The 57,671-nt window shown below is 73.0% G+C and carries 40 protein-coding genes (2 of these 40 cut by a window edge); 28 read left to right on the top strand and 12 right to left on the bottom strand.

Annotation, left to right across the window (positions count from 1 at the left end; genetic code table 11):
• A protein-coding gene (locus ACFWRO_RS18660; protein ID WP_384511476.1) for a right-handed parallel beta-helix repeat-containing protein crosses the window boundary here: on the top strand, positions 1 to 1,288 show its final stretch. The gene continues 2,006 nt to the left of window position 1, outside the view; only the last 1,288 of its 3,294 coding nucleotides appear in the window; its start codon lies beyond the left edge, outside the window; the stop codon is at positions 1,286 to 1,288.
• Positions 1,285 to 2,568, top strand: coding sequence for a S8 family serine peptidase (locus tag ACFWRO_RS18655; protein WP_384511473.1), 1,284 nt, complete (start codon positions 1,285 to 1,287; stop codon positions 2,566 to 2,568). Before ACFWRO_RS18660 ends, ACFWRO_RS18655 begins: the two co-directional genes overlap by 4 nt.
• 29 nt (positions 2,569 to 2,597) lie before the next feature.
• On the opposite strand, the gene eccCa is transcribed toward ACFWRO_RS18655, so the two are convergent.
• A complete protein-coding gene (eccCa, locus tag ACFWRO_RS18650; protein ID WP_384511551.1) occupies positions 2,598 to 6,512 on the bottom strand; it encodes a type VII secretion protein EccCa in 3,915 nt (1,304 codons plus the stop codon).
• A gap of 248 nt (positions 6,513 to 6,760) precedes the next feature.
• Between eccCa and eccD the strand changes: the two genes are divergently transcribed.
• From eccD to ACFWRO_RS18595, 11 genes are all read left to right on the top strand, one after another.
• Positions 6,761 to 8,170, top strand: coding sequence for a type VII secretion integral membrane protein EccD (gene eccD / locus ACFWRO_RS18645; RefSeq protein ID WP_384511471.1), 1,410 nt, complete (start codon positions 6,761 to 6,763; stop codon positions 8,168 to 8,170).
• Between the two features lie 110 nt (positions 8,171 to 8,280).
• Positions 8,281 to 9,744 (top strand): type VII secretion protein EccB, encoded by a 1,464-nt coding sequence (eccB, locus tag ACFWRO_RS18640; RefSeq protein ID WP_384511469.1) that lies wholly within the window; start codon positions 8,281 to 8,283, stop codon positions 9,742 to 9,744.
• Positions 9,745 to 9,938: 194 nt separating this feature from the next.
• Positions 9,939 to 10,289 (top strand): hypothetical protein, encoded by a 351-nt coding sequence (locus ACFWRO_RS18635; RefSeq protein ID WP_384511467.1) that lies wholly within the window; start codon positions 9,939 to 9,941, stop codon positions 10,287 to 10,289.
• Between the two features lie 120 nt (positions 10,290 to 10,409).
• Positions 10,410 to 10,733 (top strand): WXG100 family type VII secretion target, encoded by a 324-nt coding sequence (locus tag ACFWRO_RS18630; protein ID WP_384511464.1) that lies wholly within the window; start codon positions 10,410 to 10,412, stop codon positions 10,731 to 10,733.
• A 68-nt stretch (positions 10,734 to 10,801) separates the two neighbouring features.
• Entirely contained in the window at positions 10,802 to 11,263 is a 462-nt protein-coding gene (locus ACFWRO_RS18625) for a type VII secretion system-associated protein (protein ID WP_384511461.1), read from the top strand.
• A 3-nt stretch (positions 11,264 to 11,266) separates the two neighbouring features.
• Positions 11,267 to 13,945: an AAWKG family protein gene (locus ACFWRO_RS18620; protein ID WP_384511459.1), complete on the top strand. Its 2,679-nt coding sequence runs from the start codon at positions 11,267 to 11,269 to the stop codon at positions 13,943 to 13,945.
• Positions 13,946 to 14,030: 85 nt separating this feature from the next.
• Positions 14,031 to 14,516 (top strand): YbaB/EbfC family nucleoid-associated protein, encoded by a 486-nt coding sequence (locus ACFWRO_RS18615; RefSeq protein ID WP_384511456.1) that lies wholly within the window; start codon positions 14,031 to 14,033, stop codon positions 14,514 to 14,516.
• On the top strand, positions 14,509 to 14,853 hold the full coding sequence (locus ACFWRO_RS18610) for a hypothetical protein (protein ID WP_384511454.1): 345 nt from the start codon (positions 14,509 to 14,511) through the stop codon (positions 14,851 to 14,853). The genes ACFWRO_RS18615 and ACFWRO_RS18610 overlap by 8 nt, the downstream gene beginning before the upstream one ends.
• A 5-nt stretch (positions 14,854 to 14,858) precedes the next feature.
• Positions 14,859 to 28,709 (top strand): hypothetical protein, encoded by a 13,851-nt coding sequence (locus tag ACFWRO_RS18605; RefSeq protein ID WP_384511451.1) that lies wholly within the window; start codon positions 14,859 to 14,861, stop codon positions 28,707 to 28,709.
• Positions 28,706 to 29,293: a type VII secretion system-associated protein gene (locus tag ACFWRO_RS18600; RefSeq protein WP_384511448.1), complete on the top strand. Its 588-nt coding sequence runs from the start codon at positions 28,706 to 28,708 to the stop codon at positions 29,291 to 29,293. Before ACFWRO_RS18605 ends, ACFWRO_RS18600 begins: the two co-directional genes overlap by 4 nt.
• Complete coding sequence (locus ACFWRO_RS18595) at positions 29,290 to 30,375, top strand: ricin-type beta-trefoil lectin domain protein (protein ID WP_384511445.1); 1,086 nt, start codon at positions 29,290 to 29,292, stop codon at positions 30,373 to 30,375. Before ACFWRO_RS18600 ends, ACFWRO_RS18595 begins: the two co-directional genes overlap by 4 nt.
• Positions 30,376 to 30,612: 237 nt before the next feature.
• On the opposite strand, the gene ACFWRO_RS18590 is transcribed toward ACFWRO_RS18595, so the two are convergent.
• Together ACFWRO_RS18590 and ACFWRO_RS18585 are read right to left on the bottom strand one after the other, a co-directional pair.
• The gene (locus tag ACFWRO_RS18590) at positions 30,613 to 31,347 is read right to left on the bottom strand and encodes a dienelactone hydrolase family protein (protein ID WP_384511442.1); all 735 of its coding nucleotides are present in this window, start codon (positions 31,345 to 31,347) and stop codon (positions 30,613 to 30,615) included.
• A 553-nt stretch (positions 31,348 to 31,900) separates the two neighbouring features.
• Positions 31,901 to 32,467 (bottom strand): ATP-binding protein, encoded by a 567-nt coding sequence (locus ACFWRO_RS18585; RefSeq protein ID WP_384511439.1) that lies wholly within the window; start codon positions 32,465 to 32,467, stop codon positions 31,901 to 31,903.
• A 213-nt stretch (positions 32,468 to 32,680) separates the two neighbouring features.
• Between ACFWRO_RS18585 and ACFWRO_RS18580 the strand changes: the two genes are divergently transcribed.
• Positions 32,681 to 33,652 (top strand): alpha/beta hydrolase fold domain-containing protein, encoded by a 972-nt coding sequence (locus ACFWRO_RS18580; RefSeq protein ID WP_384511436.1) that lies wholly within the window; start codon positions 32,681 to 32,683, stop codon positions 33,650 to 33,652.
• A 78-nt stretch (positions 33,653 to 33,730) separates the two neighbouring features.
• Here the strand turns inward: ACFWRO_RS18580 and ACFWRO_RS18575 are convergent, their stop codons facing one another.
• From ACFWRO_RS18575 to ACFWRO_RS18565, 3 genes are all read right to left on the bottom strand, one after another.
• The gene (locus ACFWRO_RS18575; RefSeq protein ID WP_384511433.1) at positions 33,731 to 34,738 is read right to left on the bottom strand and encodes a LacI family DNA-binding transcriptional regulator; all 1,008 of its coding nucleotides are present in this window, start codon (positions 34,736 to 34,738) and stop codon (positions 33,731 to 33,733) included.
• 218 nt (positions 34,739 to 34,956) lie between these two features.
• Positions 34,957 to 36,528, bottom strand: coding sequence for a carboxylesterase/lipase family protein (locus ACFWRO_RS18570; protein WP_384511430.1), 1,572 nt, complete (start codon positions 36,526 to 36,528; stop codon positions 34,957 to 34,959).
• A 152-nt stretch (positions 36,529 to 36,680) separates the two neighbouring features.
• Positions 36,681 to 37,409 carry a phosphatase PAP2 family protein gene (locus ACFWRO_RS18565; RefSeq protein ID WP_384511427.1) on the bottom strand — a complete coding sequence of 243 codons (729 nt, stop codon included), beginning with the start codon at positions 37,407 to 37,409 and terminating at the stop codon, positions 36,681 to 36,683.
• 534 nt (positions 37,410 to 37,943) lie between these two features.
• Here ACFWRO_RS18565 and ACFWRO_RS18560 point away from each other — a divergent pair.
• The 3 genes from ACFWRO_RS18560 to ACFWRO_RS18550 all read left to right on the top strand — a co-directional run bounded on the left by ACFWRO_RS18560 (position 37,944) and on the right by ACFWRO_RS18550 (position 41,968).
• Positions 37,944 to 39,200 carry an MFS transporter gene (locus ACFWRO_RS18560; protein WP_384511424.1) on the top strand — a complete coding sequence of 419 codons (1,257 nt, stop codon included), beginning with the start codon at positions 37,944 to 37,946 and terminating at the stop codon, positions 39,198 to 39,200.
• 114 nt (positions 39,201 to 39,314) lie between these two features.
• Complete coding sequence (surE, locus tag ACFWRO_RS18555) at positions 39,315 to 40,220, top strand: 5'/3'-nucleotidase SurE (RefSeq protein WP_384511421.1); 906 nt, start codon at positions 39,315 to 39,317, stop codon at positions 40,218 to 40,220.
• A 143-nt stretch (positions 40,221 to 40,363) separates the two neighbouring features.
• The gene (locus ACFWRO_RS18550) at positions 40,364 to 41,968 is read left to right on the top strand and encodes a carboxylesterase/lipase family protein (protein WP_384511418.1); all 1,605 of its coding nucleotides are present in this window, start codon (positions 40,364 to 40,366) and stop codon (positions 41,966 to 41,968) included.
• 78 nt (positions 41,969 to 42,046) lie between these two features.
• Here the strand turns inward: ACFWRO_RS18550 and ACFWRO_RS18545 are convergent, their stop codons facing one another.
• On the bottom strand, positions 42,047 to 43,147 hold the full coding sequence (locus tag ACFWRO_RS18545; RefSeq protein WP_384511416.1) for an endonuclease/exonuclease/phosphatase family protein: 1,101 nt from the start codon (positions 43,145 to 43,147) through the stop codon (positions 42,047 to 42,049).
• A 229-nt stretch (positions 43,148 to 43,376) separates the two neighbouring features.
• Here ACFWRO_RS18545 and ACFWRO_RS18540 point away from each other — a divergent pair, with 229 nt between their 5' ends.
• The 4 genes from ACFWRO_RS18540 to ACFWRO_RS18525 all read left to right on the top strand — a co-directional run bounded on the left by ACFWRO_RS18540 (position 43,377) and on the right by ACFWRO_RS18525 (position 47,249).
• Positions 43,377 to 44,159: an aminotransferase class IV family protein gene (locus ACFWRO_RS18540; protein WP_384511413.1), complete on the top strand. Its 783-nt coding sequence runs from the start codon at positions 43,377 to 43,379 to the stop codon at positions 44,157 to 44,159.
• 85 nt (positions 44,160 to 44,244) lie between these two features.
• Positions 44,245 to 44,919: a 2-phosphosulfolactate phosphatase gene (locus tag ACFWRO_RS18535; RefSeq protein WP_384511410.1), complete on the top strand. Its 675-nt coding sequence runs from the start codon at positions 44,245 to 44,247 to the stop codon at positions 44,917 to 44,919.
• Between the two features lie 147 nt (positions 44,920 to 45,066).
• Complete coding sequence (locus ACFWRO_RS18530; RefSeq protein WP_384511407.1) at positions 45,067 to 46,146, top strand: hypothetical protein; 1,080 nt, start codon at positions 45,067 to 45,069, stop codon at positions 46,144 to 46,146.
• Positions 46,143 to 47,249 carry a hypothetical protein gene (locus ACFWRO_RS18525; protein WP_384511405.1) on the top strand — a complete coding sequence of 369 codons (1,107 nt, stop codon included), beginning with the start codon at positions 46,143 to 46,145 and terminating at the stop codon, positions 47,247 to 47,249. Before ACFWRO_RS18530 ends, ACFWRO_RS18525 begins: the two co-directional genes overlap by 4 nt.
• On the opposite strand, the gene sigJ is transcribed toward ACFWRO_RS18525, so the two are convergent.
• Entirely contained in the window at positions 47,246 to 48,181 is a 936-nt protein-coding gene (sigJ, locus tag ACFWRO_RS18520) for an RNA polymerase sigma factor SigJ (RefSeq protein WP_384511402.1), read from the bottom strand. The genes ACFWRO_RS18525 and sigJ overlap by 4 nt on opposite strands.
• 158 nt (positions 48,182 to 48,339) lie before the next feature.
• Here sigJ and ACFWRO_RS18515 point away from each other — a divergent pair, with 158 nt between their 5' ends.
• The 5 genes from ACFWRO_RS18515 (at position 48,340) to ACFWRO_RS18495 (ending at position 53,190) form a co-directional block, all read left to right on the top strand.
• Positions 48,340 to 48,753 carry a hypothetical protein gene (locus ACFWRO_RS18515; RefSeq protein ID WP_384511400.1) on the top strand — a complete coding sequence of 138 codons (414 nt, stop codon included), beginning with the start codon at positions 48,340 to 48,342 and terminating at the stop codon, positions 48,751 to 48,753.
• Between the two features lie 85 nt (positions 48,754 to 48,838).
• A complete protein-coding gene (locus ACFWRO_RS18510) occupies positions 48,839 to 49,324 on the top strand; it encodes a hypothetical protein (RefSeq protein ID WP_384511397.1) in 486 nt (161 codons plus the stop codon).
• A gap of 75 nt (positions 49,325 to 49,399) precedes the next feature.
• On the top strand, positions 49,400 to 50,086 hold the full coding sequence (locus ACFWRO_RS18505; protein ID WP_384511394.1) for a GntR family transcriptional regulator: 687 nt from the start codon (positions 49,400 to 49,402) through the stop codon (positions 50,084 to 50,086).
• A gap of 137 nt (positions 50,087 to 50,223) precedes the next feature.
• Entirely contained in the window at positions 50,224 to 51,513 is a 1,290-nt protein-coding gene (locus ACFWRO_RS18500) for an amidohydrolase family protein (protein ID WP_384511392.1), read from the top strand.
• Positions 51,514 to 51,852: 339 nt separating this feature from the next.
• The gene (locus tag ACFWRO_RS18495; protein WP_384511389.1) at positions 51,853 to 53,190 is read left to right on the top strand and encodes an amidohydrolase family protein; all 1,338 of its coding nucleotides are present in this window, start codon (positions 51,853 to 51,855) and stop codon (positions 53,188 to 53,190) included.
• On the opposite strand, the gene ACFWRO_RS18490 is transcribed toward ACFWRO_RS18495, so the two are convergent.
• A complete protein-coding gene (locus tag ACFWRO_RS18490; protein ID WP_384511387.1) occupies positions 53,187 to 53,738 on the bottom strand; it encodes a DoxX family membrane protein in 552 nt (183 codons plus the stop codon). The two genes, ACFWRO_RS18495 and ACFWRO_RS18490, sit on opposite strands and share 4 nt — an antisense overlap.
• A 270-nt stretch (positions 53,739 to 54,008) precedes the next feature.
• Between ACFWRO_RS18490 and ACFWRO_RS18485 the strand changes: the two genes are divergently transcribed.
• Positions 54,009 to 54,659: an HdeD family acid-resistance protein gene (locus ACFWRO_RS18485; RefSeq protein ID WP_384511384.1), complete on the top strand. Its 651-nt coding sequence runs from the start codon at positions 54,009 to 54,011 to the stop codon at positions 54,657 to 54,659.
• A gap of 153 nt (positions 54,660 to 54,812) precedes the next feature.
• Complete coding sequence (locus ACFWRO_RS18480; protein WP_384511382.1) at positions 54,813 to 55,235, top strand: DUF350 domain-containing protein; 423 nt, start codon at positions 54,813 to 54,815, stop codon at positions 55,233 to 55,235.
• Between the two features lie 30 nt (positions 55,236 to 55,265).
• Here the strand turns inward: ACFWRO_RS18480 and ACFWRO_RS18475 are convergent, their stop codons facing one another.
• The 3 genes from ACFWRO_RS18475 to ACFWRO_RS18465 all read right to left on the bottom strand — a co-directional run.
• Positions 55,266 to 55,715, bottom strand: a complete 450-nt coding sequence (locus tag ACFWRO_RS18475) for a hypothetical protein (RefSeq protein ID WP_384511380.1) — start codon at positions 55,713 to 55,715, stop codon at positions 55,266 to 55,268.
• 34 nt (positions 55,716 to 55,749) lie between these two features.
• The gene (locus ACFWRO_RS18470; protein WP_384511377.1) at positions 55,750 to 57,276 is read right to left on the bottom strand and encodes a glycoside hydrolase family 71 protein; all 1,527 of its coding nucleotides are present in this window, start codon (positions 57,274 to 57,276) and stop codon (positions 55,750 to 55,752) included.
• Positions 57,277 to 57,413: 137 nt separating this feature from the next.
• A protein-coding gene (locus tag ACFWRO_RS18465; protein ID WP_384511375.1) for an LCP family protein crosses the window boundary here: on the bottom strand, positions 57,414 to 57,671 show its 3' portion. 699 nt of this gene lie beyond the right edge of the window; only the last 258 of its 957 coding nucleotides appear in the window; the start codon falls outside the window, past its right edge; its stop codon occupies positions 57,414 to 57,416.

Here is a 57,671-nt window from a genome sequence, read left to right as displayed (position 1 = left end):
CCTCGTGTCGGACGGCCGGGGTTCGGGCGCGGACTTCGGCCGCGAGGCGGTGGACACCCTGCTCAAGCTGATGGAGGACCACCGTGAGGACGTGGTGGTCGTGGCCGCCGGGTACTCCGCCGAGATGCAGTCGTTCCTCGGCTCCAACCCCGGTCTGGCGTCCCGGTTCTCACGGACCGTCGAGTTCGAGAACTACACCGTCCCCGAACTCCTCGCCATCACCGAGACTATCTGCGCCCGGCACCGTTACGAACTGACCGACGCCACCCGCGAGGCCCTCACGGTCCACTACGAGCGGATGCCGCGCGACGCCACGTTCGGCAACGGCCGTGCGGCGCGCGGGGTGTTCGAGGAGATGGTGGACCGGCAGGCAGTGCGGCTCGCCGCGCTGCCCGCGGCTTCCGAGCAGGAACTCACTCTTCTGCTCCCCGAGGACGTCGGGGTCGAGGTCCCCGGCTCCACCGGCGACGGCGCGACGGGTGACCCGCTCGCCCAACTGCGGTCCATGGTGGGCCTGGAGGCCGTGAAGAGCGATGTGACGAGTCTGGTCAACCTGATCGAGGCGACCCGGCGTCGTGAGGCCGCCGGGCTGCCCGCGCCCCGGCTCAGCCACCATCTCGTCTTCACCGGTCCCCCGGGTACGGGCAAGACGACCGTCGCCCGGCTCTACGGCGAGCTCCTCGTCGGCCTGGGCATCCTGCCGCGCGGCCAGGTCGTGGAGGTCGCCCGCGCCGATCTGGTCGGCCGCTACGTCGGTCACACCGCGCAGCTCACCAAGGAGTGCTTCGAACGGGCCCTGGGCGGCGTGCTGTTCATCGACGAGGCCTACACGCTCACCCCGGGCGGCAGCGGGTCGGACTTCGGGCAGGAGGCCGTCGACACCCTCCTGAAGCTCATGGAGGACCACCGGGACGAGGTCGTCGTCATCGTCGCCGGGTACACCGAGGAGATGGACGGGTTCCTCGCCTCGAACCCCGGCCTGTCGTCCCGCTTCTCGCGCCGGGTACGGTTCGCCGACTACAGCTCCGAGGAGTTGGTGACCATCGTCGCCGAGCAGGCGACTGTCGGGGGCTACGTCTGCGCGCCCGGCACGGCCGAGGTGCTCCGGGTCCACTTCGACGCGCTGCCGCGCGGCCGGAGCTTCGGCAACGGGCGTCTGGCGCGGCGGATGCTGGAGGAGATGATGACCCGTCAGGCGGGCCGGATCAGCGTCTTGGACGCGCCGACCGTCGACGACCTGAGCCTGCTGCTGCCCGAGGACGTTCCGGCCGTCGCGGGGCACGCGTGAGCGCGGCGTGGCGGATCCCGGCGCGGCGGACGGCGGGGCGGCTTCCGGTCGTCGCCGTGCGGCTCGTCGCCGCGCTGGCCCTGACGGCGGCCGGCGCGGTGCCGGCCGCTTCCGCGAGAGCGGCGACGCCCGCCCTGGACGGCGGGGTGTCCACCGCGCTGCCCGGTCGGGACACCGTGCTGCTGCCGGTGCTGGCCTCCGCCCTTGCCGACAAGGCACCCTGCGCGGCCGCCTCCAAGCAGGTGGCCACGGCCGTGCCCTGGGAGCAGCGGACCCTCGCGCTGGCCAGGACCTGGCCCCTGACCGAGGGGGCCGGGGTGACCGTCGCCGTCGTCGACACCGGTGTCTCCACAGCGGCGCCGGCCCTCGCGGGCCGGGTCACCGCGCTCGGCACGGCGGGCGAGGACTGCGTCGGACACGGCACGTTCGTCGCGAGCCTGATCGCCGCCGGGCCCGTCAAGGGCGTCGGCTTCGCCGGGGTCGCCCCGCGGGCCCGGGTCCTCGCCGTGTCCGGCACCGGGCCGCGCGGCGGCGCCACGGCTCCCGCCGTGGCCGCCGGCATCAGGGCGGCCGTCGACGCGGGCGCCCGCGTCCTGACCGTGTCGGCCGCGTTCCCGGCCCGGGACAAGGCCGTCGGCGACGCCGTGGCGTACGCGCGCTCCCGTGACGTGGTGGTCGTCGCCCCGGCCGTGCCCGACGCCGCGCCCACGCCGCCGCCCGGCGCGGCCACCGCGGATCCGGTACCGCGCGCCTACTGGCCGGCCGCCGAGCCCGGGGTGCTGGCCGTGGTGGACGTCGACGTGAAGGGCGCCCGGCCGCGCGGCGCCCTGCTCCCGCTCGATGCCGACCTGGCCGCGCCCGGCCGCGGGGTGATCGGCTCCGGGCCCTCCGGCACCGGGCACTACATCGGCTCCGGCGCCTCGCTCGCCGCCGGGTACACCGCCGGGGCGGCCGCCCTGGTGCGCGCCGCGTATCCCGGGCTCGACGCGGCCGGGGTCGCCGCCCGCCTTACGGCCACCGCCTACCCGGCCGACGTGCCGCGCCTGGACCCGTACGCGGCCGTCAGCGCGGTCGGCACGACCGGCCCGGTGGCGGGCCCTGCGATCCCGGCGGCCGGTCCCGTCACCCTGCCCGACACGAGCGCGGCGGAACGGGCCGGTCTCCGCGGCCGCCTCCTGGCGGCCGGGGCGGCGGCGGTGCTCCTCGCGGTGGTCTGGGCCGCCGCGGTCGCCCGCGCCCGCCGGAGCCGAGGAGCCCCCGCCTCCGACCCCGTGCCGTAGCACCGGCACGCGGGCTAGCGTCTACGCGTCTACGCGACCAACCCCGTCTGGATGAGGCCCGACTTGCGGCGTACGAAGTGGAGTGCCCGGCCCGGGGGAAGGTTGCGGGGGCGGACCGTGCCGAACACGAAGCCCTCCGACGGGGGGCAGGACAGCAGCAGGGACGGGGTGTTGACCTCGCCGAGGCGGCGCAGCAGCGGGTCGTTCATGCCGCGGCCCGCCCCGGTCGCCGAGCGGGCGACGACGACGTGCAGGCCGACCTCGTGGCCGAGGGCCAGGTGGTCGAAGAGGGGGGCGAAGGGGTGGTCCAGTGTGCTGCCCGACGCGCCGACCATGTCGTAGTCGTCCACGAGCACGAAGAGCCGGGGTCCGCGCCACCAGTCCGCGAGCCGCATCCGGTCGGGTGAGATCTCCGGTCCGGGGCGGCGGGTGTCGAGCGCGCGGGTCACCCCGCCGACCAGTTCCTTGAGCACGTTCATGGAGACGGCGTGGCCGAGGCGGTACTCCGGCGGGACCGCGTCGAGCAGTTCGCGCCGGTAGTCGACGACGAGCACCCGCACCTCGTCGGGCCGGTAGCGGTCGGTGATGGCACGGGCGGCGAGTTTCAGCAGGTTGGTCTTGCCGCTCTCGGTGTCGCCGACCACCACCAGGTGCGGGGTGCGGGCGAAGTCGTGCCAGACCGCTCCGAGGTTCTCCTCGTCCAGGCCGAGCGCGAGCCGCAGGCCCTCCGTCCGCTCCGGGGCCGGGAGTTCACCGGCCGGGAGCCGGTGCGGAAGCATGCGTACGGGCGGGGCCGGCGGCCCCTGCCAGTCCGCGGCGACCCGCTGGACCAGGTCGGCGACCCCTTCGGTGAGGTCCTCGGTGGTCTCCAGGCCGTCCACCCGGGGCAGCGCGGCGAGGAAGTGCAGCTTCCCCTCGGTGGTCAGTCCCCGGCCGCCGGTGCGCGGCACCGACGCGGCCTTGCGGATGTCGACCACGGAGTCCATCGTGTCGCCGAGGCGCAGTTCGAGCCGGGTCGCGGACTGGTCGCGGATCTGCGCCGACAGCTCCACCCACCGCGTGGTGGTCACGATCAGGTGGACTCCGTAGTTGAGGCCGCGGGTGGCGAACTGGTTGAACGTGGCCACGAGGGTGTCGAAGTCCTGCCGGACCGAGGCCCAGCCGTCGACGATCAGGAAGACGTCGCCGTGCGGTTCGTCGGGGAACTCCCCGGCGGCCCGGCGCCGCCGGTAGGTGGCCATGGAGTCGATGTCGTGGTCGAGGAAGAACTGCTCGCGGTGGGCGAGGACCGCCGACACCTCCGCGACCGTCCGGTTGATGCGTTCCCCGTCGAGCCGCGAGGCCACCCCGCCGACGTGCGGCAGTCCGGCCAGGCGTGACAGCGTGCCACCGCCGAAGTCCAGGCAGTAGAACTGCACTTCGCGCGGGGTGTGGGTGAGGGCCAGGGCCGCGATCAGGGTACGGACGAGGGTCGACTTGCCGCTCTGCGAACCGCCGGCCACCGCCACGTGCCCGCCGGCCCCGGCCAGGTCGACGAGGAGCGGGTCCCGGCGCTGGTCGAAGGGCTTGTCCACGAGGCCCACCGGTACCCGCAGCCGGCCGACGCCCGGCCACCCCGCCGCGCACAGGCCCCGCTCGGGGTCGGCCGTCAGGGCGGGCAGCAGCCGGTTCAGGGCCGGCGGGAGGTCCAGCGGGGGCAACCACACCTGGTGGGCGGCGGGACCGGAGTCCCGCAGCCGGTCCAGGGCCGCCGACAGCAGGGTCTCGGCCTCCTCCTGGCCCTCGGCCGGTTCCGGTTCGGGCGCGGGGGCGGGGGCGCGGCTGATCACCCATCCCGCCGTCCACGGCACGACCTGGCTGGCGACCCGGGCCTGGACGGCCGCGCCGCCCCGCCTCCGGTAGGGCCCGGAGACGTACGCGGCGCGGAACCGGGTCAGTGCCTCCACCCCGCTCTTGAGGTATCCGGCGCCCGGCTGCGGGGGCAGTTGGTGGGCGTCGGGGACGCCGAGCACGCCCCGGCTCTCGATTGCGGAGAAGGTCCGCAGGCCGATCCGGTACGAGAGGTGGCTCTCCAGCTGGTGCATCCGGCCCTCGTCGAGGCGCTGCGAGGCCAGCAGCAGGTGTACGCCGAGGGAGCGGCCGAGCCGGCCGATCATCACGAAGAGGTCCATGAACTCGCGGTGCGCGGCGAGGAGTTCGCTGAACTCGTCCACCACGACGAAGAGGCTCGGCAGCGGGGCGAGGTCCGCGCCGGCCGCCCGCGCCTTCTCGTACTCGAGCGCCGAGGTGTAGTTGCCGGCGGAGCGCAGCAGCTCCTGACGGCGTATCAGCTCGCCGTGCAGGGCGTCCTGCATCCGTTCGACCAGGGCCACTTCGTCGGCGAGGTTGGTGATCACCGCGGAGGTGTGCGGCAGTCCGTCGAGTCCGAGGAAGGTCGCGCCGCCCTTGAAGTCGACGAGGACCAAGTTGAGGGTCTCGGAGGAGTTGGTGAGGGCCAGGCCGAGCACCAGGGTGCGCAGCAGCTCGCTCTTGCCGGAGCCGGTCGCTCCGATCAGCATGCCGTGCGGGCCCATGCCGCCCTGCGCTGACTCCTTGATGTCCAGCTCGACGGGGCGGCCGTCCGCGCCGACCGCGACCGGCACGCGGAGCCGGTCGCCGCCGGTGGCCCGCCGCCACAGCGTCGCCGGGTCGTGCCGGTGCAGGTCGGGGATGCCCAGGAGGGTCGTCAGCTGCACGTCCGAGGAGAGCGGCTCGGTGGCGTCCGTCGTCAGTCCCATCCGGTAGGGCGCCAGCATCCGGGCCAGCGACTCGGCGGCCATCGGTCCGACCGTGTCCGGGCGTCCGAGGAGCGTCGCCTGTTCCTTGCGGCTGCGGTCGGTCCGTACGAGCCGTACCGCGCCCGGCGCCATCTCCAGGCGCAGGGTGGTCCGTCCCGGCCGCCAGCTGAGCGCGCCCGACAGGTCGAGCACGACCGCGTTGCGGAAGCCGACGCCGTCGATCCGGTGGCCCGCCGGTACCGCCACCCCGTCGAGGACGATCACCGTGAACGGCTCGTCCCGCCCGGGCGGCGCCTCCGGGTCGAAGTGCTGCCGCTCGGTGAACTCGGCGCCGAGCCGGTCCTCCAGGTCCTCGAAGGCCGAGGTCACCATCCGGGCGGGGCCCGCGCCGTCCTGCTCCTGCGGATGGAGGTTGTGCGGCAGCCACTTCACCCACTCCCACTCGCCCCGCCGCTCGTCCGAGGCGCACACCGCGATCCACAGCTCCTCCGGCGCGTGGAACAGCGCCAGTTGGCTGAGCATGGCCCGTACCGCCGACCGCGTCACGGCCGCGTCGCCGCGCAGCAGCACCCGGGACCAGGACCGCAGGTAGACGCCGATGGGCTGGTCGGGGACGGTGCCGTAGGCCCGCATGAAGCGCCTCAGGGCGTGCGCCGAGAGCGGCTCAAGGTCCTCCACCGGCCGCGTCGACAGGGGGATCAGCCGCATCGCGAGCTGCTGGTCGCCGACGGCGATCCGCACCTCTCCGAAGTCCTCGTCCTTGGGCCGCCGCTCCCACAGCCGGGTGGTGCGCACCATGGACCGCAGCGCGCGCGGGTCGGGGTGGCGCCAGGCGAGCGCGAGCTGCTGTTCCACGACGGTGCGCTGCACCTTGCGCCGGGTCTGGGCCAGATAGCGCAGATAGTCCCGGCGTTCGCCGCTGAGCCGCTGCTTGCGCTCCCCGTTGCGGCGCATGACCTGGCCGACCATCATCGCGCCCGTCGCGAGCACCATCATGCCGATCGCGAGGTACGTGAAGACGCTGTTGGAGCCGCCGGGCCGGACGAAGACCAGCATCATCGACACCGACATCATGGCCATCGGCAGGTACGTCCACACCGCCGAGGTGTCGGGCACCGTCTCCGGCAGGGTCGGCGGCTCCTGGAGGTGCAGCTCGCCCTCGGGCATGTCCGGGCCACGGCGACGGGCGGGACGGCGGAACAGGACCACGCTCAACGCACAGGCTCCTCGGTCACGTTGGGGAGTGTTCCAGGGACATCACCCAAGGTCAGTGCCGGGGGCAGAGTACCGAGTACTCTGCATCCGCCCCACGCGGGGCGGCTCAGGCGCACCTCTCCGACGCGGTCGGCGCTCCACACTCTCGGACAGACCACCACCGAACACCACCCATCGCACACACCTTGGGAGTTGACCCGATGACGGACACCTCGGTCGCGGGCCTGTGCCGCCTGACGGTACGCGCCCCGGCCCGGACGGTCGACCTCGCCGTCCCGGCCGACGTACCCGTCGCCGACCTGCTGCCGACGCTCCTGCGGTACGCGGGCGAGGAGGGCGCCGAGCTGGAGGAGGAGGGCCTGGAGCAGGGCGGCTGGACCCTCCAGCGGCTGGGCGGGCGGCCCTTGGAGGAGGAGGGAACGCTGGAGACGCTGGGGGTGCGCGACGGTGAGGTGCTGTTCCTGCGGCCGATGCGCGAGGCCCTGCCGGACGTCCGCCTGGACGACCTCGTCGACGGCATAGCCAACGTCACCCGCGACCGGCTGCACGGCTGGTCCCCCGCCGCCGGCCGGCGGCTGCTGATCGGGATGACCGCCACCGCGCTGTTCCTCGGGCTGGTTCTGCTCGCCTGGCCCGGCGGTCCCGCCACGACCCGGATCGTCGTCGCGGGGGCCGCCGGGCTGCTGCTCCTGGCCGGGGCCGCCTCCGCCTCCCGGGCCGTCGGCGACCACGGCGCGGCCGCCACCCTCGGCTTCCTCGCCGCCCTCCACCTGGCGCTCGCGGGCTGGCTGCTGCCCGGCGGGGAGATCGCCGGGCCCGACGCCCACCACGTCCTCGGCGCCCGGCTTCTCGCGGCCGGTGCCGCCGGCGCGGCCGGTGCCGTCCTCGCACTCGCCGCGGCCGCCGTCACTCCGCCGTTCTTCCTGGCGGGCGCCGTCGCCGCGCTCGCCACGGCGCTCGCCGGGGCCCTCATGAACACCCTCGACGTCCCCGTCGACGGCGCCGCCGCCGCGCTCGCCACCGCGCTCGCGCTCACCGGCCCGTTCGTCCCCGGCCTCGCCTTCCGGCTCTCCGGGATGCGGATGCCCGCGCTGCCGGCCGACGCGGCCCAGCTCCAGGAGGGCATCGAGCCCTACCAGGGCCGGGACGTCGCCACCAGGACCGAGATCGCGAGCGGCTGGATGACCGCCCTGTACGCGGCGACCGGCGTCGTGTGCGCAGCCGCCCTGACGCCTCTCGCCCGGCACCCCGACCTCTCCGAGGTCCTCACCGCCTCCGTACTCAGCCTGCTGCTTCTGCTGCACGGCCGCGGGCTGGTCAACGTCTGGCAGCGGCTCGCGCTGGTCGTCCCCGGCATGTGGGGCGCCGTCCTGCTCGGTCTGGCCGCCGGCGCGGCGGCGGGACCGGAGGACCGGCCCCTGCTCCTCGCCGGGGTGTTCGCGGTCGCCGCCGCCCTCGCGGTCGCCTCCTGGACCGTGCCCGGCCGCCGGCTGCTCCCGTACTGGGGCCGCGCGGCCGAACTCCTGCACTCCGCCCTGGCCATCGCCCTGGTGCCGCTCACGCTGTGGGTGCTCGGGGTCTTCGGCGCGCTCCGGTCCCTGGGCGGCTGAGGAGCCGGTCGCTCCCGGCAGTTCGGGCCCCCTCACGGGGAATTGCCCGCTCACACCGAGAAGCTCCTCACGTCGAGCAGCCCCTTCATCTCCCAGCAGGAAAGGCTCCCGTGCAGTCCAAGCGCGACCAGGTCCAGGCCCACGCATTCGTCATGGGCCGCCTGACCTCAGGCATGCTCCTAGCCGACCCCGACGCTCCCGAAAGCCCCCTGAGCCGTACGACCCGGGGAGCGGTCACCGGTCTCGTCATCGCCGTGCTGATCAGCGCGGGCGCCGTCGTCCTCGGGCTCATCTCGCCCCGGGGCGACGACTCCTGGCGCAAGCCCGGCACTCTCGTCGTCAACCGGGAGACCGGCGCCCGCTACCTCTACCTCGACGGTCGGCTGCGCCCCGTGCGCAACTACGCGTCCGCGCTGCTCGTCGGCGGCCGGAAGCTCGCCACCGAGGACGTGGCCACCGCGTCGCTCGTCGGCACCCCCCTCGGCGCCCCGGCCGGCATACCGGGCGCGCCCGACGCGGTCCCCGTCGCCAAGAACCTGGACACCGGCGCCTGGCAGGTGTGCGCGGCCGCCACCGGCTCCCGCCCGTCGACCGTCCTCACCGCCGGGTCGCCCGCTCCCGGCACCGGCCTCGGCGGCGGCCAGGCAATCGTCGTCAGCGGCCCCGACGGCACCCGCCACCTGGTCTGGCAGGGCAGCCGGCTCCGCCTGGACCAGGCCACCGGGGCGGCCCTCTCGCTCGGTTACGGTTCCGTCGCCGCCCACCCCGTCAGCGCCGCCTTCCTCGACGCGCTGGCCACCGGGCCCGCCCTCGCCGCCCCCGCGGTGCCCGGTCGGGGAACTCCGGGGCCCGCACTCGGCGGCCGCCCGAGCACCGTCGGCCAGGTCTTCCGGGTCGCCGTGCCGGGCACCACCGATCAGCCGTACTACCTCCTCGGCAAGGAGGGCCTGGCGCCGCTCACCGCCACCGGGGCCGCCCTCGTCCTGGGCGATCCGGCGACCCGTACCGCGTACGCCGGCGGGGCGCCCGCCGCGACCACCCTGGGCGCCGACGTCCTCGCCCAGCACCTCGCCCCCGGCGCCGAGGGCCGCCCGCCCGCGACGCCCGGGCTGCCCACGAGCCCGCCCGCCGCCCTTCCCGTACCGGCAGGTTCGGCGCTCTGCGCCCGGATCACGCCGGGGTCCGGCGGCCCGCAGGTGACCGCCGAACTCGTCCGGGTCCAGGGGCTCGCCCTCGCGGCGCCGCCCTCCGGCGACAGTACGGCGCCCGCCTGTCTGAAGGTGGACGCCATCCTGGTCCGTCCGGGCCACGGCGTCCTCGCGCGGGCCCTGGGGGCCGACGGGCGGCCGGTGGGAGACACCACGTATCTGGTCGCCGACAGCGGTGTGAAGTTCCGGGTGCCCGACCAGGCGGCGCTCACCGCCCTCGGCTACGGGGAGGGCAGCGCCGGGGCCGTACCCTCGCGGCTCCTCGCGATGCTGCCGTCGGGTCCCGACCTCGACACCTCCGCGGCCCGGGGCCTGCGCCCGCCCACCACCACGGGGCCGGACTGCGGTTTCTCGAGCGGGGGTTGAACCATTCGCCGGTTTCTCCCGTATAGCCGATCGAGGGCTGTGGGAGAGGGTCCGACCACCCCGCGCCCCGGGGCGCGGGCACCCGAGCGCGCCCTGGCTCAGAAATACCTCAAAGAGCAGAAGTATTGAGGTCACGGCGCAGGCTGTGGCCATAGCATCACCCTGCGAACTCCCAACGACGAAAGGCCGGTTTCATGTCCGAAGCGACTGTGGGGAACGGTCAGCAATCAGAGGAAGGTGCCACCCGGAACGGGATCCAGGCACTGGAGCTGGCCTTCAGCGGCATCGTCAAGTGCCGCCAGGACGTGGACTCCACGCGCTCCGGCCTGGGCACGGGCTACGGCGGCAGCGACGGCGGTCAGTTCGGCGGTCTGCTGGAGCAGTGGGGCGACCAGACGGAGGTCATCCTCGCCAACCTCCAGGACATGATCGAGAAGCTGAACATCAGCCTCGTCGAGCACGGCAAGGCGCAGGGCTCCGCCAACGAGTCCATCAACCAGGCCTATTCGCAGTCGCAGTCCGCCTTCGACCAGATGATGGGCTGACGTTCCACCGCCGCGACGCCATCACCCGCCCCGCTCGACGACGACCCGCCCGTCGACGACCGCTCGACGAAGACCCGCTCGACGAAGATCCTGCCCGCCGACGACACGAAACGAGGGACCGTGCCCGAGAACCTGACCGACGGATACATCTACGTCGACTACGCCCACATGAACAACGCCGCCGACGACCTGGTCCACCAGACCCGGGCCATCGCGCGCACCCTCGCCTCCCTGGAGGCCGAGCTGAACGAGCTCGCCAAGACCTGGTACGGCAGCGACGCCAGCATGTACCAGCAGAAGCAGGTCGCGTGGAACCAGGCCGTCACCAACATGGAGACGATGCTGACCTCGCACGCGGGGCTGCTCACGGACATCTCCGGCAGCTACCGCTACAGCGAGAACTCCCTGACGCAGATGTGGGAGAGCGTGCGCGTCGGCCGCTAGGACCTGTCTCCAGGGACCGTACCGCCACCCCGCCCAGGACCACTTCACCCTCCGAGGACGCAGTCGCCATGCCCGACCTGACCCATCTCGACTCCGCCACCCTGCGGACGTTCGCGGACCAGGACCTCGCGGCCTTTCTCACCGCCCTCGCCGCGATCCGCAAGGACTCCCAGGGCACCGAGATCCGCGCGCTGAAGAGCATCCTGGACGGCCGCACCTATCCGAACACCCTCCAGCAGAACCCCGTGCTCGGCATCGGCCTCATGGCCGCCGACGACGCCGTGCACGGACTGTCGCTGATCGCCAACGTCCGCAAGGCCGCGGAGTCGGTCGACAACGTCTTCGCCGACCAGGAAGACCTGTTCGAGGACATCGACCGCAATCTCCGCGAGACCCTGCGGACCCTCCTCAACACCCAGGGCTCCAGCCTGATGTCGATCGACGCCGCCGAGTTCCTCGACGTGTTCGCCGACGTCGACGACAGCCTCGGCGGCGGAGACCGGGAGACCGACAGCCAGAGGGAGAACTGACCGGTGCCCGCCAACCACGATCCGGACGACTACTGGGGCCAGGCCGTCACCCTCTTCACCGGCTTCCCCATGCCCAGCCGCCAGAAGCTCTTCGAGAACCTCAAGAGCGTCGAGGGCATTCCGCTCTTCCGCCTGGACATCCAGAGCGAGAACAGCATGCGGGCGGTCACCCCGGCCGACTACTCGGCGATCAGCGGCTGGGGCAAGAGCAGCGGCCAGGACTACGACCTGGTCTTCTACCACACCGGCAAGGGCAACGGCGCCCACGACGCCAGCAACACCGGTGTCCGGATGCTCAAGGCCCGGATCATCATGATCGGCGTCCAGACCGACAGCAACGGACGCGGTCGGCTGCTCTCGGCCGGCGAGACGGTCTCCGGCGGGCCGTTCCGGGGCAGCTACACGGGCACCGAGTGGAACAACGGCCCGGTGGCGCAGTACGTCAGCGGCTCGAAGATCGCGCTCGACGCGCTGCTCAGCGGCTCGCTCACCACGCGCGGCGTCTCCTGGAGCGGTGCGAACGTCGTCGACGCCGAGGCGGTCAGCCTGGCGTCCTTCGAGACCACCGCGGCGGCGTTCGACCGGGCCAAGCAGTTCCTCGTCGACCAGGCCGCCGTCCTCAAGACCTGGGAGGACGGCTTCGGCAGCGACGGCGCGGCCTGGCGGGGGCAGGCCGCCGGCATCTTCCACCAGCTGATCCACCAACTGCGCCAGAACTACGACAACTACGTCGACCAGCTCGGCGGGACGGAATTCACCAGCACCCAGACCGGGCTGAGCGGGTACGCGCCCCGATCGCACTACAGCGAGTCCGTCCTCAAGGCCCAGCGTGACCTCGCCGCCGCGGGGGAATCCCTCCGCACCGCCTGGACCTCCTGGGCCTCGACCGGACGTCACGACCCGCACCGGGGGCTCCTGGAGATCCTGGACGAGATCAGCGCCTGGGTGATCACCAACAACGCCGCGTACATCCTGGCGAAGACGAACGCCGACGGCGGCACGGAGTACTCCACCGATACCGGATACGTCGAACTGCACCCCGTCTACGGGGACCTGGACAAGATCGAGAACTGGAAGAAGGTCGGTGACGCGGCCGTCGCCCGCTGGAACCACTACGTCGACGTCACCCTGATCACCGCGGCCAGCCTCGCCCTCTCCACCTTGAACAACAACTGGATCACCGACGCGGGCGAGTTCGAGGACCTGTTGGAGACCCGCAACTCGAACTCCCTCACCGACAACCACGAGCGGAATCTCAACGAGAACAACGAGAACCAGCTCAACGAGACGCTGAACAACCTCAACGACAACCTCGGCGAGAACATCGAGAACCTCAACCAGAACCTGAGCGACGGTCTCGGCGACTTCGGCAACAGCATCACCGACAACCTCAACAGCCTAGGCAACGGGCTCGGAGAAGGCCTTGGGGACCTCGGGAACGGTCTTGGCAACAGCCTCACCACCGCCCTGAACGGGCCCGGTGGCCTGGGCGGCCTGGGCGGTCTCGGCAGCGGGCTCGGAAACCTGAGCAACCTCGGCAGCGGCCTCGGCAACACGCCGTCCGCCCTCAACGGCCTGGGAAACCTGGGGAGTCTGGGTGATCTGAACGGTGGTCCGCTCACCAACCCCGGAGGCGGAACCACGTCCCTCAACCCGGACGGCACCCTCACCACCCGCTTCCCCGACGGCAGCATGAGCGTCTTCGACCCGAAGACCGGGAACATGACCGTCACCGGCAAGGACGGCAAGAAGACCACCACCTCGCTCGACCCGGGCGAGACGTTCACCAATCCGGACGGCAGCACCACCCGCCTCAACGCCGACGGCACCCTCACCACCACCTTCCCCGACGGCACGCTCCGCACCGTCGACCCCGACACCGGCCGCGTCACCACCACGAGGCCTGACGGCACGAGCACCGTCCAGCAGCTCAACCCGGGCCTGTCCGTGCCCGACCTGAACCTTCCCCGCCCCGACTTCGACGTCGACCGCGAGCTGAACCAACTGGACGACCTGCGCGGGCTGTTCGAGCGGAACGGACCGAACACCGTCTCCGGCCTCGGTGATGCGCCCGGCACCACGTCCTCCCTCAACGGACTGACCGGCGGCCTGAGTTCAGGTCTCGCGGGCTCCGCCTACGAGGAGTACGACAGCACTCCCTACGAGGGCGGGGCGCTGCGCTCAGGACCCGACCCGGCCACCACCCTCTCGGCGGCCCCGACCGCGCGGACGGACGGCAACCTCCTGAACCCCCTCGCGGCGTCGGGTCTGCTGGGCGCCTCGGGCGCGCAGGGCGCCGACGGTACGGGACCCATGGGCCCGATGGGGTCGCCGATGACCCCGATGGGCGGCGCCCCGGGCGCGGCCGGCGGCCAGGGCGGCACCAACGAACGGACCCGCAACGTCCTGGCAGAGCCCGGCGGCAGCCCCGACTCCCGCCGCCGTGGCGGAGCCCGTAACGGCTCCTCCGCCTCGGACGACGAGGACCTCGCCGACGGCTCGCGCCGCCGCCCCCGCACCACCGGATCCGCCGTCCCCTTCGCTCCGGCCACCACCCGGCGGCCCGCCACCGAGAGCCACGACGGCACCCCGGACCGGGAGCGGGCCAGCTGGCTCGCCGAGGACGAGGACGAGGACGTCTGGGGCACCGACGAGGGCGCCGCGCCGACGGTGATCGGCTGAGCTGCTGAGCTGCTGAGCGGGCGACGGTGATCGGCTGAGCGGGCGACGGGCGAGAGGGGCACGGAATGACGAGGAGCGTACGAGGGTGAGCGGAACGTCGATGGAGCAGCGCATCGCGCAGGCCATGGCGGAACTCGAGGCCGTCCAGAAGGCGGTGGCCGAGGCGGAGGCCAAGCTGAGCGAGGCCAGCGTGACCGTCCGGTCGAAGGACCGGTCCGTCGAGGTCACGGTCGGCCCCCAGGGCGAACTGGCCGGCCTGCGCTTCCTCGGCACGGCCTACCGCACCATGGAGGCCGGAACCCTGGCCGCAGCCGTCCTCGACGCGGCCGGCCAGGCACGTTCGCAGATGGCCCGTCAGATCAAGGACACCTTCGAGCCGTTGACCCGACCCAGCGCCACCGTGCCTGAACTCGAAGGCATCGACGTGGACTGGTCGAAGATCTTCGGACCGGACGTCCTCGACGAGGACGGGGACGAGGCCGACGACCCGGCCGCCGCCCGCCGCAGGCGCGGCGGACGCCGACTGCGCGACGAGATCCACGAGGATCCGGAAGGAGACGACCGTGCCTGAAGGAGACGTGTACTTCGCCATACCCGGCCGGCTTCAGGCCGGTGTACGGCAGATCGACCAGATCAGCTCCCTGGTCCAGGACATCGCGCGGGACTTCGTCTCCGAGGTGAACGCCGTCCGTGACTGGCCCGGCCGCGACGACAGCTTCGCGCGCGAGGTCCTGCCGCAGGAGAAGGACGAACGCGAGACGGCCACCCGAACGGCGGAGGCCATCGCGGAGGCCGTCGTGGAGATCGCCAACGGCACCCACGACAATCTGCGCAACATCGTGAACACCCAGGACGGTGCGCTCGACGCCATCGGCTCCGCCGCCCGTGGCCGCCGCGGAAGCCACTGACCCCCATGCCGATCCAAGCGTCGCCCGCCGTCGACAACCTGCTGTTCGGCCTCGTCGGGGAGCGTCTCCCCCAGGCCGACGAGGACAAGGCGTACCAGAGCCGTCTCGCCTACGAGCGGATGGCCAGGTCCTTCCGGGAGCTCTCGGACGTCATCGAGGGCTCCGTCGTCGGCGTGGGCCGCTCCCTGCCGCCGCAGGTCGGACCGCGCTACGTCCGGGCCATGAACCTGTTCGTCGACGACAACGGCACCAATGTGCTGCGGGACTTCGCCGACCAGCTCGACCGGATCGCGGACGGCCGTACCCAGACCTCGATGGACATCACCGAGGCCAAGTGGCAGATCATCGCCGAGGTGGTGCGCCTGGCCATCGAGCTGGCCGTCACCGCGATCCTGGCGTTCTTCAGCGGCGGCGCCTCCGCAGGGCGGGCCGCCGTGGCACGCGCCCAGAGCCGGGTCGTCATCCTCACCATCCTGGACCAGCTCCTCAGCCGGACCCGGCTGATGCCGACCCTGACGTCGGCCTTCGAAGAGGCGTTCATGACCTTCGTGGTCCGCCTCGCGATGATGGTCGCGGGCCCCGACGGACGGCGCCCCGACTCCTTCGACTGGCACCAGATCGGCCAGGACGCGGCCTTCGGCGCGCTCGTCGGCATCTTCTCCGAGCTCTTCAGCAACGCGACCCGGAACATCGACGACTACTTCGACCGGCGGTTCTTCAACGACAACGTGCGCCGCGACCACGACGGCATGGACGACATCACCAGCCATGTCGACCGTGACGTCGACGGCCCGCGCAACAGCACCGACAGTCCGGGACCCGGCCCCGGACCACGCCCCGGCCGCGACACGGACCTGCTCCCCGACACGGACCGACTGCCGGACCCGAACCGGCTCTCGGACCCGGACCGGCTGCCGGACCCGAACCGTAACGCGCACCGCGACGGCGGACCGGACGGCGGCGGCGTCGGGGAGTCCGCCGAGTTCGTCACCGAGGCCCTGGCCGAGGTGCTCGCCGAACTCCTGATGACCGGCCTCATGCACGGCACTTGGGCCTTCAACTGGGACACCTTCTACGGCTCCCTGATCAGCAACAAGACGGGGGAGATGCTGGAGGCCGGGGCGGAGGGCCTCGGCACCTCGCTCGCCGAGATACGCCAGGTCAACACGGCGACGGTCCAGCAGCGGGACGGCGACCGGCCTCGGACGGGCACCAGGGACGGCGACGCCGTGACCACGGGAACGGGCGCTGACACGGACACTGCCGGGGGCGCGAACGCGGCCAGGGACAATGGCAGGGACGCGGAGACCGGCGGGCGTACGGGCGCGGAGACCGGGAGCGGCGCCGGCGGCCGTCCTCGTACGGTGTCGGTGTCGGGCTCGGACCTGAGCGGTACGGACGCGGAGACGTCTCCCCGTACGAGTACGGAGAACACGTCGGACGCCGACGCGACCGGCGACGGCTCCTCGGTCCCGCGGACCACCGGGGCCGGCTCCACCCCCGACGGACACCAGCAACGGCCGGTCGGCACGGTCTCCCGCGACCTGGAGGAGGAGCCGGCCCGTGGAGTCCTGACCGAGAGCGGGGGCGACGGCGGGGAGGAGCTGACGGCGGGGCAGCAGCAGGGGGCCGCCGCCCCGACGGCGGCTCCGGCCGGCACGAACCCGGCCACCGTCTCCACCACTGGCCCGACCGGCCCCACCGGTTCCACCGCCGTGGACGGCCATCAGCTCGGCCCGGCGGAGGACACGACCGACGAGGAGGCGGCCGGCCACCAGCCCGACGAAGTCGCGCCCTCGCCCGCGCCGCTCCCCAGCATCGTCACGAGCGGTGGCCCGGCCCCGGTCCCGGCCCCCGGCGGGCGGACGCCCGAACACGAGCTGTGGCAGCGGCTGTCGAGCGCCCCGGCAACCGAACACCGCGCGATCCTGGACGAGATCGCGGCACGCAGGAACGGCACCGTGCCGTCGGTCGAGGAGATCGCTCAGCGCGCCCGCGTCAGCTCGTACCTCAAGGACGTCCCCGGCGTCACCGTCGTCGTCGACGACGCGGCCAACTACGGCCACCAGGCGGCCGCCACGATGCTGATCGCCTCCCTCGACGAGCTCGGCTACGAAGGCCCCATCCGTGTCATCGCCGAACCGGCCGTCAGGGACCGGCTGAAGCTGCTCGTCCCGGCCGAGTCCTGGGACCGGATCACCTGGGTCTTCGACAGCTTCGAACCGGGGAGGGAGAACCCGGTCAAGCGGGAGCGGAGCGATCACCTGGTGCTCCTCGCCGCCAGCGACCGCATCGACCCGGACGGTACGACCCCGGGCGAGTTCCTGGACTTCGCCGGCGCCGACCAGGCCATCGTCCTTCAGCCCTACGCCTGGCCCCTGGGCGCCCGGATGGTGCTGAGCCGCTCGGGCGCCGACGCCACGACAACGGTCACCGACCTCGGGACCCTCCTCGACGCCCCGGGTCAGAGCACCGCCGGCGGCGAGAGCGACCCCCGGGGCCACCGGCCGGTCGGGCGCGCCGGCCTCTACCGCTTCCACGTGCCCGAACTCACCACGGCCGAGCTGGAAGCCCTCATCCGCAGGACGATGGAGCCCGACGAGGCCCCGACGCGACGCGGCGCGAACCTCCGCGCCCTCGTACGGGCCGTCTCGGCCCCGAAGCCCGGCTCTGACGGCGCAGGCGACGGGGACGGCGACCGCGACGGCTTCGACGAGAGCGACGGCTTCAGCGACGCGGACAGAAACAGAGACGGCCGGATCCTGCCCGCCTGCGCGCCCATCGACCTGATGCCCGCCTACGGGATGCACAACCTCTCCCCCGGCGCCGGCTCCGGCACCCTGGGCACCCTCGCGGAGGGCATCCACGCCTCGGCCCCCGAACGCCCCTCGGTGATCCTCGCGCTGGGCCGGGCCACCGTGGACGGCGCGCCCCGGCACACCGCGCCCTGGCTCTCGTACGCGACCCTCGACGGCGAGGACCTCACCCAGCGGCTCACCACCATGGCGCCGGGCGATGTCCTGATCCTGGAGGCGGGCAACCTGCCGCAGGACGTGTTCCGTCAGATGTACCGGCTCGGCACCCTGCCGGCCGTCCTGGAGGGCGCGAACACCGCCAACCTGGCGCAGTTGCTGGGCCGCCCGTACTTCTCCGTCCTCACCAAGCACACCCCGTACGACCGCTTCGACGAGCCGGCCGCGAACATCCTCTCCGAGGTCACGACCGTCCTCGGGATGCGTACCCAGTGGGGTCGCAACGTCCCCGACGCTCTGCTCGAAGCCCTCGACCGTCAGAGGACCGCGCTCAAGCTGCTCGACGGCGGACTTCCCTCCGCCGCCGGGACGACGGACGGGACGGTCGTGGTGACCGTGGACGAGGTCCAGCGCCTCGTCGCCGCGCTCGAATCCGACGACGCGGCAGAACGCATCGAGGGAATCCTCGGCCCGAACCATCCGGACGCCGCGAACATCAGCCGGATGGTGCGGTACTCCGGCTGGACGTCGGAGGCCGACGCCAAGAAGTGGGAGGCGGTGCGGGCGCAGGTCGGCCCGCAGGAGAAGGCCGCTCTGCGGGCCGCCGTCGAGGAGGTGCGCCGACGGAACCTGGACAAGCTGCAGGACGCGACGAAGCAGTACTCGGTCGCCCCCGTACCGGAGCAGGTGCAGGTCGTCGCGGACGCCCTCCGGCAGGCCAGGACCCCCGGCACACAGCTGCACACCTACTTCGACTCCCTGGCCCGACGGGCCCGGGACCCGCGCAACGACCAGGTGCTCCAGGCGCTGGACGTCGCCCGGGCCGAAGCTCCGCTGCCGCTGCGCACGGTCTCCGCCGACCTGGACGTCCAGCCGAACGACGATCCGTACATCCGTGGCCTCCGAACCCCGATCACCCCCACGACGAACCCGAACACGGGCGCGCCCCCGTCCCCGACGGACGAGTCGCAGGAGCCCGACATCCCCGCACCCGTCGCCACGGTGTCGGTCGGTGTCGATACACCGGCGAACCCGGCCGCCGGTGTGTCGGAGACGGCGGACTCCGACGGCGACAGCGACAGCGACATGGACATGGGCGACTTCGACGGGGACGTCTTCGACCTCCTGGGCGGGGGCGACGCGGGAGACCCGGAGCCGGCCGAGTCCTCGGCTGAAGACGCCGACGAGGACGCTGACGAGGACGCCGAGATGGGCGGCTTCTTCGACGATGACGACGAACCGTTCCAGCCGTTCCAGGGCGCTCTGTCGATCGGCGGGAGCGGCGGAGGCGGCCCGGCCGCCGCCACACCCCGCATCGTGGTCACGCGGCCCGTGTCGGACCCGGTCGGAGCAAGTCCGTCCGGCGATGGGACCACCCCGGCACCGCCGTCCGTCCGGAGCTACACCGTCGACCGGGGCAAGGTCACTGAAGTGAGCGTGCCGGACGCCCGGATCAGCCACCAGACGCTCCAGGGAGACGTCGGCCTCGCCTCGTATCTCCCCTCGAACTGGAACCAGCGAGAACCGCGATTCGGTCAGGTCACCGGCGCCGACACCTACACCGACCTGCGCCCCGGCACGCTGCCCGGCACGGGCACGCTCGTCGGGGCCCGCAAGCCGCTCTCCTGGCAACCCGGCCGGGCGACGTTCTTCGCCGCGCACGGCACCCCCACCCAGATCACGCTCGCCCTCGACGACGGCCAGGTGATCAAGGTGTCGGGGCGCGAACTGGGCCGCTTCCTGACCCGGCAGCCCGGTCTCGGCGCGCCCGGCCGGCCGCTCGTCCTGCTGTCCTGCTCGACCGGACAACGGCCCGACCACGGCGGGCTGTCCGCGGCCCAGCACGTCGCCAACGTCACCGGCCGCAGGGTGTACGCCCCGACCACCGACACCGGAACGGCCGTGGACAGCGCGGACGGCATCCGGTCCGTCCTGCACCTGGACAGGGACGGCACCCCGGGGCAGTGGGCCGTCTTCACCCCGGAGCCCGCCGGGGCGGTTCTCGACGCCCTCGCCACCGCGGCGGGGCTGGGGACCGACGAGGGAGTGACCGCCTTCGACCAGGCGTTCACCCTCCAGTTCGTCCGTACCCTGCGGGACACGTTCGGCCCTGACGCCGAGCGGGGTACGGACGGTCCCGAGCTGCTGCGTGGTCTGGCCGCGCTCAACGCCCTGCGCTGGAACACCCCGCTCCAGGCACCCGGACCGACCTTCACCGACGCCCGGATGAGCGCCGGCCTGCTGGGCCGCGTCACCCGGTCCGTGCTGGGCACCCCTGCTTCCGACACCCCGTCACCCGACGAGTTCCGCGCCGTGCTCGCAGCCGCGCACGCGACCCGTACGGCCGACCCGGGTGCTCGCGTCGAGGACCTCGCCGCCCACCTCCCCGCCCACGCTCCCTCTCCCCCTCCCACCCCCTCGGAGCCGTCCAGCCCTCCCGCCGAATCCCCCGCGTCGGGCCTGCTGACGGACGGCCGGTTCATCAAGCGGCAGGGCGGCCGGTACGAGGTCCTCTCCACCCGCGCGGACGGCAACTGCCTCTTCCACGCGGTACGGCACGGTCTGCAGAGCGTCCGGCCGGGCGGGCTCGGCAACCAGATGAGCATCCAGCAGCTGCGGAACCTGGTGGCCGACGCCCTCCACGACGGCCCCATGACCCATCAGCTCAACCAGGCCGACCCGGTGGACACGGTCCTCGCGGAGCTGAACGCCGACGCCCTGAGTCTGCACCTGGGCGTCCCCGTCCCCGCTCTGACCGGCCAGGAGCGACAGGTCGTCGACGCGCTCCCCGCGGCCCAGCGGGCCGCCCGCAGGGCGCGCTACCAGGCCGAGGCCCTGCGCCCGCTGCTCGCACGGCAGCTGTCCGTCACCAACCGGAACACCGAGGCCCTCTGGCGGGCCATCGTCGACAGGCGCTTCCCGGCCTGGGGGCCCGCCGCGCCCTCGCTCGCGGACATGCGGAGCATGTCCACCACCGACCTGGTCGAAGCGTCGATCCGGGACATCCGCATGTGGAACACCCCCTTCTTCGACGCGGCACCGGAGGCCGTCGGCCGGGCGCTGGGCGTCGAGCTGGTCCTCGTACAGGACCGCGCTCCGGACCGTGCCGTCGGCGCGCCCGGCGGAACCCGACTGCACGTGCACTACAACGGCTTCAACCACTATTCGGCGGTCGACGTCCACGGGAACCCGGCGGACCTCGCGACCGGCATGACGTCAGGTGGGGGTACGTCGTCGAGTGGCGGTACGTCCTCGGGCGCCACGGCCCCGCCGGCCAAGCCCATCCCGCCCCTCTCTTCCGTCCCTTCGGCCCCCGCCGCGCCCTCCGGCAGCGCCACGAAGCCGAAGGTGCACTTCGCCCTCCCCAATCCCGCCCTCGCCCACCCCCTCGCCGACAGTGACAGCGAGAGCGACAGCGGCTCCGACAGCGACTCCGTCAGCGGAGACAGTGACACTGACGATGACGGCGGTGACGGCGGCGGGACCGGCCCCGACCCCGCTGCCTTCGAGCCCGTCGAGGCGGCCCTCGAACTCCACCGGCCGCCGCGTCTGGACCACTCGATGGTGCCGCCCCCCGCCCCGGCCGGTCCGGTGACGTTCACCGACGGCTCCCGTCTGCCCTCGTACCTCTCCGGTGACGAGACCTCCTACGGCCACAGCGCGGTCCGCCTGCGCGGCATCGACGCCGTCGTCACCGAGATCGGGGACCGCACCCACATACCCGACGAGACCCGCGCGCACCTGGAGAGCGCCCTGCGCCTGCGTCCCCGTACCTTCGACGGCGAGGGGTACGCCTCCCCGCCCTTCACCGACGACACCGGCCGGGTCCGTGTCCTGCACGTGCGCACCCGCCCGCACGGAGTCTGGGAGCGCTTCACCGACGTCCACGGCAATCCCGTCAGGATCGACGAGGCGCAGCGCAGCCAGGTCACGACCGGCCCCACCCGCTCCGTCACCCAGAGCACCTCGGTGTCCGGCTCCCTGCCGCTCGGGCCGCCGTCCGGCCACGCCGGTTTCGGCCGGATCGGGGGCTCCCTCGGCTACGCCAAGGGCTTCGACTACAACCTCCAGAACCAGACCCTGAGCCAGGTCGAGACCCGTATGTGGGACGGCTCCCATCTACACCTGGACGACGTCCAGTACGAGGTCTGGTTCAGCGGCGACCCCCAAGGACCCGCGCGCGGCGCCGCGCACGCCCTGAACCCGGGTCAGAGTCATTTCACCTTCGGCGTGCACTCCGGTCTGTCCGTACGCCTCTCCGACAGCGAGACCGGGCCCACCACCCCCGGCAGTGCCCCGCGCCACATGAACCTCGGTGCCGAGAGCGACTACCGGCTCGTCCACACCGAGGGCTACGGCCCGGTCGCGGGCATCCGGGAGTGGGCCCTGCGGCGGATCGGCGCCCGGTACGGCAGCGCCGCCCATACCGAGGTCTCGTCGTTCTTCACCACGGAGAACTTCCACCGGATGGCGGACCGGCTGGCCCGTGGCCCCGTCGCCGGCCGCCAGTTGCTCGGCGAGGACGCGCGGCGCCCCTCGGTCGGCGCGTTCGTCGTGGAGCGTGTCGAGCCCGGCGAGGCCGTGCTGCTCAGCGAGACGGCGGCCGGCGAGCTGCGCAACACCATCGTCCAGACCGTGAAGGCGGAGCGGAGCCTCTCCAAGACGTACACGCAGGAGCTGAACGCCGCCGCCGGTCCCAGCTTCGACCTGCTGGGGGGCGTGCCGGCTCCAATCACCCTGCGCGGCGTGCTGGGGGCGGTCGGCCGGTACGTCCGATCCGCCACCTACGGCGGGGTGTTCGGTGGTTCGGGCGGCCGGCGCATCGCGGGCCGGGCGAAGAAGGTGCCCACGGCGCTGTACCTGGTGAAGAAGACCGTGTACGTCCGGGCCACCGGCGACGCCGAACCGACCGCCTTCGAGACGTGGAGCCTGGACCGGATGACCCGGACCGAGGCCCGTCGGCACGCGGGCTGGGACGACGGGACGACCCTGCGTGCCCGGAACGCCAACCCGCCCTTCGCGCCCGCCTATCTGACGCCCGACGAGCCGGCCGTGCTCGGCATGAGCCGCCCCGAGGTGTTCACCCACGCCGACGGCCGGCGCATCGCCGACCCCACGCGCCCGGACGCGAAGGCGGACGCAGAGGCGGAGGCGGACCCGAACTTGGATGCGGAAGCGGGACCCGAGCCGGACCCGAAGCCGGATTCGGCGGCCGCCCCCGGCCCGCGTGCCCCGGGGCGCACCCTCCTGGAGGAGTTCACCGACCAGGTGATCCGGGCGGCGGCACGTCGCCACCCCGACATGATCGCCCCGCTGGAGGAGCTGGACCCCACCTCGCGGCGGTGGAGCGACCCCGAGCGCTACCGCCTTGCCCTGCAGAACACCCTGACCGTCATCGACCAGCTGTCGCACCACAGCATGGCGGGCAACCTGGAGACCATCACCACCACCGGTCTGCGGATCGATCTGACCGGACCTGGCCGCTTCGGCCGCTCCCACCGCCACATCTGGATCGACGGCACCCTCACCAACCGGCGCTACGAGGGAACCCAGAACGACCTCATCCACCGCTCCGGCATGCCCGGCACGGACCGCCTGGACGGCTCGCGCTCGGCGAGCCACACCCTGGAGGGAGGGTTCGAGGCGCGCCTGGGCGGCGGTTCGGCCGAGGAGGACCCGGGCGGTGCGGCCTGGCACGCCGTCTCGGTGTCCGCCGGTCCTCGCTGGGGCCGGCAGAAGGCCCACAAGACCACCTACGGGGCGGCGGCCTCCTTCGAGGGCGTCGTCGCCGGCGCCGCCCCCTCCCACCTCCACCGCTACGACCTCGAACTGCGGGCGTCCAGCGGCGGCATCTGGCGCCCCCGCAATCTCCTGCGCGGCCTGCCCACGCTCGGCCTCCTCGGCACCCGCCTGTTCGTCGTCGGGGAGCCGGAACGCGATCTGGTCGGCGGGAGGGCCGGGCCGCCCGTGCGGGGGCGCGTGCTGCTCTCCGTACCCGACGAGCACACCCCGAAGAGCGACCCCCACGCCGTGCCGCGCGGCGGGACGGCCGAGCCGCGGCCCGGCACGCTCGTCAGCGACGAGCGGCTGGGCGGGGCGCAGGCCAGGCGGCTTGCGACGGGTGACACCCGGGGAGCCGCGACGGGACACGACACGCCGTTCGGGGACCACCCGGTCCAGACGCTCGGGGTCGGCGGGCACAGGGAGCTGGCCGCGGCGGTCGAGGACGTGATGTCCCGGACGTCCGGTAACTCCTGGCACTTCACCCGTACCGGGGCTCCCGCGCACGACGCCATGCTGCGCCCCTTCCAACCCCCGTACCTGGCAGCCGAGTTCGACCAGACCTCCGGCACGGCCGGCTCCCGGATCGGTGGCCTGTTCGGCAAGGGTCCGTACCTCAACCGGATCGGTGCCCTGGTGCACCGCACGCGGGTCGTCGACCCGAAGGTCATCTCGCCGCCGGTCAAGCTGGAGACCGAGCTGGTGATCGGCAACGACCTCCAGTCCGGCGGCGCGGTCACCACGACCCGGACCTTCACCGTCGCGGGCGGTGCCTCCTACTCCCACCCGCACCAGGCCGGTCCCTCCCTGGTCGGCAACTACGGCGTGACGGGGCGGTGGAGTCGCTCCCGCGCCACCACGCACACCGTCACCCGTACGGTGACCAGCGAGATCGACCGGGACGACGAGGGGCACGTGGTGCTCGTCTCCGGGGACACCGAGCACGACGTGCTCGGTGAGTCCCACGCCGGCGGTGTGCTCGCCCCCGCCCACGGTCTGGCGACCGCGCTGCGCACGAGCTGGGCCGGGCGGCGGCTGCGGTTCGCCGCCGACTGGCTCGGCCATCTGCCGGAGAAGGCCGCGCACGAACTGCGGCTGATCCGCGACCGGATGGGCGAGGTGCCGCGCTACACCAGCCGCCTCTGGAGCCAGCCGGCCTGGTTCCGCGCCCACCCGTTCGGCTCGTACCCGGTCAACAACCTGGACGCGAGCGAGGTGTTGGCCGACTTCGACCGGGAGCTGCGCCGCCTCGGGGTCGACGACGCGAGCCGCGACCGGGTGCACGCCATGGTCACCCCGCGCGCGCTGAAGGCGCTGCGCGAGGAGATGACGGGCGCGGGGGCCGGGGCCCGTACCCGGATCGGCGGATGGGGCTGGCGCTCGGTCCGGGTCGGCGCCCGCACCGCCGCGTTCAAGGTGGAACTCGTCGCGGGTGAGCCGGAGTTCGACCGGCTCGACCACAGCGTCACCTTCTGGGACACCCGCACCGCGACCGAGACGGTCGAGGACGCGGTCACCACCGCCAGGACGAAGGCCGCGGGGGTCTCCGTCACCCAGTCGGTCCGCACCGGCGACGGCAAGGTCCCCGGCTCGGGGCCGACCTACGGAGAGTCCGGCAGCAGCACCCGGTCGGCGGCGACCTCCAAGGCGTCCGCCCGCATGAAGTCGTACACGTTCGTGCCGAACGAGCCGCACGCCGACTACCTGACGCCCTATCAGCTGAGGCTGACGCTGGATCTCGGGGACAGCACCACCGTCGCCACGGCCGTCGGCGACGTCGGACGGCTGCGCGAGCAGGTGCCGCTCAGCCTCACGGTCCCCTCCCCCGCCGCTCCCGACGCTGCCGCCGGTCCCGACGCTCCTTCCGCTCCCGCCGCCCCGGACCCGCTGGGCCCGCCCACCCTGGACGACGGTCCGCCCACCGCCACGGTGTGGGGCCGGGGCCAGGTCACGGAGGAGCGCATCGCCGCGTGGCGGAACGGCGACGGTACGGGAGGGACTGGCGGGAACGGTGCGGGAACCCCGTTCGAGATGCCTGTGAACGGCTTCCACGTGCGCCGGGTCACCGACCTCGGCACGCTCCGCGACGGCGCCGACCTCGCCGTCGCCCAGGCCTACGGCGCCTCGGCGGTCGGCGCCTCGCCGAACCCGCGGACGCTCACCGGCAATCGGCTCACCGCCGCGTTGCGGAGGGCCCGCCGCACCAACCTGACCCGGCCCGGCACCGCCTCGGCCTCCGCCCTGCACGACGGCATGAGCAACGCCGCCCTCTCCGCGTTCTTCCGCGACAGCAGCGGCCCGGGCGGACACGCCGTGCCCGGGCTCAGCGAGAACACCTTCGCGGGTGGTTCCCAGGGCGACTTCCGGCTCTTCGCCCGCCCCCGCCTGGCCGGTGCCCAGCTGCTCACGGTCGTCCCCGACAGCATGGTGGAGAGCGCCGAGCGGCAGACCGACACCGAGGACATCTCCGTCGGCCGCGGGGGCGCCCAAGAATCGACCCTCGGTGGCCAGGCCACCGTAGGCGCCGGGTCTGCGGGCAGCACCGTCCCGGGCCTCAGCGGCGCGGTCGTGGGCTCCGGCGACACGGCCACGACGAAGCACGCCGGCGCCGAGGGCGCCCAGTTGAACGTCAAGCCGAAGGGGGGCCGTTCCTTCCTCTTCGCCGTCCCCACCGACTGGCTGGGCGTCGCGGAGGTGGAGCGGAGCTTCAAGGACACCAAGGTCGGCAGCTGGCTGGGCCGTGCCCTCGGCCCGCTGGGTTACGTCAAGCCCGGCCCGCAGGCCGTGGAGACCAGCGGGCACGTCCTGGCCTGGGTGCGCGAGGACGTGGCCCGCGCCCACGGCCTGATCACGGACACGAACTACCCTCAGCAGGTCGCCGACGCCTGGACCGACACCGGGCGGGCCGGCAACGCCTGGGTGGACGCCGACCGGGCGTACTGGACGGCCCGCCGCGCCATGCCCGAACTGCGCGAGCGCCACGCCGAGGCCCGGAGGACGGTCACCGCCGCCAAGTGCCGGCTGTGGCGCGCCCTGGCCGCCGACGAGCCCTCGCCGCAGGAGACGGCCGACGCCCGCGTCGCGGTCCGGGCCGCCCTGGACACGCTGCGGCAGGCCCGGCACGCGTCCGACGCCGGATACCTGTCCCTGGGGGCCAAGCGGGACGCCGCGGTCGCGGCGGCCGAGGAGTTCCACACCGTACGGGCGGCCACGGACCGCCTGACCCGCTGGCACCGCCTGCCCGAGGACCAGCCCGCTACGGACCCGCAGGCCGCCACCGTCGCGTCTGTCGGCGGAGCCGACGGGGCGGTCGGGGACAAGACCGTGGGAGACGGGGCGATCGGGGAGGGGATGGTCGGGGACGGGTCGGTCGGGGCGCCGCCGCGGCGGGCGGGGCTCGCCGAGCCGCCCGCCCCGGCCTTCACGCCGCCGGCCGCCGCCAAGCCGTCCGTCCTCCGGCCCGCGTACAGTCTGCAGCGCGGCCGCCGTGGCCGGCCCGACCTGATCACCTCTCCCGAGGGCGCGAGTCACGCCCTGTCCCCGGCCACCGACGCCGATGAACCCGGCGATGGCGAGGGGTTCTACGTCGCGTTGGCCGAGGGCCTGCGGGTCAGCGGTGCCGCGCGGCCCGAGGAGGTACCCACCGGCTCCCGCGCCGAACTCGCCCGACTCCTGCGTCACCGGTTCGCGGACTCGCTCGAAGGGCCGGACGCGGTGAACGACCCCGTGGTCGCGGAGCTGCTCGAGTTCACGGCGCCGGACAGCACGGACACCTTCGAGGAGCGGGAACTCACCGCGAGCGACGTGGACCTGGGCGGCGACGGTTCAGCCCGGCGGCACGAATTCGAGGACTCCGACGGCAGGCTCCCGCTCCACGAGGAGTTCACCGCCGAACAGCGCGCCGCCCTGGCCGCCGCGCAGCTGCGCCGTCCGGGCACGGCCGACGCGCGGCGGGGCTGGGACTCCGGCGCCGCCGACCTGCTGCCCACCCTGGCGGCCCGTTCCTTCGGCGTCACCGTGGTCGTCGTCCGCGAGGACCTGACGTTCCAGGAGTTCGCGCCGCCCGCGGACCACGACACGGGCGAACGGGTCACGCTGTACCTCGGCGGCGGCCGCTATCGCGCCGCCGTCGACCCGGGCGCGTACGACCAGCTCTCCCCCCTCGTCCACCGGGCCCAGGACCCGTCGGACCGAGAGCCCGAGGCCGCCGCCACCCCTGTGGTGCCGGTCGTCCCGGCGCCGCGCACCGCGCACGTCCGGGCTCCGTGGAACGTCCCGCGCGGGGCCGGGAGTTGGCGCCGGGACGCGGACCTTCCGGGCACCCTCACCGACCCGGACGGCACCACGTACGACCTGGTCGAGCCGAGCGGCGCCGGCAACGGCTTCTGGGACGCCCTCAACGGGGGCCCGGGCGCCCCGGAGGAGACGGCCTCCCTGCTGACCCGGACGACCCTGCCCCCGGACATCGGCATCGACCCCGAAGCGGTCTTCACCGGTGCCGAACTCACCGGCGCGGGCATCCGACTCGACCGGGCGCAGTCCCACGCGTTTCGGGACACCGGCGACCGGCTCCCCGCCGACCTGCGCCTCACCCAACGCCAGCGGCACCGGCTGGTCCGAGCGCAGTTGCTGGCGGGTCGTAACTGGAACGAGGACACCACTGACCTCGCGGCGCGGACGGCCGCGATCGCGCACCTGGCCCGTATCACCGTGGTCGACGAGACGGGCGCCGCCCGGACCTTCGAGCCACCCGGCGCGAGCGCGCTCCCGAACCTGCCCACGCTCACCGTGTTCCGGCGCGGACGGGAGTTCCTGGGACTCCGCCCGCGCCCGACGCACGTCCCGGCCCCGCCCCCGCCCCCGCCTCCGCCCCCGCCGGAGACGGACCCCGGCTGGCGGCTGGAGGCCTTCCGCGCCCGGACGGTCACCCGTGACGACGTCCTCGGTCTCACCTGCGGACACGGGGCGAAGGCTTCCTGGGATCTCGATCCCACTCTGCCCCTCAAGGTCGAGGATCTGTTCCTCTCCGACGAAGACGCGCGCACCCTGTACGAGCGCCTGAGCGCCCTTCCTCCCTCCGCTTCGGAAAGCAGCCCCGCATGAACGACGCCGCCCTGCCCCCGGTCCCGGACGACGTCCGCGAGGCCGCCCGACTCGCCCCTGACCACTGGCTCGGCATGGTCGACCCCGGCTGGCGCGGCGAGGGCGCCCCACCGCGCTGGGCTCTGGTGGGCGAATGGCGTTCCGCACCCGACGGCGAGGTGGCCGAGTGGCAGGCCAACGACGAGTACCGGCCCTCGCCGCAGGCCCTCGGCTGGCCCGCCCCGACCGACCCGGTGGACGAGGCCGTCCAGTTGGCCGTGACGGGCTACGGCCGGTGGGAGGACGCGGTGCGTGCCCTGGCCGCCGCCGAGGTCTCCGTACTGCACGCCCCCGACGGCGAGCCGCTGCTGCCCGCGGGCCCCGACGGCCGTCCGACCGTGCCGGTGTTCACGGCCGAGCCGCACCAGCCGTTCGCCGGGGTCCTGACCCACCGGAGCCTGCCCGCCGCCGACCTGGCCCGTTCCCTGGCCGCCGAGGGCGCGTTGCTCGCCGTCAATCCCGCCGGACCCGCCCGGCTGACCGTTCCCGCGCAGGACGTCGTGTCCGCCGCTCCCGTCCCGTCGAACCCTGGAGCCTCCTCATGACCACCTCGGCATCCGCGGCCGCGCAGCCGCACGAAGAAGAAGCGCAGGCGCCCGAGGAGTCCGCCGGGACGCCGACCGCCGCCCTGGCGGCCCCGGACCTGGACCTGGACTCGGATCTGGCCACGGACCTGGACACGGACTCGGACTCGGACACCGCCGAAGCCGAGGTGCCGACGAGCACCGATACGGACGCGGATACAGATACCGATACGCATACGGAAGCGCCCGCCGAGGCAGAGGCGGAGACCGAGGCAGAGGCAGAGGCGGAGCCCGACCCCCGGCGTCCGAGGAAGAGCATGCTGGCCGCCGCGGCCCTGGCCGGGCTGGTGCTGCTGGGCGTGCCCTTCCTCGTCAGCGTGAAAACGGACGACGACGCGAAGCCGGGTACGTCCGCCGAGGCCGCGGGTACGACGCTGGGCGAGGGGCAGGAGGGAGCATCGGGCGAGTTCGGCTCGGCGGCCCCGAGCCACTCGTCGGCGCCCGCCGCTGGTGGGGGTACCGAATCCGGCAAGGGGAGCGCGTCGCCGACGCCGAGCGGCTCCCGGGGGGCGGGGCCCGGTCCCGCCTCCGACAGCGCTGTTCCGGTCGACCCGCCGGCCGGCGCGGACCGGCCCGCACAGTCTCGCCCCGCCACCACCAAGCCGAAGCCCGCGCAGCCCGCCAAGGTCGCCCCGGCCTCCTCACCCACCCCGGCGGTGAAGACGTACCGGATCTCCGGTCACGGCTCCGGGCGCTGCATCGCCGTGTCGGGCGGCAAGAGCACCGACGGGGCGCCGCTGGTACTGGCCGACTGCAATGGATCGTCCTCGCAGCGCTGGCAGTTCATGTCCGACGGCACGCTCCGGTCGATGGGCAAGTGCATGGACCTCGCGTGGGGCGAGACGTACAACGGCACCCAGGTCCAACTGGCCGGCTGCAACGGTGGCCAGGCCCAGAAGTTCCGCGTCAACACCTCCCACGACCTGGTCACCCCGAACGGCAAGTGCGTGGACGTCAAGGACATGGGCACGTCGGTCGGTACCCGTCTCCAGCTCTGGGAGTGCGGCGGCACCGAGAACCAGAAGTGGAGCACGCGCAGTTGACCTGTCGGCACGGGAGCTGATCCTCGTGGTGCGGGCAGGCCCCGATCCGGGGGGAGTTGGTATCGGGACCTGCCCGTGGTGCGCCGGGTCAGGGAACCCGAGGACGCGCACCACGCTGGACTACGGGCGACGGCGGGGGCTGGTTCAACCCCGACGGGCCCGCACCCGTCCGGCCCGACTCCGCCGACTCGGCAGGCGCAGGGCCGTGTATTTCAGGTGTGGTTCCGAGCCGGAGCCTCAGCTGTTGCCCAGGGTGCGGTCCAAGAGAGGGAGCAGGTGGTCCCAGTGGCGCTTCAGCCCGGAGGCGCTGAAAGCGTCGGTGTCGGACATGGTGAAGCCGTGGATCGTGCCGGGGTAGATCTCGGAGGTGTAGCTGACACCTGCGGCGTCCAGGGCCTGGTTGAGTTCGCCGAGGGCCTCGGGTGACATGTCGCCTTCGGCGTGGCCGAGGTGGGCCTCGGCGGTGAGCTTGGAGAACAGGCCGGGTCCATCGGCGCCCACGGGGCCGTGGAATGCGGCGACGGCAGCGACCTGGCCGGGGTGGGCCGCGGCGGTGCGCATCGCCAAGAGGCCGCCTATGCAATAGCCGGTCACCGCGACCGGGCCGGCGCCGACCTCGGGCTGGGCGGTGAGGAACCTGACGTAGGCGTCGGCGTCGCTCAGGACGCGGTCGGCGGTGTGCGCCTCGATCAAGGGCATCAGCTGGGCGAAGACCGCGTCCCGGACCTCTTCTCCGATGTGCTCGGGAAGCTCGATCACTGGTGCCGGACCGTGCCGGTAGAAGAGGTTGGGGACGAGCACGTAGTACCCGTGCCCGGCCAGTTCGCGGGCCATCTCCCGCAGCACGGGCCGGATGCCGAAGCCGTCCGCGTACATCAGCACCCCCGGGTGCTGCCCGCCACGGTCGGGGAAAGTGGCGAATGCATCGGCCTGGCCGTCCGCGGTGGGTATCTGCAACGTCTTGGTGGACATGAATTCTCCTGTCGTGGTTGATCTGTCGAGCCTCTGATCAACGCGACGGAGGCGGAGCCCGCGCAGCAGCGCAAGATCCTCGGTCAAGCAGCGGGCCCGCACTGGCCCGTACGGCGCTCAGAAGAGCACCGGGTCACCAATCCGTGTGTGGCGCGATGCCGTCCCGGTAGTCATCCTCACAACGTAGTCCACAGCCCTGGTCGTTGGGTGCGACAAACGCCAGATCAGCTCGTTGCCCCTTTGACGCGTATCTGGGTCGCACCCCGACGCGCCACCCTTCGCCGCGCGGCGGCGGGTCGGATCCGGCTCGCCCGCACCGCCGTAGGCGAGGGTGGTCGGCCCCTGCGTTCGGGCGGCTTCGAGTTCGTCGAGGTACCGGGGGTCCACAGCGCTACGAGAAGCCGGCTGATCTCGTGGAGTCGCGTCAGTGCCGCGGCCCGCAGCATCGGCATGAGACGAGCCCGAGGTCCTCGGTCAGGACACGGGCCACCTGATCGAAGTGGCGCGGCAGGTCGACGTACGTCCGACCGGCGGCGGGGTGAGGAGGCAGCCGTCAGGCGATCGGGACGCGAATCCGCACGACCTTCCCCGTCGCCGCCCGGAACGCCGCCAGCTGACCGCCCGCCTCGTCGACCAGGAAGCTCGTGATCGCGAGCCCGCGACCGCCCTCCGCGTCCGCGTCGACGCCCAGGTCGCCCTCCAGGTCGGCATCCGGACCGGCGCCCTGGGTGAGGCACGGCAGGCGAGGGTCCCCGTCGGCGACGTCGAGCTGCAGTCGGCCGCCGCCGAGGGAGACCGTGACCCGCAGCCGGCCACCCGCGCCTCCCGCGCCTCCCGCGTGCAGGACGGCGTTGGACAGGAGCTCCGTGCCGGCCAACAGCAGCAGGTCGACGCAGGGAAGTGCCACTCCCCAGGCTTCGAGCGTCCGGCGCAGACGCGCCCGCACCCGGGGGACCTCGAACGCCGCACCCCACGCCACCCAGCAGGCGAGCCGACGCCCCGGAGACGGTGAGGCAGGCACGGACGGCGGGGCGGAGCGGGCGCGCGTCCCACCGCGTGAGCGAGGCAGCGGGACGGCCGGGGCCGGGGGCAGTGCGGCGACGAGCATGGGACCAGACATGGGGACTGCCTGACGAGGGGGCGACGCACGCCGTGGTATCTCGTGTAACCTCCGGGATCACACACTGGCCGACTCGATCGACGTCCGAGACGTTTACTACGCCGCACATATTGTGTTACACGTGTAACACCGTATGACGGACCCCGTTGAGATCGCAAGGCATTTCGGACATTCAACGGAAATTCGGCCACCCACCCGCAGAAAGAGGCGGTCATGACGCAGTCACCTCCCCTTGCCCCGGCCGTACAACCGGCCCCCGGACCCGAGTCCGGATGGCCGCCGCCGCCCTACCGCGCCCCCACTCCGCCGCTGGTCGGCCAGGACGGCGTGCGCCACTTCGACGGACTGACCTACGCGAGCACGCCGGGATACCGGCCCTGCCTGCTCGACGTCCACGTGCCGGCGTCCGAGCGGCCGGTGCCCGCCGTCGTGTGGATCCACGGAGGCGGCTGGCTGGAGGGCGACCGCCGCTACCCGCCGCCGACCGTACCGGTCGAGCTGCTGCACGGCACCGTCCTGGGCGCCGGACTCGCCCTGGTGAGCATCGACTACCGGCACGGGCTCGAGGCCCCGTTCCCGGCACAGCTGCACGACACGAAGGCGGCCATCCGCTACGTCCGCCACTTCGCCGCCGAACTCGGCATCGACGGGGACCGGATCGCGGTCATGGGCGAGTCGGCGGGCGGCCACCTGGCCGCACTGGCCGGACTCGCGCGGCCGGACGCCGCCCAGGACACCGCGGCCCTGGAGGGCGGGGTCGGCATCCGGGACCAGGACAGCGCCGTTCAGGCCGTCGTCGCCTGGTACCCGGCCACGGACATCGGCCCCCTGCTCGCGCACCCGCTGCCGATGCCGCCCGCGCCCGACGGCTCCGCCTACCCCAACCCCTTCGACGCCCTGCTGGGCGGCACTCCCGAGCAGCGTCCTGAGCTCGCCCGCGCCGCCAGCCCGGTCACCTACGCGGGCGGCGCGACCCCGCCCCCGTTCCTGCTGGTCCACGGGACCGCGGACCAACTGCTGCCGTACAAGCAGAGCGAGGTCCTCGCCGATGCCCTCCGCGACGCCGGCGGAGACGTCACCCTGCGGCCGGTTGAGGGCGCCGACCACATCTTCCTCGGCGCGCCGGACGTGACGCCGATGGTCACCGAGAGCGTCGACTTCATCGCCCGCCGACTGGGCGTCTGAGCACCGTCGCCGAACACCCCGCGCGGGGCGCCGTCATGACGGCGCCCCGCGCTCCGTACAAGCGGGCGGGGCGATGGCTCACGAGGACTGACGGTGCACCAGGACGGGTTCCATGCCCGGCACCTGCGGCGACGCGCCACGGTCCACCAGCTCGTGCAGGGCGTCGGCCACCTGAGCGGGCGTGGGCAGGTCAAGCCGTACGGACGTCAACGGCGGCTGCTGCATGGCCGACAGGACCAGGTCGTCGCAGCCGACGACCGCAACGTCGTCCGGGACGGCGACGCCCGCGTCGCGCAGGGCGTGCAGCAGCAGCGCGGCGTACTCGTCGTTGTAGGCGAACACCCCGTCCAGGCCCAGCTCCCGCCAGCGCCCGGCGAGTTCGGCGGCGGATTCGTACGTGTAGGACAGCTCGACCGGGGTGATCGTCGCCGTACTACGGGCGGCCACGCCCTCGGCGCCGACGAGGCGCGGTCGGGCGAAGGTCTCCAGGCCGCGCTCCTGCGGCATGACCACGCCGATCCTCCGGCGCCCCCGCGCCACCAGGTGCTCGACGGCGAGCGCGCCGATACGCGACTGGTCGAGGTCGATGATGTGGGCGCCGGCCACCTCCCGGGACGCGAAGGCCAGCACGCCGCGCACCCCCGCCCGGCTGAGCACCTCCACGGCCTGCCCCGACAGACTGTCGCCGTCCAGGGCCACCACGGCCGCGGGACGGAGTTCCGCCCAGGCGCGGGCGGAGCTCACCGCGTCGGGGAACCGCCCCGCGTGCAGCACGAGGACGTACCCGTGGCGTTCCAGCTCGCTCTCCAGGTCGTCGACCCAGGTGCTGACCAGGCGCCCGGCCGCGGAGACCGACGCGGGGATGAGCACGAGGTTGCTGCGGCCCGCCCTGAGCGACCGGGCCGCGGCGTGCGGTACGTAGCCGAGCTGCTCGGCCGCCGCCAGTACACGGGCCCGCGTGGTCTCGCCGACCCGGTGCGCCTGCGTGTTGTTGAGGACGAAGGACACCGTCGCCCGCGACACCCCCGCCAAGCGCGCCACGTCGGCGCTCGTGACGGCCGCCGCCGCGGTCGGCTTCTCGCCCATGACGTCCCCTGCCCGGTCTCCTCTTCGGCCGATCGGCCACCGTCCAGGTTACACGCGTTAGCGGCGGGGCGGCTGGGGACGCCGACGACCCCGGGCTCGTTCTGCGAGCTCGGGACCGTCAGGGTTAGGCGTCCTAGGCGATCGCGACTGGGTGGTTACACGTGAAACTCTCCGGACGTTTGGCGATACGAGACATTCCGAATATTCCGACAGCCGGGCTACTCGGCGACCGCCGGGCGCCGGGCGTGCAGGCGCCTGGCATGTCCGGCGAGGTCGTCCACGGGGAGGGTGACCGAGTCGAAGCGCATGGTCGTGCGCTCGTCCTTCCGGTAGGGCTCCCAGGCCGGCAGTCCCGCATGGTTCGGGTCGCCCGTCCGGGCGAAGGCGATCCACGCCCGGTGCATGCTCCGCGCGAGCCCCTGCCCCACCGTCGGGTCGATCCCTTCGACGAGCGGAGCGTGCGCCCAGCTGTCGAAGTTGTCGAAGACGAAGGGGAGTTCCAGACAGTGGGCGGCGGCGAGCCTCCCCTGATGGGCGGGCGTCGGGAAGTCGAACTGGTACGCCCACACCGGCCGCCCGGAGGCCGCCCTGGCCTCGGCCAGCTCCAGGCAGGGCACACGGAACAGCTCGTCCGTGATGAGGTCCATGAGCACGTCCACCGGCCGGGCGCCGGGGCGGGTCCGCGCATACTCCTCGTACACCTCGGCGGCCTGATCCGCGCCGAACGTCTCCGCGATGCGGTCGACGACCTGCTCGCGGGTGGCCCGCGCGTATCCCGGGTCCAGGGCGAAGCCGAAGTTGGCCTCCTCCCGGGTCCAGCCGACGAGGACGTCGATGTCCGCCGCCGGCCCGTCGAGGAGGGCGTGCGCGGGATGACGGAAGAGCGTGACGTCGTCCCGTACGGGAAGGAACGGGGTGGGCCAGTACCCCCAGCGCGTGGTGTGCGCGAAGAGCCCGCCCGCCGCTTCGATCAACCGTGGCCAGGGCAGGGCACGGAGTTCGTCGGCGTCCTTCACCCCGGCGAACCGCAGGTAGGCCTCGACGCGCTCCCCGTACTCGACCGGGGTGGGGATGTGCAGGCCGAAGGGCGGGCTCTGCAGGATGACCCGCTGGAACAGCTTCCGCGCCTCGGGGTGCCCGGCCAGGGCCGCCGTCGACAGGGCGCCGCCCGACTGGCCGGCGACCGTGACGCGGTCGGGGTCCCCGCCGAAGTGCTCGATGTTGTCGCGCACCCAGCGCAGCGCGGCGAGCTGGTCGGTGAGCCAGAGGTTGGCCGGATGCCCGTCCGCTTCGGCCGGGTCGGCTCCGTCTTCCGCGTCCGCGAAGGAGAGGTAACCGAGCGGCCCGATACGGTAGTTGAGGGTGACGACGACCAGGTCGCCGTCGCGGGCGAAGGTCTCACCTGAGTAGTTGGGCAGCGATCCCGAGCCGGAGACGAACCCGCCGCCGTGGATCCAGACCAGCACCGGCCGCCGCGCCGAATCGGGGGCCGGTGTCCAGACGTTCAGCGTCAGACAGTCGTCGTCGAACGGCGGTTCTCCGTGACCGCCCAGGACGGGGTCGCCGCCTTCGATGTACATCTGCGGCGAACTCGGTCCGTACGCGGTCGCGTCCCGCACGCCGCTCCAGCCGGGGTGCGGCCGGGCGGCGCGCCAGCGCAGGGCGCCCACCGGGGGCTCGGCGTACGGCACGCCCTTGAACACCGCGACCCCGCCCTCGATCCGACCGCGCAGCCCACCGGGCGGCAGCCGGACGACGAGGGGCTCCGCCTCACCTGACATGTCAGCCATGCCCTGTCCTCCTTGCATGTCAGCCATGCCTGTCCTCCTGGGTCCATCGTTCGCCGGGCGCATCCGCGCCGCCACACGGGCCGGACAGCGAGACTATGCAGCATTCATGACGATCGTCAATCATTCACTATACGTGAGTCCAGAGCGCGCCTTCAGTCCCAGAGGCGGCCCGATGCCGCACGGGCGGCCTCCTCCTCCAAGAGGCGGGCGAACGCGCACCACACCAGCAGGGAGGCTCCCGCCCCCATGGCGGCACCGGCCACGGCATCGCTCAGCCACTGGGCGTGCAGCCAGGTGCGGCTCCAGATCGTGGCGGCCACCAGGGCGGCGGCGAAGAGCCACCACCAGCGCCGCGCGACCGGCGGGAAGAGCACCACGCCGACCGTCACCACGAGTGCCGTCACCGTGAAGACCTGGCCGGAGGGGAAGGAGCCGCCGCCCACCAGGACCCACGACCCCGGCGGGCGCGGACGGTCGATGAACTGCTTCACGGGGAGAACCACCGCGACGTTGGTCACCACGCAGCCGGCGAAGACGAAGGCCCCGGATCTCCAGCGCCCGTAGACGGCGAGACACCCCGCGAGGACCAGCGGCACGACCATGCCGAGGGGCCCTCCCAGGACGTCGAGAGCGCGCGCGAACCCGGTCACCGCGTCGCCCGGCGAGCCGTGCACCGCGCCCATCCAGCGGCCGTCGAGGCCCTGGAAGAACGGCGCGCCCTCACCGAGGGTGGCGAGGCCGATCGCCAGGCCGGCGGCCGTCAGTGCCGATCCGGCCAGAACGGCGCGCCGGGGCGGTGCGGCCGGGACAGGGTGTCGCGCCGGCTCACGGGGAGGTGGCGGAGGCGGCGGCGGGACGGGAACGGCAGGCGAAAGGGACATGGCTGACCTCCGGGAAGTGCGGGGAACCGCGACGTCGACGCGGCGCGGCGGTGAGGGAGACACGAACGGGAGCGGGCGGCGACGGTGGCCGCGCGAGCGGGGAGCGCGCAGGGCGGTCCCGCCGTGCGCGGCGATCGGCCCGCACGGCGTTTTCAGGCCAAGGCTGAACCTTCACGGCACTCGACACAAGAGCGACCCGTGAGTAGCTACACGTGTTAGCACCGGAGCCGGGCCGGGCAGTCACAGTCGCCATTCAAATGCCTCGAACCCCTATCCAAAGGAGTTCACGAGTGCTACACAATGCTGCAAGCCGGAATTAACACGTGTAACTAGGCGTCGCAGAACCGCGGCCGTCCGCAGTCGCCGTAGTGCGGTAGCCATAGCGCGAAACACGTCCTCCCCCGGCGGTCATCCCCTCATCGCTCCAGCTCGTAGCTCAGCGCTCACCGCTCAGCTCCGTCCCCCGAGGAGTCGCCATGCACGCCCCGATCCCCCGCCGCGCCTACGACGCGCCCGCATCCCCCGGTGGTCACCGTGACTGCCGATGAACTGATCCAGCCGGACGCGGCACCGCAGGCGCAGGAGCCCGCGCCGCGTCAGCGCGGCCTCATGCTGCTCCTCCTGCTGGCGAACGCCTCCATGCTCGCCGTGTACATGGGCGTCGGCTCCGTACTGCTGCCGACGCACATCGCCACCCTCGATCCGGCGAACAAGGTCGCCATCCTCGGCGTCGTGGGCGGGGTGAGCGCGGTGTTCGCCACCGCGTTCAACCCGATCGCCGGCGCCCTGTCGGACCGGACCGGGCGCCGCAACCCGTGGATCCTAGGTGGCGCGCTCGCCTCCCTCGCCGGCCTCGCGTTCCTCGGCAGCGTCCAGACGGTGCTGATGGTCGGCATCGCGTGGTGCCTGGTGCAGGCGACCATGAACGTCTACCAGGCCGCCGTCACGGCCATCGTGCCCGACCGCGTCCCCGCCGCCCGCCGGGGCACGGCCTCCGCTCTGGTCGGCCTGGCGCTGCCCATCGGCGGCACCGCCGGCGTGATGATCGCCTCGCAGACGGCGGGCACGCCGACGATCGGCTACCTGGTGCTCGGAGCGCTGGCGGCCGGGGCGGCCCTGCTGCTCACGACCTTCTGCCGCGACATACCGCGGCACAAGCCCACACCCTCTCCCGCCGTACCGAAGCGCGAACGCCTGGGCGCCTTCCTGTCCGCCCTGTCCCACCACGACTTCCGGTGGGCCTTCATCGGCCGCGCGTTGATGGTGCTGGGCTACTTCTCGGTGATCGGCTACCAGCTGTACATCCTCGACGACCACATCGCGCTGCCCGACGGGCTGACTCCGCCCGAGGCGATGGCGATCCTCACGCCGGTGTCGATGGCGGCGATGGCTCTGTCGACGGTCGTCGGAGGTCTGCTGTCCGACCGCTGGGACCGGCGGAAGATCTTCGTCGGGGTGTCCGCGGCGCTCGCCGGGGCCGCGATGGCGATCCCCGCGATCAGTCCGACCTGGACCGGCATGCTGGTGTTCAGCGCCCTCAACGGCCTGGGCTTCGGGTGCTTCATGGCGGTGGACACCGCGGTGGTGACCCTGGTCCTGCCCCGGGCGGAGGACGCCGCCCGGGACATGGGCGTCCTGAACGTCGCCAACGCGGGGCCGCAGATCGTCGCCCCGTTCGTCGCCTCCGCCATCGTGACCGCGCTCGGCGGCTACACCCCGCTGTTCATCATCGGCGGCGCCCTGTCCTTGCTGGGCGCGCTGTCCGTGATCCTCATCCGCGGGGTCCGCTGACCGGCCGTACCGCCGTACGGCCGTACTGAACCCGCCGGGCGCATGTCGAGGGGGCGTGCGCCCGGCGACCCACCCCTCCCCCTCCCTCTCCTCCCGCATCGAAGGAGCAACTCCGTGAGACGCAAGCGCGCTCTGCCCCTGGCCGCTCTGCTGCTGTGCACGCCCGCCCTGGCCGGCACGGTGCCGACGAGCGCCGCCGCGGCGGCCGGCCCCGCCGGCCCGCTGCGCATCCTCCTGACCAACGACGACGGCTACAACGCCCCCGGCATCCGTCTGATGTTCCAGCGGCTGACCGCCGCGGGGCACGACGTCACCATCGTCGCCCCGCTCACCAATCAGAGCGGCGCCGGGACGAAGCTGATGAGCGGCAGCACCGTCAAGGTCGAGCATCCCGAGCCCCGGGTGTGGGCCGTGGACGGTACTCCCGGCGACTCGGTGTCCTTCGGTCTCGCCGCGGTGTTCGCCGACCGCGCCCCTGACCTGGTGGTCTCCGGCACCAACTTCGGGCCCAACGTGGCAGCCCTGGCGACCCATTCCGGCACGGTCGGCGGCGCGATCGCCGCTCTGGAGCGCGGCGTGCCCGCCATCGCGGTGAGCACCGGCGAGCTCGCGGTCCCGGTTCCGGAGCAGATCCTCAACGCCATGCGGCCCACCAACGACTTCACCGTCAAGCTCATCGACCGGCTGCGCGCGCAGGCGAGGAACGGCCGGCTGCTGCCGGAGGGTGTGGGCCTGAACGTGAACCACCCCGTGGTCGGCGCGGACGGCACGGGAACCGCGCGGGGCGCCTCCGTCACCACGCAGGATCCACAGCCGGGCCTCGCGGCGGAGTACACCGACAACGGCGACGGAACGTGGAAGGTCGGCGTCGGCCTGGTCACGGCGCCCGACAGGAAGGGCGGCGACGTGGAGGCGGTCCGCGCGGACAAGGTGTCCGTCGCCCCCATCTCCCCCAACTGGAACACCGGGACCGCGGAGTTCGCCAAGGTCGCGACGCTCCTGGGCGGCCTGCGCCCGTAGGCAGGCCCCGCACGCCCGTAGACGGGCCGGCACGCCCGCTCACACGCCCGCGGCCCGTCCCCACCTGACCGGTGACGGGCCGCGGGGCACCTTCCTTCCGACTGTCATGCGCTCGACACCCTCATGGAGGAGAGTTGACAAGGATGACGCGCTCGATCGTTCCCTCGGTGGCGCTGGCTCTGGTGCTCGCCGTCGCGGCCCTGTTCACGCACCCGGCGATCGCCGCCCCGTCCCGGCAGAGCGTCGCCGCGGCGCGCCCGGTCGTCACCACGGACCAGGGCCGGCTCGCCGGCCAGGTCAACGGCCGGGCCGAGGAGTTCCTGGGCGTCCCGTACGCCGCACCACCCGTGGAGGACCTCCGGTTCCGTCCGCCTCGGCCGGCCGCACGGTGGTCCGGGACACGGGAGGCCACCCGGCAGGCTCCCGCGTGCGTACAGTTCCTGCCCGTCGGGCTGAGCGACCCGGAGTACGTCAGCGAGGACTGCCTCTACCTGGACGTGTACCGGCCTCGTCACGCCCGGCCGGGTGACCGGCTGCCCGTACTGCTCTGGATCCACGGTGGCGCCTTCCTCCTGGGCACCGGGACCCAGTTCGGCGGCCGGACCATGGCGGACCTCACCGGCAGCGTGGTGGTGAGCGTCAACTACCGTCTGGGACAGCTCGGTTACCTCGCCGCGCCCGAACTCACCCGGGAGAACGGCCTGGGCTCCGGGTCGTTCGGACTCATGGACCAGATCGCGGCACTGAACTGGACCCGCGGCAACATCGCCGCCTTCGGCGGGAACCCCGCCAACATCACCCTCTGGGGTCAGTCCGCCGGCAGCGCCTCGGTCTGCGCCATGCTCAGCTCCCCGCGCACCGCCGGGCTGTTCTCCCGCGCCATCCTCCAGAGCGGACCGTGCACCCTGCTGCGCGCGCCCGGCTCCGCCCAGGCCGCCGAGGCGGCGGGCGACTTCGCGGCCGCGGCGGGCTGTCCCGACCCGGCCACCCGCGCCGCCTGCCTGCGTACGGCACCGTCCGCCGACCTGATCGCCGCCGGCCTCACCCGCCCCGCCGCCGGGCCCGCCTTCGGTGACGGCCTGCTTCCACTCCAGCCGTCCGAGGCGATCGCCTCCGGCCGGTGGAACAAGGTCCCGGTCCTGATCGGCAGCACCCGGGCCGAGGCCAAGTTCTTCCTGGCCGGTACCCATCCGTATCTCACGGCGCGGGAATACACCGACCAGATCAACGCCACGTACGGCACTGCGGCGCCGCAGGTCCTCGCGCGCTATCCCGTGGCGGGTTACCCCACTCCGTTCGACGCCATGTCGGCGGTCGTCACCGACTCCACCTTCGCCTGCGGCACGCTCGACACGGCGCGTGCCTTCGCCTCGCAGGTGCCGACCTACGTCTACGAGTTCGACGACCCCCGGTCCCCCACGCTCCTCGGGGCCCAGCCGCCGGGTGTGGACATGGCCAACGCGCACAGCGCCGAACTCGCCTACGTACACGACTTCAGCCTGACCGACCGCCCGCTCACCGCCGGACAGCGCGCCTTCGCCGACGACATGAAGCGCCGCTGGGGAGCGTTCGCCCGCACCGGCGACCCCAACATCCCCGGTGCGACCCGCTGGCCGGCGGCCGGCGGGCGGCACACGGTCCTGACCCTTGACCCCGAGCGCACCCGTACGTCCACGACGTTCGCGGCCGACCACCAGTGCGGCTTCTGGGCGGGCGCGGCCTCACCCAGCGCCGAAAACAGGAGCTGAAATCCAGGCGCCCTGCTCCGGCGCGGCGCGAGGTGCGCGGTGCCGGAGCAGGGCGGGGGGGTGTGGCAGTGCCGGAGATCAGCCCTTGTTACGGGAGGTGGACACCCGGAAGGTGCTGAGGACGGCCTTGTGGTCCGTCGGCCAGGTCCAGTTCGGCTCGCGGAACCGCTCACGTCCCGACTCCTCCACCCGCTCGTTGCGGACGATCGAGGTGGACGGGCCGACGATCACGCTGTCGAGGAGGCGGATGCGCCGGTCGGGGTGGTAGAAGACGAAGTCGATCCGGTCGCGCTCGTCGGCCTTCGGCGCCCAGGTCAGCTGCCCGGGCTCGGCGCCCGCGTTGTCGCTGGGCCAGGTGAAGCCGGGCGTGCGGACGGGGTCGGGGTTGATCTCGCGGTAGCTGTCGCGGAATCCGGCGTCCTCGAACGCCTTGGTCGTCGTCCACCGGACGACGGTGCCGTTGTGGTCGAACAGGTTCCACGTCTTGCGGGTCCAGTCCAGGTGGGAGGGCTCGTTGAAGTCGCCGGCCAGCATGGTGAGCCGACCGCGGCGGCGCTCCTTGGCGGCGTCCGCGAGGACCGCCTTCGTGACCTGGGTACGGCCGGAGGCCTCGTTGATCCGGTTGATCAGGTCGACGTCGGTGATCGGCCCGGTCGGAATCTCGTCCCAGCCGTACTCGGAGGTCTCCAGGGGCGCGGGCGTACCGCCGCCGTAGCCCCGCGGGAGGTAGTTGGCGTAGTAGCGGTACTCGAGGTGCCCGGAGTAGGCCGCGATCTCGGTGCCGTCGACCTCGATGACCGCCTTCGACCAGGACGGGAAGGACTGGTGCTCGATGATCGGGTAGCGCGAGATCACCGCCGGGTCGGTCGGGTTCTGGTTGTCGTAGTAGGTCAGCCCCCGGGCCGCGAGATCGGCGAGGGTGTTGGCGACCCGCTCCGGGTTCGACTCGCTGAGCATGACCACGTCCGGCTCCACCGCGGCGATCGTGTCGGCGATGCCCGCCCGGCCACCCGCGACCTGGCTGCCACCCAGCCAGATGTTGAACTGCAGGACCTTCAGCGTCCGGTGCGACGGCTGCGGCCGACCACCAAGGGACGCGGCCTGGGCCGTGCCGGCCCCCACCACTCCCGCACCGACGGTCGCGCCGACCACCCCGAGCAGCTCACGACGCCTCATCATGCACGACCTCCGTCATTCGTCATATGCCTATGGCCTTCGGCCTTCGGACGCAGTGTCGAGGCGTCCCACGTCCGGCGAGTGAACCCGGGTGAAACCTGCGGGGTGATCGCCGTGTCCGGGTCCCGCGTGCCCCGCATGCCCCGCGTCTCCCGCGGAGACACCTGGGGAAAGCCCTGGAATGCGGCGGGTGCGCTCGGCGGTGGGGGGTGGCGGCGGCGAGACTTCCGGTATGGCCACTGTCAATGGAGAACCCGCGTCCGTCGCTCAGCTGACGGCCCTCGCCCTCACCAACTACGGGCACTTCACGACCATGCGGGTGGAGGACGGGGCGGTTCCCGGCCTTTCCCTGCACCTCGACCGGCTCGTCCGGGACTGCGCCGATGTCTTCGGGGCGGAGCTCGACACGGAGCGTGTGCGCGGCTGGGTACGGGAGGAGGTCGGCGGTCGGGACGGGGCGTCGACCGTGCGCGTCACCGTCTTCGACCCCGCGCTCGACATCGCCCGCCCGGGTGAGCGGCCCGACCCGCACGTACTGGTGACCACCCGCCCGGCGGGCGTCCTGCCCGCCCCTCCGCTGCGGGTGGCGGCGCTTGAGTACGTCCGGGACGCCGCCGAGGTGAAGCACACGGCGCTCTTCGGTCAGCTCAGGATGCGGCGCGAGGCCCGGCGGGGCGGGTTCGACGATGTCCTGTTCACCGGGCCCGACGGCCTGGTGTCGGAGGGGTGCACCTGGAACGTGGGCTTCGTGGACCGGGACGGCCGAGTGGTGTGGCCGGAGGCGGACGTGCTGCCCGGGGTGACCATGCGCCTGCTGCGCGCGGCCCACCCCGGATCCACCGTCCGCCCCGTCCATGTCGACGAACTGCCCTCCCTGCGCGCCGCGTTCGCCACGAACACCGGGATCGGGGTGCGCGCGGTGGAGGCCGTCGACGACGTGCGGTTCGCCGCCGACGACCCGGTGATCGGCGCGCTCCGGGAGGCGTACGCGGCGCTGCCGGCGGAGCGGCTGTGACGGCGGGGGTGGATGACGCGACCGTCGCCACGTCGCGTGCCACGCGCCGGGTGCTTCGGATCGGGCATGCGCGACCATGAGGGGCATGGACGCTCGTTTCCTCGGCATCGCCGAGCTCGCCGAAGTCCCGTCCGTGGCGGTCGTGGTCGACGTCATGCGTGCTTTCACCGTGGCTGCCTGGGCCTTCGCCCGGGGCGCGGAGAAGATCGTTCTTGCCGAGTCCCTGGACGAAGCCCTGGCGCTCAAGGCCGACCACCCGGACTGGGTGGCGATCAAGGACGGTCCGCCGGCGCCCGGGTTCGACACCGTCAACTCCCCGGGCCTGTTGAGGTCCATGGACCTCGGCGGACGGACCGTCGTGCAGAAGACCACGGCGGGGACCGTCGGCGCCCTCGCCGTCAAGGACGCGCAGCTGGTGCTGTGCGCGAGCTTCGTGGTCGCGGAGGCAACGGCCCGGCTGCTGCGGCAGCGCGAGAGCGACAGTGTCACGTTCGTGGTGACCGGCGAGGGCGGGCAGGCCGAGGAAGACCTGGCGTGCGCTCAGTACATCGCTCGCAGGGCCACCGAGGCCGGGACGGACGCTGCCGCGTTCCTCCGCCGCGCCGCCGATTCGCGCGCCGCCGCCGATCTGGCGAACGGGGTGCGCCAAGGATCCCATCCAGACGACGTAGCGCTCTGCCTTGAGGTCGACCGCTTCCTCTTTGCCATGGTGGCGACCCAGGAGGGCACGCTCATGGTCCTGCGTCCACGCATGTCCTGATCACGATGGTCCGGGGAAGGCGGTCGCGCCGGTGGGATAGCGTGCCGTGGTCGGTTCGCAAGTGCGATGGCCGGTGAACGAGCCGGGGCGGGGGCGGGGGCTGCGATGGGTGATTCGGTGTGGGCGCGGTTTCGGCGGCATCGGTGGTTGCCGCAGGCCTCGGTGACCCTGCTGCTCGCGGTACTGGTCGGCGGCTTCGTCCTTGTACGGGGTGAGCAGCGCGACCGGGACAACCAGGACGTGCTGGCCCGGGCGTGCGGTGGGGCGTTGCCGCGAGCGGACGCCGCCGGGTTGTTGGCCGACGACTCGTCGTGGACGCTGCGGACCGGTCCGGGGCCAAGGGGACTGGTGTCGTGCACTGTCGGAGGGTCCGGCGAGGACGAACCGGAGTTCACCGTGACGGCGGAGCCGATCCTGGACCCGCCGCTGAAGAGCGTCCGGGTGGGGCACTTGTTGTACCCGTCGCCGTACGAGGAGGCGCCGGACTGGGCCGAAGACCACAAGCGGGCGGACCAGCTCGTCACGGTCCCCTGCCCCAACGGCCTGCCCGGGTACCCCAGGCCCGTCACGTCCTTCCGGGTGTACGCCTCGGCGTACGACCGGGCGGACCACGTGGCGGACGACGCGGTGCCGGAGCGGCTCGGCGCGCTCGTCGCCGCCCTCGCCGAGGACGTGCGTGCGACTCGTCGCTGCGGCGGGGCTCCGGTCCGCGAGACCGACGTACGGCCCGTGTCCCCGTCCCCGCGGGAGGAGGACGCGGACGCGTCTCCGGCCGAGTGCGCCTGGTTCCGCCCCGCACTGCTCGGCCCGGCGTCGAAGGGCGCCGAGCAGTCCGCCGACGGTGCCACCCACTCGTGGGCCCGGGCCTGTTCCGTCAGCTTCCAGAAGCCCGGGAGCGTGGTGACGGTGAGCTCCGCGAGCTGGTGGGGCGAGGTGCTGCCGGAGGTCCGTACCGAGTACGGAAGCGAGCTCGCCCTAGCCCAGGCCGGGCGCGGCTCCGCGCCCGGGGCTCAGCCCGACGCGCGGCCCGACACCCGGCGGAAGGTCCATTCGCTCGTCGTCTGGGCCGAGTCCCGGTGCGCCGGCGGCCGGACCCTGCACCGGGTGGATCTGACGGGGGCGGACCGCGCACTGCTCCTCGCTCGCACCGACTCGCTCCTCACCCACTACCTCGACGCGTCCGGCGACTGCGACGACACGAAGGTCCTTGGAAAGGTGTGGCGATGAGCGACGAGACCCGGTGGTCGACGTTCGACCGGCTCCGCCGCCACCGGCGGGCCCGGCTCGCGGCGGGTCTGACGGCCGGCGCGGTACTGGTGGCAGGCGGCCTGTTCTGGCTGTCGGGCGGCTGGGACGCCTGGCAGCACGACCGGGCTCTGGACTCGGCGTGCGGGGGCACGCTCGCCGCCGATCCGGTCCGGGAGCTGGTCGCCGGGGCTGAGGTCGAGGCGGAGATCAGGACGAGCCGCGACTGGTGGCAGTGCCGGGTGAGCGAGGTCGACGACGAGGAACACGGCCAGATCGACGTACGCGTGACGGTGAACGAACAGCGGAGCCCCACCGCTCTCTCGGACGCGGAATGGAAGGACGCGCCCCTGGGCCACGGGTGGACCGGCGGCTTCTCGTTCGACCCCGACGCCGATGATCGAGGCCGGGCATACGCCTCGGTACGACTCGAATGCGCCGATCGGACGTCGGGGCAGCCTGGCGCCCCGGTCTTCGCCACGGTGCGCGCCAGGATCGACCGCGCCGACTTCGGCCGCCCCGAAGTCCGGTCGGCACTCACCGCCGTGCTGACCGGCACGACAACGGCCTACGCACGGCAGTACGCCTGCCGGGTCACCGAGGGCGAGCCGGTGCGCGAGGTCGGCGTCTCCGTGAACGCCTGGGACTACAAGCCCTTCGCGTCCGTGTCGGGCAGCTGCGCCGGAATCGTGGACGAACGGACCGCCGCGCGCTGGGGCGTCCTTACGGCCGTCGAGACCGCGCCGGGGCCGAAGACGGTCGAGGGCTGCACGCTGGGTGGTATGCGGGGCGCGCCGCTGTACACGTTCAGCGCGTCGTACGGCGAAGCCCTGGAGTGGCTCGAACGCGAACGCCTGGAGGACCTGGCCCAGGAGCCACCGCGCGATGCCCCGGACGGCCACTACGTCCTGTGGGCCGACTGCCCCAGCAGGGAGAACCGGGCCGCCTACTCCGTCGCCCCGGACGGAACCCGCCAGTCGGAAGCCTCCGACCTGTTCCTCGACCACCCCGGCCTCCGGGCCGCCCTGCGGTCCTTCGCCGAACGCTCGGCGAAGGCACACGGTTGCCATCTCAAGGCCGGCTAACCCTCGTTGAGTTCGCCGCCGGGCGCGTTCCACGAGCGGAGCTTCTCCGGGTTGCGGACTGCCCAGATGCGGGTGATGCGGGTGTCGGTGACGTCGAAGGCCGCCACGGTGACGGTGACGTCGGTGTGTTGGGCGACGAGGCCGGGGCGGCCGTTGACCGTGCGTTCCAGGAGGGTGAGGCCGGGGGCGAGGGCGGCGATCTCGATCAGGTACTGGGCGATGCGCTGGGCGCCCTCGACCGGGCGCAGGACCGTGCCGACCTTGCCGCCGCCGTCGGCGATCATCGCGGCGTCGGGGTCGAGGAGGCCGACGAGGGCCTTGATGTCCCGGGCCTCCCACGCCTGCTTGAAGTGCCGTACGAGACCGGCCTGTCCGGCCACCGGAGGAGACGGGTCCTTCGCGGCGCGCATGCGCCGGCGGGCCGAGGACGCCAGCTGCCTGCAGGCCGCGGGCGTCCGGCCGACGATCTCGGCGATGTCGGCGAAGGGGTACTGGAAGACGTCGTGCAGCACGAACGCCACGCGTTCGGCGGGCGTCATCGACTCCAGTACGACGAGGAAGGCCATGCTGACCGACTCGTCCAGCGTGATCCGGTCGGCGGGGTCGGCCCCGCTGTCCGAGGCGCGTCCGCCGCTCCACTCCGTACGGTCGGGCAGCGGCTCGGGTATCCACGCGCCGACGTAGCGCTCGCGCCGCGCCCGCGCCGAACCGAGCACGTCCAGGCAGACACGGCCGGCCACCGTCGTCAGCCACGCGCCCGGTGACTCGATGGCCTCGCGCTTCTGCGGCGACATCGCGTACCACCGGGTGTACGTCTCCTGCACGGCGTCCTCGGCCTCGGCGAGGGAACCGAGCAGCCGGTAGGCGAGGTTCGTCAACTGCCGCCGCTCCGCGACGATCGCGCCCAGGCCCGGCTCGGTCAGATTGTCCATGGTCGTTGCCGCTCCACTCCCCGTAGTACGTCTCGTACGTCTCGCACGACTCGTACGTCTCATCCGCTCGTCCGCCTCCGCTGCCCCCGCCTCACATTTCGCGGGCCTGCGTCGTCGGACTTCCGAGACAGTACCGACAGAGAGAAATGGACCACGCCATGGCCGCACAGACGACGGAAGTACGGGACACCACAACGTTCTTGCGGGTCTCGATCTTCCTGCAGACCGCCGCCCTCTTCTTTCAGGCGGTCACCGCCGGAATGTTGCTGTCCTCGTCGCTCGGCGCGCTGCTGCACGATGTCGGATCACGGGTGATGTACGGAGCGTCGATGCTGTACGTCCTCGCCGCGATCCTCGCGTGGCGGCCGGGCGGCGGTTCGCCCCGCCCCATCCTGTACGCGACCGGCTTCCTCGTTCTCGCCTCGGTGCAGGTGATCCTGGGCATCACGCACGTGCCTTCGCTGCATGTTCCCCTGGGGATACTGATGTTCGGGCTGAGCTTGGTGGCGCTCGGCCAGGTGTTGACGCGTCGGTCCGGTCGGTCGTGGCTGCGCGTGGGCACCGGGGCGTAGGGGCGGAGGATTCGCGTTCACTCGTCATGGTGGCCGGGGGCCGTGCGCACGGCTCCGGCGGCGGGGTTCGGGCAACGTGAGCCGCATGGACCGCCGAACGACTCTCGTCCTGCTCACCGCGCTGCTCACGAGCGGCTGCGTCGCCGTCCCTCACCCCTCCGCCCCGGGTCCGTCGGCCCGGGGCGGTGAGGTCTCGCCCGCCGCCGTACGGCCTCCCTCGCCGCTGCCCGAGTGGCCCGCGCCGCGGGAGGCCGAGCCCCGGGAGACGCTCGCCGCCACGGGGCCGGAGGCCGAGGCTGAGCCCGAACGGACTCGGGCGAAGGCGAAGGTGAAGGCCGACGGGAGGGCGTCGGCGCCCGTCTCGTCCTCCCGACCCAAGGCCGCCGCCCAGCAACCACCTCCTCGCCGACAGCCGAAGAAGCCCGCGAAGCCCGGGAGAGCCACAAAGCCCGGGAAGCCCGCGCGCACCGAGTCGCCGACCGGGTTGCGTGCCCTGTGCCGGCAGGCCGAGGGGTCCGGCGCCGTCCCTTCCGGCGTCGTCGAGCTCTGCCGGAAGACGTACGGCCGCTGACATCCAGGAGCGACGTATTCTCGCCGCAGACGCGGGCACGGGTGCCCGTGGCGAAGGACGGAAGAAGGCGGCGAAGTGGCAGAGCGCGGCAGCAGTGGCTCGGCGGCGGGCGGATCGACCTCGCTCAGCGCGCGGGCGCGGGACGCCGTCCTGCAGCGCATCGTGGACCGTCGGTACGCGCAGGGCGCCCGGCTCGTCGAGCGCGAGGTCGCCGAGGAGCTCAGCATGTCGCGCGTACCTGTACGAGAGGCGCTGCGCGCGCTGGTCGCCGAGGGCCTGCTCGAACTACTGCCGAACAGCGGTGTCCGCGTACGGCGCCTCGAACGGGTCGACGTGGAGCACCTGTACGAGGTGTGGGAACCGCTCGCCGTCCAGGCGTCGCGGCTCGCCGCCCGGACCGTGGCGGCGGGCGACGACAAGGAGCCGCCCGGTCTGGCCACCCTGGAAGCGACACTGCGCCAGGCCGAGTCGGCGGCCGCCGCGGACGAGGGGACGCGGGAGGTGGCCGCGCACACGGCGTTCCACGAGGGCGTCGTGGAACTGGCGGGCAACCCGCTGCTCGCTCGGACCATGGAGCAGCTGAGCTGGCAGCTGCGGCTGGTCTTCGGCCTGCGCGAGGAACCCGCGCACATGCGGGCCCAACACGCCGAGATGTACCGGCACATCGCCGCCGGTGACGCGGAGGCCGCGGCGGCGAGCACGCTGCTGCACGTGCGGGACAGCAGGGCGGTCGCCCTTCGCTCGCTCTTCGGCCCCGAGTGAGGTCTTTGTATACCAGGTGAGCGGTGGGGTCCGCCTCCGCCCTGGAATTCGCTGCTCTTTCCCCGCCACCCTTGCTGGCGCTTCCCGGCTTGGTATACAAAGCGGAGTGCCACTGTCCCCTTTTCCAGGGAGCCCCCATGTGCGTCGAAGCCACGCCGCCGCCCTCCAGCAGGCTGACCCGCCGCGGTGTCCTCGCCGGTGCGGCCGCGCTCGCCGGGACCATGGCCGCCGCCACCGCCGCCGGGCCCGCGACCGCCGCCACCTCCTCCTCAGCCTCCACCGTCGACACTCGGCGTTCGGGCGGGAGCCTGCTGATCCGGGGCGGCTCGCTCCTCGACCCGGCCACCGGCGCGGTCGTCGAGGACGCCGTGGTCCTCATCGTGGACGGGACCGTACGCGCCGCAGGCCCCCGAGCCAGCGTCACCGTCCCCCGTGGTGTCGAGGTGCTCGACGCGCACGGCCGCTGGATCCTGCCGGGCCTGATCGACACGCACATCCACCTCAGCACCGCCGCCGAAGCCCGCGACGCCGTCCGCAAGGGCGCGACCAGCGCGCGCAGCGGATCGACCTCGTTCTACCAGGACATCGCCGTCCGCGAACTCGCCCGCCACAGCCCCGCCCTCGCGCCCCGGCTGACGGCCGCCGGCGTCTTCGTCACCCCCGACCTCGGCGACACCGTCCTCGCCGACCCCGACCTCACCCCGCTCGCCCGGCTCAAGGAGGGCGTGCGCTCGGCCGAGGCCCTGCGCCGGGTCGTCGAGGTCAACCTCGCCCGTGGCGCGGACGTCATCAAGACGCGGGTCAACGAGCGCGCCGGCCTCCCGGAGCAGGACCCGCTCGCCCAGGTGTACTCGCACGAGCAGCTCTCGGAGATCGTCGCCGCGGCCCGGCGTCGCGGCAAGGGCGTCCTGTGCCACAGCTACAGCGAGCAGGGCTGCCACGACGCCGTCACCGCCGGCATCCGCTCCCTGGAGCACGGCGCGTTCGTCGGCGAGCGCACGCTGGGCGAGATGCGGCGCAGGGGTACGTTCTTCACCCCCACCCTCACCGCCATCGCCGGCCTGGCCGAGTCCGCCGACCCCGTGCTCGCCGAGCGGGGCCGCACGTACCTCCCCGTCCTGAAGCGCGCGGTCCTCGCGGGGTACGAACTCGGCGTCCCGCTCGCCGCCGGCACCGACTCCTCCGGCGGCACCGTGCGCCCGATCGGCCGCGAGGTCGAGTTGATGCGCGCGGCCGGCCTGCCGCCGCTGGCTGCGATCCGCACCGCCACGACGGGCGCCGCCCGCCTCCTCGGCCTCGAACGCACGGCAGGCCGCCTCGCGCGAGGCTTCACGGGCGACGCGATCCTCGTCGACGGCGACCCACTGACGGACGTCACCGTCCTCAAGCAACCGGTACGAGTGGTACGGGCAGGCATCCCCCTCTGACGCCGCCGCGCGGCCTGCGTACGGGTCCCGTCCTCTGACGCCGCCGCGCGGCCTCAATACGGAGTCGTCGCGTCCGAGTTCACCGCACGGGCCGGCGCACGGGTTGCCCTCTGACCTCGCCGCGCGACCCCAGTACGGGGCGTCCTCTGACCTGGTCGCACGGCCCCAGCACAGGGTCGTCGCGACTGACCCCGCCACGCGGGCCCCCGTGTACGGCCCCGCGGTACAGGCGAGCTTCCCGCAGCCGCACCGCCATCAGCCGAAGTCCTGGCCGGATGTGCCCCGTCCCGTCGCCCCCAACCCTCCCCCACACCCTCTTCCCTCCCCCAAGGAGTCCCCATGCAGCCCTCCTCCCCCTCCCCCAGCGCGCTCTCCCGCCGCACCATGCTGGCCGGCGCCGCCGCCCTCGCCGGTGCGACGGCCACGGCGGGCGCCGTGGCTTCACCCGCCGCCGCAGCCGCACCAGCAGCAACCCACGGCCGCGCCGACCGGCGGAGCAAGGCCGTCGTCTTCCGTGACGTGCGGGTGTTCGGCGCCGCCAAGGCGACAGATCTCGTGGTCGTCGACGGGCGGATAGCTAACGGCCCGGCTCCTCGCGGCGCGAAGGTCGTCGACGGGGGTGGGCGGATCGCGTTGCCGTCGCTCGTGGACGCGCACATCCACCCCGACAAGACGACCTGGGGCGGCTCCTGGGTCTCGCGGCGGCCGGCGAGCGCCATCGCCGACTACCTCGCCCAGGACGTGGAGTTGTTCCGCAGTCAGCGCCGGCCCGTCGCGAAGCGGGCGTACGGGCTCATGGCCCATGCCGTCACGCGCGGTACGCGGGCGATGCGCGCCCACGCCGATGTGGCCCCGGCCTACGGGCTCGCGAGTGTCGAGGGCGTCGCGGAGGCGCGTGAGCGGCTGCGTGACGCGCTCGACGTGCAGATCGTGGCGTTCCCGCAGCACGGTGTCGTCCGCACCCCGGGTACGGCGGAGCTGCTGGAGGAGGCGGCGCGTTCGGGGGCCATCGACATGATCGGCGGCATCGACCCGATCGGCTTCGACGACGCCCTCGACGAGCAGCTCGACCTCGTCTTCGGCATCGCGGAGCGGCACGGCGTCGGCGTGGACATCCATCTGCACGACCGCGGTGAGAAGGGCATGAAAGCCATGCGCGGCATCGTCGAGCGGACGCGCGCGCTGTCCCTCGCCGGCAAGGTCACCGTCAGTCACGTGTTCTGTCTTCCGGGCCTGACGGACAAGGAACTCGGCTCCATCGCAGCCGACTTGGGCGAGCAGGACATCGCGCTCACCACCGTGGCGCCGTCCGACTCCCTCGTGCTGCCGATCGCCCGACTGCGCGAGCACGGCGTCCGGGTCGGGCTCGGCTCCGACGGTGTGCGCGACTCCTGGAGCCCGTTCGGCAACGCCGACATGATGCACCGCGCGCATCTGCTCGGGTGGGTGACGGACGTGCGCCTCGACGAGGAGCTGGCGAACTGTTACCGCGTCGCCGCCCACGGTGGCGCGGACGTGATGGGCCTCGCGCACGCCGACCTCGCACCCGGCGCCCCGGCCGACTTCGTGCTCGTCGCGGGCGAGTGCCTGCCCCAGGTCGTGGTGGACATGCCGAGGCGCGACATGGTCGTCCACGGCGGGGTCGTCGTCGCCCGCGACGGGGAGTTCCTCGACTAGGACTCCTCGCCCTCCCCCGCCCCCTCCGCCTCGTGCGCCGCCTCCGCCCTCCCCTGGGCGCGGCGGCCCACGACGGCGGCGGCCGCGAGCGCGCTGCCGAGGAAGGCGGTCGCCACGACCCAGGGGCGGTCCAGGACGTGGCAGGTGGCGTGGTCGAGGGAGTAGCGGCCGGCGCCCGCGATACCGATGGCGGCCGCCGAGAAGCCGAGGAACGCCGGGTACTCGTAGCCGCCGCCCGCGGCGAAGAAGCCCGCCGGCGCGTGGACGGCGACCGCGCCCGCCATCGCCCCGGCCGCGGCGGCGCCGGCCGCCGGGGTGGCCAGGCCCAGGGCCAGCAGCACCCCGCCGCCCGCCTCGCCGAGACCCGCGGCGATCGCGCTCTCGCGGGGCGGATGGAAGCCCATCGCCTCCATGCCCTTAGCCGTGGCATCCAAGCCGCCGCCCCCGAACCAGCCGAAGAGCTTCTGCGTACCGTGCGCGGCGAGAACGGCACCGGTGCCGACCCGGAGGACCAGAAGCCCGAGGTCGCGTCGGTTGAGGGTGGTCATCTGGGGTCTCCCTGGGCAGAGCCGAAGGCGGACGTACGTACGTCTTCCACTGTCGCCGCGACCCGCCCCGAGGCCTCGCTGTTGTTGCTCCACATGGGGATGTTTTGCGGCCTTTGCCCCGTACTGCTTGAGTGAAGGGGCTTATGCCGCTCGGGCCGCCCAGGGTGGAGGAGCCGGGCTGTCTCATCCACGGACCCAACGAGAGCGTGGCGGAGGCGCTCTTCCTCAGTACCTACGCGACACCGCTCTGAGCGGACGGGAGTGTTCCCCATGACGCAGAAGCATCACCAGCCGTCCGACGGTTCCGACCTCTACGGCTCCGACCCCTACGGGAGCGGGCGCCCGGACCGGGACGTGCTGCCCGGGCCGCTCGGCGCGCTGGCCGGTGCCGCCTGGCAGGCGCTGCTCGTCGCCGGTCTCGCCTCGCTGGTCCTCGGGATCCTGGTCCTTGTCTGGCCGGGTGCCTCGCTGTTCGTGGCGGGAATCCTGTTCGGCCTGTATCTGCTGTTCAGCGGTGTGATGCAGCTGGTGGCGGCCTTCGGTACGCACGCCTCGACCGCGCTGCGCGTGATGGCGTTCATCAGCGGCACCCTGTCGATCCTGTTGGGCCTGTTCTGCTTCAAGGGCGCGACGCAGTCGATCCTGCTGCTCGCGATCTGGATCGGCATCGGCTGGCTGTTCCGAGGCATCACGCAGACCGTGGCGGCCGTCTCCGACCCCGCGATGCCGGCCCGCGGCTGGCAGATCTTCCTCGGGGTCGTCAACGCCCTCGCCGGCATCGTCCTGATCGTGTCGCCGCTCGAATCAGCGGCGGTGCTCATGGTCCTGGGCGGTGTGTGGCTGCTCGTCGTGGGCGTCGTCGAGATCGTCACCGCGCTCCGGGTGCGCTCGCGGGCGAAGGACCTGCCGCCGGGCGTCTGAACCGTCCACCCTGGTCCCCCGGACGACGCCCCCGGCCCCCACGGACGACCTGGGCCCCGGCCACCTGGCCGGGGCCCTCGGCGTATGCGCTACATTTTGCCGGTCCTTGACCGCGATCACTCACGATCCCTCATTTCTCGGAGCCGGCAACCCATGAGCGACATCATCAACGGCCTCGGCCGGGCCTCCGCCTACGGCGCCCTCGGCGTGGTGCTGCTGATACTCGGCATCGTCCTGGTGGACGTCCTCACGCCGGGGAAGCTCGGGCGCCAGATATGGGAGGAGCGCAACCGCAACGCCGCGACCCTGCTGAGCTCCGCGCTGCTCGGTATCGGCGGCATCGTCTTCACCTCCATCTGGACGACGTACGACGACTTCGGCAAGGGCCTCGCCTCGACGGCCGCCTTCGGTCTGCTCGGCCTCGTCATGATGGCCGTCGCCTTCCTCGTGGTGGACCTGGTCACGCCCGGCAAGCTGGGCGCCACCCTCGTCGACCCGCAGCCGCACCCGGCGGTCTGGGTGACGGCCTCCTGCAACCTCGCGGTCTCCGCGATCGTCTCCGCCTCCATCGCCTGATCCGAGGCGAGCCGAGCCGTCGCAACTCCCCTACGCGCTCGGCTCCACCTCCAGGAACCGTCTGCGGCGCGGCCCACGGTAGAGCAGCGCCTCCCAGCCGAACCGCTCGATCGCGGGCACGCAGGCGCGCAGGGCGGACTCCTCCTCCTGGGCGGCCCCGCCACCGGGCGGCCCCACCCACTCCACCACCGTGGTGCCGGGCCGCTCCCCGGCCGTGACGCGGTAACCCGTCACCACCCGCGTGCCCGAGGCGTCGACGGCGGAGGGCGTGATCCCCGCCGCTTCCAGAGCGAGCGCCACCGCCCTCACGGGCTGCCTCCGCTCCCACTCGGCGGCACCCCTCCCGCCGGTCAGCCGCCGGATCTGGAGCAACCCTTCGACGGCCGCCCGCACATCGCGCGATCTCTGTTCCGCGTCTCCCTCCGGCAGCGGCGGTTCGTCCCCCGTCGCCGCCTCGAAGACCCCCCGATTCGTCGTCATACACCCACGGTAGGACCCGCCACTGACAGCCGCCTCAGCGCTGGGCGCGGCCGCTCGTCACCGCGTAGTACTGCAGGTCCTGCCTGTCGACCGGGCGGCGGACCGGGTAGCGGCTGGTGACCGCCGTCGTGGTCGTGCCGTCCCGCACGGCGGTCGCGGAGCTGTGTCCGGTACGCAGCGGCAGAAGGCGGGCGTGGACGCCCGACGGTGCGCGGTAGCTGCCGGCGGTGGTGCCCGTCCTGGTGCGAACCTCGGCCGGGGCGGTGAGGAAGGAGAGGACCTCGACGGTGTCGCGGGGTGTGGCGGTGCCTTCGCGGGGCCGTATCACCTGGGGCTGGAGCGTGGCGGGCGGCAGGTCGTCGACGAACTGGACGCGCGCGGTGAGGTAGAGCGTGTCACGCAGGATCTTGGGCCAGGCGCCGGTCTTGAACCGGGTCAGGTAGTAGGAGGAGAGGTCCAGGTAGGCGTGGCCGTTGTGCAGGGAGGGCGCGACCTGGCTGCCCTCGGAGTAGTCGTTCCAGGTGGTGAGCTGGACCCAGTCGGCGCGGGAGTCGATGGCCGCCTGCCAACTCGCGTGCAGCGTCTCGGTGTTGCCCGCCTCGTCGAAGAGGCCTTGGTTGGGGCGGGCGTCCTGGACGGAGACCGGGTGCATCCAGATCTTGCCCAGCCGGTGGGCCCGTTCGGCGTCGGCCACGGCGCCGGCCTGCCGGTCGGGGCTGCGGGCGCCCCATTCGGAGAGGCCGTGGCTGATCGCCGCGTAGCCGTCCCGGTCGGGGGTGAAGTCGAGGAAGAGCGGGACGAGGGCGGTCCTGATGCCATGCCGGGTCTCCAGTTCCCGCATCGTCGCCCGCCACCAGTCGGGGCTCTTCTCCTCGGCTTTGAACGGGGAGACGACGAGCCGGCCGTCGAGCAGCCGGTGCGCCGAGGGGGAGCGGGCCAGTTCCGCGAGGAGGTCGGCGAGGGAGGCGGGGGTGGCGGCGGTGAGGGCCGTCATGTCCGGCATGAGCTGGATCCGGAAGCCGGGGTCCTCCTCCCGCGCGGCCCTGAGGAGCAGTTCGGCGCGGTCCCGGTTGCGTCCGCTCTCGGAGAGCAGGTCGAGGGTGAAGCCGTCGAGTCCGGCGTCGCGGGCGGTGCGGATCTCCTGGCGGAGGTGGGCGAGTTCCCAGTTCCCGGTCTCGGGGGCGGCGGGGAGCGGGCGGTCGCGGAGGAGTCCTCCGTAGGCGCTGTGCTTGCCCTTCTCGCCGTCCGGGGTCAGGTAGTTCCTTGTGTAGTAGTCGCGGTCGGCGGGCTCGTTGTCGAGGGAGAGGGGGTACGGGGTGAAGTAGTGGGCGAAGACCAGCTTTTCCGAGCGGCGCAGTTCGGCCGTCGGCGGCAGGTCGAAGGGGAGGGCGGTGCTGTACGCCTTCGAAGGCGCCGACGCGGCGGGCACGTCGGTGCGGAGGCCGCCCGCTGTGCCGATGCCGGCCCAGGCGCCGAGGAGCAGGACGCCGAGGACGATTCCCAGGAGGATTCTGCGCCGCCCGGGTGACCGATGGGTCCGGTCCGATGACCTGTCAGCCATGGGCGTCCTTAGGGTCGTTCGGAACTGCTCGCCGGTCCCGCGGACGGCTTCAGGTCCGTGCGGGCTGGCTGTAGTACAGCCGATGACCGGCGGTGGAACAACCACCGTCGGGCGTGTGGCGGGCGGGTCCGGGCGGCCTACTGCGTACCGCTTCCGAGGCGGTCGGTGCGGTGAGCGGCGACGTAGGCGGCCATGGTGTCGTTCCGCATCGCGGCCCACAGCGCGCCGGATTCCTTCGTGTCGAGGAGGACGACGGACTGTCCCTTGATCGTGTCGGTGCCGGTGACGGGGGCGTTCATGAAGACCATGTCGCCGGGGCGAACGGACTTGTTGTCCCAGAGGAGTTCGCGCAGATCGCCGTCGCTGAGGCGGTCGTCGACGCTGACGCTCGCGGT

This window comes from Streptomyces sp. NPDC058579 (assembly GCF_042718575.1).
In the GTDB taxonomy this organism is placed as follows: Bacteria; Actinomycetota; Actinomycetes; order Streptomycetales; family Streptomycetaceae; genus Streptomyces.
Note: the sequence above shows the minus strand (reverse complement) of the source record. Positions and strands in the feature narration are given on the sequence as shown.

Excerpts from the sequence above, each read along its gene's own strand:
- eccCa (WP_384511551.1), bottom strand. The coding sequence starts at position 6,512 with ATGCCCGAGGGCGAGCTGCACCTCCAGGAGCCGCCGACCCTGCCGGAG.
- eccD (WP_384511471.1), top strand. The coding sequence starts at position 6,761 with ATGACGGACACCTCGGTCGCGGGCCTGTGCCGCCTGACGGTACGCGCC.
- ACFWRO_RS18635 (WP_384511467.1), top strand. The coding sequence starts at position 9,939 with ATGTCCGAAGCGACTGTGGGGAACGGTCAGCAATCAGAGGAAGGTGCC.
- ACFWRO_RS18625 (WP_384511461.1), top strand. The coding sequence starts at position 10,802 with ATGCCCGACCTGACCCATCTCGACTCCGCCACCCTGCGGACGTTCGCG.
- ACFWRO_RS18605 (WP_384511451.1), top strand. The coding sequence starts at position 14,859 with ATGCCGATCCAAGCGTCGCCCGCCGTCGACAACCTGCTGTTCGGCCTC.
- ACFWRO_RS18600 (WP_384511448.1), top strand. The coding sequence starts at position 28,706 with ATGAACGACGCCGCCCTGCCCCCGGTCCCGGACGACGTCCGCGAGGCC.
- ACFWRO_RS18595 (WP_384511445.1), top strand. The coding sequence starts at position 29,290 with ATGACCACCTCGGCATCCGCGGCCGCGCAGCCGCACGAAGAAGAAGCG.
- ACFWRO_RS18590 (WP_384511442.1), bottom strand. The coding sequence starts at position 31,347 with ATGTCCACCAAGACGTTGCAGATACCCACCGCGGACGGCCAGGCCGAT.
- ACFWRO_RS18585 (WP_384511439.1), bottom strand. The coding sequence starts at position 32,467 with ATGTCTGGTCCCATGCTCGTCGCCGCACTGCCCCCGGCCCCGGCCGTC.
- ACFWRO_RS18580 (WP_384511436.1), top strand. The coding sequence starts at position 32,681 with ATGACGCAGTCACCTCCCCTTGCCCCGGCCGTACAACCGGCCCCCGGA.
- ACFWRO_RS18575 (WP_384511433.1), bottom strand. The coding sequence starts at position 34,738 with ATGGGCGAGAAGCCGACCGCGGCGGCGGCCGTCACGAGCGCCGACGTG.
- ACFWRO_RS18570 (WP_384511430.1), bottom strand. The coding sequence starts at position 36,528 with ATGGCTGACATGTCAGGTGAGGCGGAGCCCCTCGTCGTCCGGCTGCCG.
- ACFWRO_RS18565 (WP_384511427.1), bottom strand. The coding sequence starts at position 37,409 with ATGTCCCTTTCGCCTGCCGTTCCCGTCCCGCCGCCGCCTCCGCCACCT.
- ACFWRO_RS18550 (WP_384511418.1), top strand. The coding sequence starts at position 40,364 with ATGACGCGCTCGATCGTTCCCTCGGTGGCGCTGGCTCTGGTGCTCGCC.
- ACFWRO_RS18545 (WP_384511416.1), bottom strand. The coding sequence starts at position 43,147 with ATGATGAGGCGTCGTGAGCTGCTCGGGGTGGTCGGCGCGACCGTCGGT.
- ACFWRO_RS18540 (WP_384511413.1), top strand. The coding sequence starts at position 43,377 with ATGGCCACTGTCAATGGAGAACCCGCGTCCGTCGCTCAGCTGACGGCC.
- ACFWRO_RS18535 (WP_384511410.1), top strand. The coding sequence starts at position 44,245 with ATGGACGCTCGTTTCCTCGGCATCGCCGAGCTCGCCGAAGTCCCGTCC.
- ACFWRO_RS18525 (WP_384511405.1), top strand. The coding sequence starts at position 46,143 with ATGAGCGACGAGACCCGGTGGTCGACGTTCGACCGGCTCCGCCGCCAC.
- sigJ (WP_384511402.1), bottom strand. The coding sequence starts at position 48,181 with ATGGACAATCTGACCGAGCCGGGCCTGGGCGCGATCGTCGCGGAGCGG.
- ACFWRO_RS18515 (WP_384511400.1), top strand. The coding sequence starts at position 48,340 with ATGGCCGCACAGACGACGGAAGTACGGGACACCACAACGTTCTTGCGG.
- ACFWRO_RS18510 (WP_384511397.1), top strand. The coding sequence starts at position 48,839 with ATGGACCGCCGAACGACTCTCGTCCTGCTCACCGCGCTGCTCACGAGC.
- ACFWRO_RS18500 (WP_384511392.1), top strand. The coding sequence starts at position 50,224 with ATGTGCGTCGAAGCCACGCCGCCGCCCTCCAGCAGGCTGACCCGCCGC.
- ACFWRO_RS18495 (WP_384511389.1), top strand. The coding sequence starts at position 51,853 with ATGCAGCCCTCCTCCCCCTCCCCCAGCGCGCTCTCCCGCCGCACCATG.
- ACFWRO_RS18490 (WP_384511387.1), bottom strand. The coding sequence starts at position 53,738 with ATGACCACCCTCAACCGACGCGACCTCGGGCTTCTGGTCCTCCGGGTC.
- ACFWRO_RS18485 (WP_384511384.1), top strand. The coding sequence starts at position 54,009 with ATGACGCAGAAGCATCACCAGCCGTCCGACGGTTCCGACCTCTACGGC.
- ACFWRO_RS18480 (WP_384511382.1), top strand. The coding sequence starts at position 54,813 with ATGAGCGACATCATCAACGGCCTCGGCCGGGCCTCCGCCTACGGCGCC.
- ACFWRO_RS18475 (WP_384511380.1), bottom strand. The coding sequence starts at position 55,715 with ATGACGACGAATCGGGGGGTCTTCGAGGCGGCGACGGGGGACGAACCG.
- ACFWRO_RS18470 (WP_384511377.1), bottom strand. The coding sequence starts at position 57,276 with ATGGCTGACAGGTCATCGGACCGGACCCATCGGTCACCCGGGCGGCGC.